Raw genomic sequence first — 57,671 nt, forward strand, 5'->3', positions numbered from 1 at the left:
CTGGGCGATCACCGCCAGGTTCTCGGAGGCCTGGCGCAGGGTGGGCTTCTTCTTGAGGGCCGCCTGGTAGCGGGCAACGGCCTCCTGGGTGTTGCCCTGCCGCTCGGCGAGGACACCCAGGTTGTACTCGGCCTCGGCCACGTTCGGGTCCGCGTCGAGCGCGGCCTTGAACTTGCGCTCGAGCGACGGGTAGTCGAGAGCGTTGGCCTTCTTCTGGGCCTCCAGCGCGCCGAGGGCGTCCTCGAAGAGGAGCTTGGCGCGGTTGGAGATGGGGGGCGGCTCGTTGGACTTGCTCGTCTTGCCACCGGTGGTGCCGGTGTTGCCGGTGGTGGCGGCAGTGGTGCCCGCGCAGCCCGCGGCGAACAGCGCCGCGAGCGCGGCCAGGAGGATTGAGCGCATCATGGGGGGGCGATTCATTAGAGGAAGTCCTCCGGTTCCTGCTCGTCCGTCCCGGCCTTCTTGGGCGTCCCCTCCTTGGTGGGAGCGGACGGACCATCGACCTGGGTGGCCGTCTGCTGCTGCAGCCGCCTGGCCAGATCCGACACGTCCTCGGCGGCCTCCTGCGTCTGCGTCTGCTCGGCCGTGGCCGTCTCGACGACGGGCGGCGGCACGTCCTGGATGGCGGTGAGCAGGTCTCCACCGATGACGAGGTCATTGCCCTTGGAGAGGGCCACCTTCTCCTCGACCATCATGGGGAACTGATCCGGGCGGTAGGTGGTGCGCAGCATCTTCAAGCTCTCGGCCGCGCAGTTGTTGAAGATGTCCAGCTCGCGGGCCTTGGCCACGGCGTTGCCGAAGGCCTCGGCGGCGCTCTCCTTGAGGGGCTGGGCGTTGTTGCCGAACTCCTCGCGCAGCGCGCCCTCCGTCTCCTCGTCGATGCCCGGGGGCATGGGCGCGTTGATGAGCTTGTCCGCGAAGTTGTCGTAGACGAGACCCAGGCGGTGCAGGGCGCAGATGCCGGGCTCGGCGGCGCCGATCTGCACCGTCTGCACGTACTTCTTCTCCACCACCGCGCGCGAGTCGTTCTTGTCCTTGATGGAGGCCTTGAACTTCTCCGGGCTGGCCGGGCGGCCCCAGGACAGCTTCACGCGCGAGTAGAACTGGAAGTCCGGCTCCACGCTGCGGAACTGGGCGCGGGCCACGGGCTCCAGCGCCGGCTTGTCCAGCGACGTCTGCAGACGCTTGGGCAGCTTCTCGTAGTAGTCGAGGATGCGGGCGTAGAGGCGCTCGGTGTCCTTGGGACGGCGCAGCTTGTTCTCGTAGATGTCGACGATGCGGCCCTCGGCCATGAGGAACTTGCTGGGGCTGCGCATGTACTGGCGCTCGTACTCCTCCAGCTGCGTCATGGCCTTGATGTAGTTGCCCGTCTTCTCGTGCAGGTCCACGATGGCCAGGAACACGTCCTCGGCGTCCTTGGCCTTGGGCCAGAGCGTCAGGTAGCGCTCGCGCAGGGTCAGGGCCTCCTTGAGCTGGCCGAGCCCCTCGCGGTAGGTGGCCGCGTTGAAGAGCGCCACCTGGGCCTTGGACTCCTCCCACTTCTGCGGGGCGCCGGGCTTGTCGGACACCACCACCGGAGCCTTGCCCTTGCCCTTGCCCTTCTTGGCGCGGGAGGGGGCCGGCCTGGCGGCGCCACCACTCTTGCTGGCCTCGTAGCCGTCCACGTACTGCTCGTACACGTCCGCGGACTCGAGGAAGTCACCGATGGCCTCCAGCGCCTCCGCGTTGTTGTAGATGCACTCCGGCACGAAGCGCGAGGACGGGTACTGCTCGATGATGCGCTGGCGGACCTGGATGGCCTTATCCAGCATCTTCGCCTTGTAGTAGTCCACCGAGGCGTTGAAGAGCGCCACGTCGGCGATCTCCGTCTGCGGGAAGTCCGCCACGAAGGACAGGTAGGCCTCGGCCGCCTTGGCGAACTGGTTCTTGGCCTCGAGCTGGCTCACCAGCTTGAAGGCGGACTGCTCGATGACCTTGGAGAGCTCGTCACGGAACTTGCCGGTGGCCAGCTTGTCGTTGGCGTAGAACTTGCGCGCCCACTCGTTCACCTTCGCCCAGTCCTCGAGCAGGTTGTACGAGTCGAGGATCAGGTTGGCGGCGATCTCCGCGGCGCGCTCGCCGGTCTCGAACTTGTACTCGGGCGAGCCGAGGGCGATCTCGCTGAAGCGCAGCACCGCCTCGTCGAAGTGGTTGTGGCGGTAGTAGATGTTGGCCGCCTTGAAGGCGATCTCCACCTTCTTGTCGCCCTTGGGCACGTACTTCAGGTAGCGCTCGCAGGCCTCCAGCAGGTCCTTCTTGCCCTGCGGGATGTTGGCCTTCTTGCGGATGTCCTTGCTGATCTCGTCCTTGAAGAGCCCCTTGGCCTCGGCGTCCTTCACCATCTCGTCATAGGCGAGCACGGCGTTGTACGCGGCGTTGCTCAGCCACTTGCCCGGCTTGCCGGGCTTGGGGTTGCCCTTCTCGTCCTTGGCCTCCAGCTGCTTCACGTCCTGCAACACGACGAGCGTGTAGTTGGCCGCGGCCTTGTCGAACTTCTGGAGGTTGTCGTTGAGGAGCTCGGCCCAGAAGAAGCGCAGGTCATACGCCTTGGAGCTCTCCGGGAAGAGCGTGAGGTAGTCCGAGTAGATCATGTCGGCGTAGCCGAACGTGGCCTCCTCGCGCGTCTTCTTCGCCTCGTTGTGCCAGGTGACGGCGAGGTTGGACAGGGTGCGCTCGGCCAGATCCTTGGCCTCCTCGAGCGCCTTCTTGTCCTTCTCCTCCTTGATGACGCCGGAGCCCTCGACCTCCTTCATGATCTTCACGAGCCGGCGCACCTGCGTGACGGTGCGCTCCTTGTTGCCCATGCGGAGGACGATGTCGACGATGCGGCCCTGGAAGCCCGGGGCCTCGGGGGAGAGCGGCTTCTCCTTGATGAGGGTGTTGTAGGTGATGGCCGCCTCGCGGTCCTTGCCCTCGCCGTAATACATGTTGGCCAGGGTGCGCATCATCGCGAAGCGGTCGTCCGGGTTGGTGGCGACCTTGGAGAAGTCCTCGCGGGCCAGCGTCACGTCACCCTCGCGGGCGTAGGCGCGGACGTAGTCGGTGCGCGCCTCGCGCACCAGCGAGCTGCCCTTCTTGTTGGCGCCGCCGTCCTTCTCCACGGCCTGCGCGCCCGCCAGCTCGCCGTAGAGCACCACGGCCTTCCACTTGTCCTTGGCGTTGGCGTAGTCGGCGAGGTTGAAGTAGCACCAGCCCTGCTTGTAGAGGGCGAAGGCGTACACCTGGCTCTCGGGGAACTCGGCGGCCTTCTTGTAGGCGGCGAGCGCCTTCTCCAGGTCCGCGTGCTTGCCCTTCGAGTTGTTGAAGTAGTACTCGCCGAAGGCCAGCCAGGCGTCGGGGATGTACTTGGACTTCGGGTGCTTCTCCACCAGGCGCTTGAAGGCCACCAGCGCCTTGCGATCCTGGCCGTCCTCCATCAGGTACGTGCCGAGGAAGAAGAGCACCTCGTCCGAGCGCTCGAAGTCCGGGTACTCCTGGACGATCTTCGTGTACTGCTCGAGCGCGAGCTTGCCGTACTGCTTCTGGCGGGTGAGGAGCTCGGCCTTGCCCGCCTTGGCGCGGCTCTGGCCCGCGGCGTCCCCGCGGTTCATCGCCGCGATGAGCTCGTCGTCCTTCCGGTTCGCCTCGAAGAAGTAGAACTTCGACTCCTCCCAGTACAGCTCGCCCAGGCGGAAGAGCAGCGCGGGCTGCTCCTTCTGGTCCGCCGAGAGGGAGATGATCTTCTTGAGCGACTCGATCTGCTCGCGGCGCTTGGTGGCGACCTGGCCTTCCACGCCGAGGCGGAACTGGTCGTATTGGAGGGCGGGCGCGTTGTCCTGCTTCTCCTTCTTGCGGCTGATATCGCCAGCGAGCGACTTGTCCACCACGGCCGTGGAGCTCTTCTTGCCGAGGTTGGCGTCGCGCGGCGCTTTCTTGTCCTGCGCATTGGCCGTCGTGGCCAGGAGCAGAAGGCTGAGGAGGAGCGTGCGGCGCATGGGTTTCCTCTGCGGGGGTCTTCCGTCGCGGTTCCTCGCCTGCTCGGCAAGTGTCCGGGACTCTTCGGGAATTTCCATCTGGAAGGCGCGCACTATGCGCGGTGCGTTGGGGCCGGTCAACAGCCCCTTGGGGGCATGCCGGGCTGCTTGGACCCAGCCGGAAAGTTTTCAGAAGGGCTGTGCGAAAAGCGTTCTCCGGGTTGCTCTGTCAGTCCCTCCTGGTAAGGGGGAATCTTGCGCCCGGCCGTCCGGCTGCCCACCAGGGAGATGTCGCACCACATGAGCCTCCTGCCCGAGAGCGCCAGCTTCGAAGAGCTGGTGCAGGACTACTTCCTCGCGATACGCGGCAGCGGATTGATGCTGTCCGCGCTCGACGTGGAGCTTTTGACGTCCTGGGCCGAGCAGGGAGTTCCCTTCGAGGTGGTGGCGCGGGGCATCGCCCGCTCGGCGGAGAAGGCGCTGTGGGACGCGCGCCCCGGCGAGCCGGTGCTGCGCAGCCTCCGGGCCTGCCGCAAGCAGGTGGAGGCGGAGATCAAGAAGCACCGCGAGCGCACCGCGGGCGCGGGCACCGAGAGCAGCCGGCGCACGGCCCGGATGCGCTCGTGGGAGGAGCAGCGCCACGCCCAGCTGCAGGCCTCGCTGGAGCGGCTGGCCGAGCGGGAGCCGGCGCTGGCCCCCCGCGTCCACCGGCTGCTGGAGGCGGTGCTGCACGAGGTGCCCACCGAGTTCGCGCGGATGGAGGCCCTGGAGACGCTGGTGGGGCTGATGCTGCTGCGCGCCCTGCCCTTCTCCGAGCGGCGCGAGCTGTGGCGCACGGCCCGGGGGGAGGACATGGATCAGCAGTACATGTCCTTCCGCGCCCGGCGGCTGGCCCGGCGCTTCCGGCTGCTGGCGGTGGTGCGCCGGCGGCTGGGGCTGATGGATGCCTAGAGCGGTAGGTGGGTGAACGTCCGTGTAGCAGGCTGACGAGCGTCAGGGCGCTCTGCTATGGCCTGCGGACATGGGCACCAAGGCGAGCGGCGAGGTGTGTGGCGAGTGTGGGGGGCGAACGTACCTCATCGAGCGGCGCGGAGACCGGGCGCAGGCACGGGTGTGCACGTGCTCGGCCCGGTGCGGGCTGTGTGAGGGACGCGGGTACGCGTACGAGACGCGCGAGGAGACCTTCAGCGCGAAGGTGGGCCCCAAGCGCTACGAGGTGCTCGTGCCGTGCGTCTGCCAGCACCGGGCGAAGCGCATGGAGCACTTCAACCAGGTGGGGCTGCCCGGCGTGGCGGCGCACGCGAGCTTCGAGAACTACCGGGCCTTCAACGAGGCACAGGATCGGGCGCGCAACCTGGCGATGCACTTCGCCCACCACTACGCCAAGGGCGGGGTGAACAAGGGCTTCATCCTCAGTGGCCCGGTGGGCACGGGGAAGACGCACCTGCTGGCGGCCACGCTCAAGCACCTGGTGCTCGAGGTGGGCCTGGAGGCGCGCTACGTCGAGATCTCCCTGCTCTACGCCACCATCCGGCGCGGCTTCCAGGAGGGCAAGAGCGGCGGGGAGATCATCGGCCCCCTGTCGGACGTGGAGGTGCTGGCCATCGACGAGATGGGCAAGGGGCGCGGCAGCCAGTTCGAGATGGAGACGCTCGATGAGCTGATCGCCCGGCGCTACAACGCGGGGCGCACCACCCTCTTCGCGACGAACTACTCGCTGGAGCCGGAGCGCAAGAGCGTCCGGACCGCGGCACCGAGCGGCTACCGCAGCACCGAGGACGCGAAGACCGCGGCCCGCGACGTGGAGCTGCTGCGCGAGCGCGTGGGCGAGCGCATCTACAGCCGCCTGTGCGAGATGTGCGGCTTCGTGGAGCTGCCCAAGGAGACGCCGGATCAGCGGCGCATGCGGCAGGAGCTGGACGTGCGCCCGGGACCTCCTCCGGGCGGCATGCGCGGCCCGGGACGCTGAAATCGTGGGCTCGAGGCGACGAATTCAGGACTGCTCGGGCTTGAGCAGTCCCTCTTGAGCGGCGTACTGCCGCGTCGTCATCAACTCCTCGATGAGCTCGTGGGAGTCCGGAAACATCTTCTCCGCCAACTCTCCCAGCCGGAGCGCCTTCTCCAGTGTCTCCTTCGTTCGCTCGGCATTCCAGTACCGGATCAGCCCCCACCACGCGTCCTTGAGCGTCACCGAAGCCTTGGCCGCGGCTTCCTCGTAGAGCTTCGCGGCCTCGTGCGAGGAGTCACGATAAGTATCCAGGAAGAAGCCCAGTTCCACGAGGGCGGGAGCGCCGCGGTAGGACCCCTGGACGGCCTGCGCCAGAAGCCGCTGAACCTCCGCGAAAGCGGGCTCCGGGTCCTGCCCCTCATCCGGTGCGGTCCAGAGCCTCCGTTGCAGCAACCAGGCGAGGAACAGGGCGTTCTGCGTGAACGCAGGGCAGGTCTCGGCCAGCTCACGGTGCAACCGGAGCTGCTCCTCGCTCGGCCGGGCGATATCTCCCGACTGCCGGGCTGCTTGGAACCTCGCTATCAACTCCTCGAGTCCAGGGTGCGCCATCGCTCACCTCACCGTTCCCATCTTCTCCATCAAGCGCTCCCAGCCTGTGAGCCGGACTCATCCCGTGGGGCCGTAGCAGCGCCGGTATGGCCGCAGCCCCAGAGGGACAGCACTACGAACACACCGAGAAGCCAGCGCCGTTTGGACATGTCCCTCTCCGCGGATCACCAGGGCCACTCCCGGGATTGTAGCCCAAGGAGCGGAGTCGCTCCGATGAAACCGCGGAGAGCTGACAGGCTCAGCTCACGGCGTGATGGCGCGCAGCAGCGCGTTGCCCGATTCCGCCACGTACAGCGTTCCGTCCGGGCCCACCGCGAGCCCCGCGGGCAGTACCAGGTCCGCGTCGCCTCCGCTTCCGTTGCGAGCGCCGAAACGGCCCGAGCCCGCCAGCGTCGTCACCTCGCCACTCGGCGTGATGCGCCGCACCCGGTAGTTGCCTGGATCCGACACCGCCAGGCTCCCGTCCGCCAGCACCGCCAGGCCCAGGTACGGCAGCATCCGCGCGTTCTCCCCGGCACCGTCCGCGAAGCCTCCCGGCGGCGAGCCCGCCACCACGCTCACCGTGCCGTTGCGCAGCGCCATCACGCGCGACATTCCCGTCTCCACCACGTACACCGTCCCGTCCGGCCCCTGCGCCACCGCCGAGGGCCGGTACAGCCACAGGTTCGCCGGCAACGTCGTCACCGGGCTGTCCGGAGCCCGCAGATCGATCCGCCGGATGACGCCATTGCCCAGGTCCGCCACCAGCAACTCGCCCTGCGGCGTGATGGCCAGCCCCGCCGGCTGGTTGAAACGCGCCTGCACCGCCGGCCCATCCACCAGGCCCGGCGCCATCACCGCTCCGGCGAACACCGTCGTCGTCCCATCCGGCGTGATGCGGCGGATGCAGTAGTTGTCCGAGTCGGAGACGTAGACGTTCCCCTGCGCGTCCGCGGCAATCCCCATCGGGCCGTTGAGCCGCACCGGCGAGAGCGTCGAGATGCTCCCATCCGGCGCCACCCGCTTCACCTTGTTGGCCATCGCGTCCGCCACCGCCCAGCCTCCACCCGGCAGTACCGCCACCGCGATGGGCGCCGCCAGCAGCCCACGGCCCGGCCCTCCATCCTGATCTCCTCGCCGCCCCGCCTCCCCCGCCACCGTGCGCACCGCCGGAGCGTAGGTGCCTCGCGGCTTCGGCAACGGCGTCGCCGGGAGCACCACCAGGTCCCTCGGCACCGACCGCCCCAACGCGCGGTAGAGCACGTTCGCCACCAGGCGCGCCGCACGTGGATCCGCCGCGTCGCTCGTCCCCAGCGTGTGCACGAAGTCCACGCCTCCCGCCGAGAACACCCACGCGTTCCCCTTGCGGAACACCACCATCTGCCCGAAGCCGAACGCCCCCTGCAGCGACAACGCCGGTGACTCCGCCAGCACCTCCAACCCCTCCGGAGACTGGCCGTTGTCCACCACCTGGTCCTGCTCGTAGCCGTTCGCCCTCCACAGCGTGTCCCCGTTCCTCAGCCCCGTCCCCTCGAAGGCCCAGTGGTTCGCGTTCGTGATGACCGTGGGGAACGCGAACTGGTGCCACCGGCTGGAGAACATCACCCCCAACAGCGCGTTCTCCGGACGCGGCGTGGCCAGGTCCCTGAACTTCGCCGTCCGCTCCGGGCTCCTCACCCCCACCGGATCCTCCGCGTCTCCCTTGTAGCAGGTGACGATGCGCCTCGGCCTCCCATCCGCCGCCGGCTCCAACCGCACCTGCCAGTAGGCCTGGTTCGCTCCCAGGTTGATGATCGACCGGCCCTCGGCCACCGCATTGTCCGCCCGATCCCGGATCGCCCGCGTCCAGTACTCGTCGTGCCCCGACATCACCAGCACCTTCGCCTCGCGCAGCGAGTCCCCGCTCCGCTCCAGCTCCTCGTTGGGCACGTACGCCACGTCCAGCCCCTGCGCCTCCAGCCACATGATCAACCCCTGCTCGTCATCCAGCAGGTGCCCCGAGCCATAGCCCCGGGAGTACGGCCGATCGAACGAGGACTGGTGGGCACGCCCCTTCCCGGTGATGCGGAACTTGTCGTCGTAGAGGCTCGTGCCCCCCCAGGTGTTGTAGGCCGCCCACGTCGTCGTCGGGACGAGCACCGTCACCTCCGAGCGCGGCTGCACATCCCTCACGAAGAACGGCACGTAGCGCTGGTAGCCGTCCTCCCGCACCAGCTTCACCACGTACACCCCGCGCACCCAGCTCGCGTTCGTCTCGAGCTCCAGCGTCGGCGTCCAGTTGCACGCGATGATGCCCGTGGGCCTCTGCGGCGGGCACGGCGCCTGCGGCACCGCCTGCAGCGGCCCTCCGCGCACCACCTCCCGGCCTCCCAGCCCTCCGTAATAGCCGAGCCGGTACACCTCCCAGCTGAACTTGCGCGGCCCTCCCGTCACCGAGACCGCGATCGGCACCCGCTCGCCCTGCGTCACCGTGGAGACGAGCGCGTACCCTTCAATCTCGTTGTTGTTGGCCGCCCGCTTGATGCGCCACGCCCCCGTCCCCGGACGCGCGTTCTCCTTGCGGATCGCCTGCCCGTCATGCGGGGGAAGTGGAACCGGCTCCGGCCCTCCATCCTCGGGAGGCGGCGCCGCCGGACCTCCGTCCACGATGTCCGGCTCTCCACCATCCGAGCGCTGCACCGGCGAATTGTCGCGCCCGCCCCCATTCGAGTCGCCCGTGCCCGGCCCGGTCTCCTCACACCCTCCGGCCAGGCCCAGGAGGCAGAGTACGGCAGCCAACACCCCGATGATCCGAACACCCTTCGCCATGGCCCGCCTCCCAACCCCCCTGGGCCTGCGAGGGTAAGCACGAGCCCCGGCATGGGAAGTGTTCCACCCATCCCCGGGCAGCATGCCGGACAGATCAGCGCCCTCACCGCCACACTGGAATTACCCGGTTTTCATTGGATTCCAGAGGTACAGGTCTGTTAGAGTGTCTCATGCGTCCAGAATCGAAGCGTCCGGCTCCTCGCCATTGGCCCATCCTGCTGGTGCTGACGGCCTGGGCCGCGTGCACCGAGGCCCCCGCCCCCACCGAGGCGGAGAGCCCCGGCACGGTGGCCGCGGCACTCGACACCCCCACGCTCTTCACCGACGTGGCGCTCGTGGGCACGGCGCCGTGCTCCAGCGACTACAGCCGCATCGACAACTGCTACAACGAGGCCAATCCGCAGCGGCCCAGCATCTTCCGGGAGCTGTCCCCGGCCTGGCGCCCCTATCAGCCCTCGGGACAAACGCCGACGCTGCTCCCCTCCACGCTCGTGGGCAAGGTGCAGCCCTACCCGCCCTTCGAGTACTTCTGGGATGGCCCGCGCATCCCTTCCACCGCGGACGCCGACGGTGCCCAGCAGGTGCTCCCCTTCACCCGGAGCACCAACGACGGACGCCTGTCCCTGCGCGGCGGCTGCCGCGGCTGCGGCGAGAGCTCCATGCTCGTCACGTTCCGCCCCGAAGTGCTCGGACAGGACCTCGAGTACGACTTCGCCGCCAAGGGCGCCCTGTTCTCGCAGCCCACCCATCAGCCCGGCAGCCACCCCTTCATCTACTACAACCCGCTCTTCTCCTCGCTGCAGACGCGAAACAACGGCTTCTTCCCCGACGCGCTCCACAGCACGCTCTGCGAGGACTCGGCGCCGGCCTACGTCTCCAGCAAGCACAATCCCCTCAAGTGCCAGGCGCGCTACGAGGCCGGTTCCCCCCTCGTCACCGGCGACTGCTACGACATCTCGTTGCTGTACGGGCTCACCGCGGCGGAGAATGGCAACCAGTGGGAGCTGCGCTCGGTGGACGTGACCGTGTTCGTCCGCGACCCGAAGACGCTGTCCGCCGGAGAGCGGCAGGGCTGGGACCCGGGCGGCTGGGGGTTGTGGATCTACCCGCGCAACCCCGAGGGCGAGGTGAAGTCCCTGCCCCAATGGGAGCTGCCTCCCTTCCGGCCCTTCAACGTGCACGAGACGCCCTGGGGCGATCTCGACGGCAACAACTCCACCTGGACGCTCTCGGGCACCAATCAGATCAACTGGGCGAAGGTCCTCAGCAGCCACCCCGGCTTCAAGTGCTACGATCAGGTCCTGGTGGGCTATAGCTCGGGCAAGCCCATCTACACCTACCCCCGCGCCACGGGGCCCAGCATCCCCAAGTGGTGCCAGTTCTTCGATCGGCAGTCCTCGCGCTCGCGCTTCCAGGTGGAGGATGACGAGGACTCCGTCATCAGCAACGGCGGCTACTGGAACGGCGTCCACACGCGGCCCGCGTCGGGCGAGGGCAAGCCGCTCTTCCTCTTCGAGCCCACGGTGAGCGGAGACGGCCGGCTGCTCGTCGTCAACATGGACGGGCTCTTCTACTCGTACTCACCCAACGCCTGCCGCGCGGACGGCTGGGCGCACATGAAGCCCATCAGCATGATGCCGATGGATCCCCAGGTGAACGGCCGCTACGAGATCGCGAAGTCCCAGGTGATCGGCGGCGTGCCGCAACCGTTCCGCGATTCCATGGGCAACGCCATCCCGTTCGGCGTGCGCAACCAGGGCGCGTACGCGTGGCTCGACCGCGAGGGAAAGAACCTCTTCTTCGCGGCGAAGAACAACCCGCACGACGGCTACTACGCGCGCCAGATGGTCCTCCGGGAGCAGTTCGGGCCCAACGTCACCACCCAGTCCCTCTCCGCCCCGCCGCAGAACGACGGGGAACGCGCGGCGTTCAACCCGGACCGCGCTCCCGCGCAGGCCATCAGCGTGCTGGGCGCGTGGACCCACGGCAAGGCCGTCATCCTCGACAACGGGTTGAGCATCGCCGACCTGGGAGGAAACCGCGCGGACAACCTCACGCGCACCTTCGGGCTGCGCCTCTACGCCGGGGACGATCTCTCGCTGACGCCCCAGGGCAGCTCCTCCATCTTCTCCTTCGAGAACCAGCTCAACCACTTCGACGCGCTGCGGCCCACGCTGCCCTTCGACGTGGTGTGGAACGTCCAGTCCAACACCCAGCGCACCTCCGAGGTGGCCTTCGACGAGTACCTCAACAAACAGGCCTTCGTCGTGGCCCACATGAACGCGCCCATGCGCATGGACGTCTCGCCCTTCGGCTCGCAGCGCGCCGAGACGTTCCCCAAGGACGGGTTCATCCCCACGCGCAACGCCTGGGCCTACGTGCGGGGCGGGGAGATCGCGGACTTCCGCTTCGCACGCAACCCGCTGGTGCAGAACGCGGCCACCACCAGCGCCGCTCACGGCACCGAGAACCTCCAGGGGCCCGGCTCGCTGCGGCTGCGCGGCGGCGCGCGCGTCGAGCCCGTGGCCCTGGGCGGCGTCAGCGGCAAGGGCGTGTGGCTGGATGGCGTCAATGACTTCATGGACATGGGCTACCCCGTCCAGCCCTCGCGCCGCGACTGGTACCTCGGCATCTGGCTCGACTCGCGCCAGGCATTCCCCACCAAGGTCATCTTCTCCATCACCCGCACCCTCCCGCGCACCCTCTTCTACTTCCCGGACAACTCATGGATTGGACTCGTCGCGGCGAGGGACATCACCGGTGCCACGTGGCACGAGCTGGAGGTGTACAACGGCGCCACCGGGGGCCGGTACACGGTGAACCTCGGCTCGCTCGTCCAGCCGGGCCGCTTCTTCCACCTCGGCGTGAAGGTCTTCACCCGGGCCGGCCAACGGACGCTCCAGTTCCTCGTCAACGGAACCCCGGTCACCACGCTCGCCGTCGCGCCCACGGACACCGGCTTCAACCTCATGGCGGACACCGTCAACGGTTGGACGTGGATGACGGTGGGCGATCCGGGGCCGTCCTTCGTCCAGGGACAGTCGAGGCTCCCGTTCCTCGGCTGGGTGGATGAGTTCCGCGTCTACTCGCTGTCGGCGCAGGACACGCAGGCCGCGTGGCTCGACGAGCACATCTGCAACAACGCGCTCGGGACACTGGTGGACATCACCTCGTATACCGGTGAGTCCTCGCACCCCGCGCTGACGGTACTGCGCTCCCGGGCGAGCCTGTATCCGGGTGCGCCCACGCTCCTGTGCGAACAGATGCGGCTGGAGTCCTATGTGGATCCGCGCGACTACCCCGCGCAGTACGGCGAGCACCTGTGCATCGACCGAGTCCACAAGAACCCGCATGCGAATCCGTCCCTGGCGTCGCGGTGCAAGCGCGCGCAGAAGCTGGCCCTCCCGGTGTTCCAGGCGAACGCGCCCCGGCCCGATACCAGCTCCAACACCTTCTGCCTCACCTGCCACACCTCCACCGCGCCCCTGCCCGGGTTGCGTCCCGGTGCCCTCACCGCGGGCTCGGGGCCCCGCTACCAGGATCCGCGGCGGCAGCCGATGAACGTGCCCGCCGTGATGGGGGGCGTCGTTCCGCCGTGGCTCCAGGGAGGCGTCAACCTGTCCGACGGCACGCGCACGCTGGATCACCACTTCGATCACTACCTGGCCCCCTGAGAGGCCGTCCGTCGCACCACCCCGGACCTCGCTTCAGACCACGAAGCGATGTCCGGCCAGCTCGACCCGCGAGAGGGTCATCTGGAAGGGTGCTCCGTCGCGCTCGAGCCCTCCGAGCGCGACGGAGCGCTCGACGAGCACTCCCTCCAGGCCCGAGTCCTCCGCGAGCTTGGAGGCCACGTTGACGGGATTGCCCGCGATCTCCCGCTCTCCGTTGGCCAGCGGGAAGAGGTAGACCTCGCCCCGGGACACGCCCACGTGGGCCTCGAAGCCCAGGGCGCGGTTGCCCTCGATGATGTCCCGCGCGAACGCCACCGCCGCGTGCCCCTCCTCGAAGAGCACGATCGCCAGCGTCCCGTTGGACTTCACGACGTCCGCTCCGTGCGACGAGGCGATCCGGCGCACCGCGAGGTCGATGAGCGACATGTCCGTGAACGAGTCCAGCAGGAACTCGTGCGGGACGTGCCTCACCTTCACGAACACCACCGTCCGCGTCTTCCGGTACTCGGGGAAGGACTCCTTCCCGAGCTCCTCCACGGACGTCGAGCGCACCCGCTGGAAGAACGCCGCGTCGAAGGGCGTCGGGTAGTGGAGGTTGCCGCCCTCGACGGCCTCCACGCGTCCGGGGAAGTCCTTCAACGACCACAGCTCGCCCCGCTCCCGGAGGTCCTCGCGCAACCGGGCCGCGTCGCGAATTCCCGCGGGGAGGCGCTCGAGGATCGCCCCCGAGACGACGAGCTCTCCTCCCGCGGTCTCGTCCTCCGCGATGGCCTCGATGAAGTCCGCGCCCTCGCCAAAGAGCCCGCCTCCCACCCGGTAGCACTCACAGGTGTGGATGCCCATGCCCACCTGCACCCGCAGCGCCTTCACCCGCTCCTGCGCCGCGAGCATCTGCGCGACGACCCGCGACGGCTCGATTGCCTCCTCGAAGAACATCTGCGCGTTGTCCGCCGCCCAGATGCCGATGGCCTCACCGCCAATCGCCGTGCCGTGGGCGTGGAGCACCTCCTTGGGCTCGGAGACGAGCTTCATCACCTGGGCCAGGGAGTAGCGCTGGGTCAGCGTGGACAGTCCCGCCGAGTCCATGGAGAGCAGCGTGCCCCGCGTCCGGAAGGGCGCCAGCAACTGCTCGTGCCGGGCCGAGGTCTTCTCCTGCCCGTTCCAGCTCAGCACGAGCCCGGCCGGGATGACCCCCGCGATGTCCTGCCGGAGATCCGCCAGGGAGATGTTGTACGTAGCCATCGAGCGGCATTCTTCAACGTCTCCCACCGATCAGCCAGGGGGGAGGGGTCAGGTTCCGGCGCTCAGGCTCCGAGGAACTCCCGGTGCAGCCTCGCCGTGAGCGGCTTGAGGTGCTGCTTGTCCACCAGCAGCGTCAACTGCAGCGGCGACGTGTGCACCGCGTGCACCCTCGCCCCCAGCTCCTCCGCCACCCCCAGCGCCCTTCGCAGGTAGCTCCAGTCCGCGTTCATCCCCGCCCCCACCGCCGTCACCGTCCCCACCTCCTCCCGCAGCGTCACCGCCTCCCCGAAGCGCGCCCCCACGTCCCGCTTCAGCACCTCCAGCCCGTGCACGTCCTGCAACGGCACCGCGATGAACGTCCTCCCCTGCCCCATCAACCCGTCGAAGGCCAGCGCCCTCCCGCGCACCCCTCGCGCGTCCAGGAACTCCAGCAGCTCCTGCAGCTTCACCGCCTCCACCGCCGCCGACAGCACCGCCATCTCCGCCTCCGCCGTCACCCCCTTCACCCGCGTGTCCGCCGGCGCCACCAGCTCCTGCACCGCCGTCCCCGTCCCCGCCGCGTGCGCCGTCTTCGCCAGGATGACGATCCCCTTCGCCTTCGCGAACTCCACCGCCTGCGCGTTCAGCACCTTCGCCCCCGCGCTCGCCAGCTCCTGCATCTCGTCGTACGAGAGCGACTCCAGCTTCCTCGCGTCCGGCACCACCCGCGGATCCGCGCTGAAGATGCCGTCCACGTCCGAGTAGATCTCACACGACTCCGCGCTCAGCGCCGCCGCCAGCGCCACCGCCGTCGTGTCCGAGCCCCCTCGCCCCAGCGTCGTCACCTCCCGCTTGTACGAGACGCCCTGGTACCCCGCGACGATCACCACCTTGCCCCGCGCCAGCTCGTCCTGGATGCGGTACGGCCTCACCTCCACGATGCGCGCCTGCGAGTGCGCGTCGTTCGTGATGATGCCGCTCTGGCTCCCCGTGAAGCTGATGGCCGGCACCCCCTGCTCCTGCAGCGCCATCGACAACAGCGCCATGGAGATGCGCTCCCCGCACGTCAGCAGCATGTCCAGCTCGCGCCTCGGCGGGTCCGGCGACACCTGCTTGGCCAGCGCCAGCAGCTCGTCCGTCGTGTCTCCCATCGCCGAGACCACCACCACCACCTGGTAGCCTCGATCCCGCGTCTCCTTCACCCGGAGTGCGACCTTGCGGATCTTCTCCACATCGGCGACCGACGAGCCGCCGTACTTCTGAACCACGATTGGCATAAAGCACCCGCTGCTTTGTTCCTAGGGCCCGGTGGAGGTCACAGGTAACCTGCCGGGCGTGTCCGCCCAGACACACTGGAAGTCACTCATGCACAAGGCTCGCCAGCGCCCTCCCGTGACCCGCCCCCGCCTGCCCGCCCGCCTTGACAGTCCGAGACCGGCTCTTATATCGGCCGCCGGTCGAACGCTTCTTTCCGGAGCTTCCCCATGCCCATGATCGAGGTCCAGAACCTCACCAAGCGATACCGGGAACGGGTCGCGGTGGATTCCCTGAACTTCTCGGTCGCCGAGGGAGAGATCCTCGGGTTCCTCGGTCCCAACGGGGCGGGCAAGTCCACCACCATGAAGATCCTCACCGGCTTCCTGCCCCCCTCCGAGGGCACGGCCAAGGTGGCGGGCTTCGACGTCTTCGAGCAGCCCCTGGAGGTCAAGCGGCGGATCGGCTACCTGCCTGAGACCCCGCCCCTCTACCCGGAGATGACGGTGGCCGGGTACTTGAAGTTCGTGGCCGAGCTCAAGCGGCTGCCCGGCCGCGGCCTCCGGGCCGAGGTGGAGCGGGTGGCTGGCCTCACCGGCCTGGCGGACGTCATGGGCCGCGTCATCCAGAACCTCTCCAAGGGCTACAAGCAGCGGGTGGGGATTGCCCAGGCCCTGCTCGGCTCCCCGCCGGTGCTCATCCTCGACGAGCCCACCGAGGGCCTGGATCCCGCCCAGCGCGCCGAGGTGCGCGCCCTCATCAAGGGGCTGGCGGGCAAGCACACCGTCATCCTCTCCACCCACATCCTCCCCGAGGTGACGATGACCTGCGAGAAGGTCCTCATCATCAACCAGGGCCGGGTGGTCGCGTACGATCAGATCCGCAAGCTCGCCAAGGTGCACGGCGGCAAGGCGGAGAACGTCTCGCTGGAGGAGATCTTCATCAAGTTGACCGCGGCCTGAGGCCCGCGCGTCCCCTCGCCCACGCTCCTGGAGGCCTCATGCGCACCGCGCTGGCCATTGCCCGCAAAGAGCTGTCCATCTACTTCACCACGCCCTGGGCCTACGCCGTCTTCACGGCGATGCTGGCCGTGTCGTCCTTCTTCTTCGTCAACTCCCTGTTCGACTTCCAGCGCGCCCAGGAGATGGCGCGCGTGTACGGCTGGGAGCGCGTCCCCCAGGAGTTCCGCAACCTCACCGACGGCGTGATGGTGCCCTTCTGGTCCACGGTGGTGATGATCACCCTCTTCGTGGTGCCCTTCCTCTCCATGCGGCTGTTCGCGGAGGAGAAGCGCAACAAGACCTTCGAGCTGCTGATGACGGCGCCGGTGCGGCCCATCGAGATCGTCCTGGGCAAGTACCTCGGCGGCCTGGGCATCATCACCACCACCCTGGGGCTCACCCTCTTCTTCCCCGTGCTGCTGACCGTCTTCGGCCAGGGGGACTCCGGCAGCGCGCTGGAGTGGGGCACGGTGCTGCTGGGCTACGGCGGGCTGCTCCTGTGGGGCGCCACCTGCATGGCCGTGGGCATGTTCATCTCCTCGCTGACGGAGAGCCAGATGGTGGCCGCGCTCGTCACCTTCGCGGTGCTGCTGCCGTGGATGCTGCTGCAGGGACTGGCCCAGGCCACCGAGGAGCCCGTGCGCTCCTTCCTCAGCTACCTGTCTTTCGGCGCGCAGTTGCAGGGCCTCATGCGCGGCGTGTTGGACCTCAAGGCGCTCGTCTTCTTCTTCTCCGTCATCTTCTTCTCGCTGCTGCTCAGCCACCGCACGGTGGAAGCACAGCGCTGGGCCTGACGTGATGAAAGCGTCCAACATCGGCAAGATCCTGGGTGGCTTCGGGCTGCTGCTGCTGTTCTCCAGCCCCTTCACCCTCTTCTTCTCCTCGGGCTCCTTCGCCATCACCGCCGTCAAGGGGGTGGCCGGGCTGGTGCTCCTGGGCCTCTACTTCGCCACGAACTTCAAACAGTTCGGCCAGTTCGCCTCGCGGCGCTCCAGCTTCTTCTTCGGCAGCACCGCGCTCACGCTACTGCTGACGCTGGGCGCCCTGGTGGCCATCAACTACATCGCCCACAAGAAGAACGTGCGCTGGGACCTGACGGAGCAGAAGATCTTCACGCTCTCGCCCCAGACGCTGAGCACGCTCCAGGGCCTGCGCGAGCCGGTGCGCGCCATCGGCTTCATCCCCACGGACCACCCCGCCTACGAGGCGCTGCAGACCACCTTCGACCGCTACCACGCGGAGGCGCCGGACAGGTTCGACTACTCCTTCAAGGATCCGCGCCGCTACCCGGACCTGGCCGCCAGGTACGACCTGCACGAGGGCCAGGTCACCGTGGTGCTCACGCGCGGCGAGGGCGCCAGCGAGTCCCATACCTCGCTCAACATCATCAGCGAGCAGGAGCTCACCAACGCCCTCATCAAGCTCACCCGGACGAGCGAGCAGAAGGCGTACTTCGTGGTGGGCCATGGCGAGTGGCCGCTCAACCAGCCGATGCCCATGCCCGGCCAGCGCGGCCGGACGACGAGCCTCTCGGAGATGAAGCAGCAGCTCACCCAGGAGGGCTACGTCACCCAGGAGCTCAACCTCGCGGGCGGCACCACGGTGCCCCGGGATGCCGCGCTGGTGCTCATCGCCGGAGCCAAGGGGCGCTTCAGCCCCTCCGAGGTGGACTCGCTGCGCCAGTACCTGTCCGCCGGCGGCCGCATGGTCTACTTCGCCGAGGCCTACGGGGAGCCCGGCCCGGAGCTGTCCGGCCTGCTCGCCGAGTACGGCGTGGGCATCGACCCGGGCGTGGTCGCCGACGCGCAGTTCAACAGCGGCAGCCCCTACGTCGTGCTCTCGCTCTTCTACGGCCAGCACGAGATCTCCCTGCCCCTCAAGCAGCGGGAGCTCAACATCGAGTTCCCCACCTCCCGGGCCCTCGACGTGCTGACGCAGGGACTGGCCGAGGGCGTGAAGGTGGTGCCCGTCGTCAGCACCTCGCCCTTCGGCTGGGTGGAGCAGAAGCCCGACGACAAGCCGGCCCCCGGTGAGGGCGAGCGGACCGGCCAGATTCCCCTGGTGACGGCCAGCACGCGCACCACCTCGGGGGCGCAGGGCAAGCGCTCCGACGAGGCGCGGCTCGTGGTGGTGGGTGACTCGGAGCTCCTCATGGACTCCAACTGGGGCCACGAGGGCAACCGCAACCTGGTGATGAACGCGCTCGCCTGGACCACCAGCCAGGAGGACAAGGTGACCATCCGTCCTCCGGACCGCGCGGCCTCCACCCTCCAGCTGGATGCGGACATGCTCCACCGCATCCGTTTCGTGTCCACCGACGTCCTGCCCCTGTCGCTGCTCGGCGTGGGCCTGGCCATCTGGCTCTCGAGGCGAAACAAGTGAACGCCCAACAGAAGAACCTCGTCACGTTGCTCGCCGCCGCCGTGGTGGCCGGTGGGCTCGGCCTCTACGCGTACTTCGGCGTGATGCGGCCGGAGCAGCAGGAGACCCGGCGCAAGGAGGCCGAGGAGAAGGTCTTCGCCCTCCAGACGCCCGGAGAGACCGGCACCGACGGCGGCGCTCCGCCCGAGCCCGTCTTCACCTGGCTATCCGTCGAGGTGCCCCAGGGCAAGACGGTGATGGAGCTGAAGGACGGCACCTGGCGCATCACCGCGCCCATCTCCACGCGGGCGAACAAGACGGAGGTGAGCAACCTCCTCGGCCAGCTGTCCGCCGCGAAGTTCAAGGCCACGCTCGAGGAGAAGCCCACCGACGCGGACCTGGAGCGCTACGGGCTGAAGCAGCCCCGCGGCACCGTGACGGCCCGGGCCTACGTGCCGGACGCGCAGGGCGGCGGCGCGGAGGATCCCTCGCGCCAGCGCTCGACGACCGTGTACCTGGGTGTCGAGAACAACTTCGACGGCTCGGTGTACGTGCGCCGCGAGGGAGACCCGCGCGTGTACTCCGCCCAGGGCGGGCTGCGCTTCGTGCTGCTCAAGCACACCAACGAGTGGAGGGATCGGGTGGTCTTCCCCGTGGAGGAGGCCTCGCTGCTGCGCATCGAGGCGAAGGCGCGCAAGAACGCCTTCACCCTGGAGCGCGCCACCACCGAGAAGCCGTGGAAGCTGGTGCAGCCGGTGGAGCTGCGCGCGGCCACCGAGCAGGTGAAGAAGATGGTGTCCACGCTCGAGGGATACCGGGCGCTCGGCTTCCCCGAGCCGGAGCAGGAGGAGAAGGTCCGTCAGGCCCTGGAGAAGCCGATGGTGCAGGCGACCTTCGTGCGCAAGATCGGCGGACCGGTGCGCGTGCGCATCACCGGGCTGGAGCTGGACGGCATCCAGCAGGTCTTCGCGCTGTCCGAGTGGGACGCCGAGTCCATGCTCTCCGTGGTGGACTCGCTCGCCCTGGACGTGCTGGACCTCGCGCCCAAGGACTTCAAGGACCGCAAGGCGCTCGCCTTCACCATCCGCGACGTGGCCCGCATCGTCATCCATCCGGCCACGCCCGGTGGCGAGACGATCTCCCTCGTGCAGGCCCCGGACACCGGCAAGTGGGAGGTGGCCAGCCCCCTGGTGGGCAACGCCAAGCAATTCAAGGTGGCCTCGCTGCTGGGCTCGCTGGAGAAGCTCGAGGCGGCGGCGCTCGGCGAGTCCAACCCGAAGAGCTGGGGCAGGTATGGCATTGGCACCACCGGCCGCGGGGTGACGCTGCAGGACGCCCAGGGCCAGGAGATCGCCCGGCTGAGGCTCGGCACCGAGGTGAAGGGGAATCCGCAGCGGCTGTGGGCCCGCGGCTCGTCCGAGGACGTGCTCGAGGTGGAGAAGCCCGCCATCGACGCGCTGCCGCTCGCCCTCACGGAGCTCATGGACGGAGCGCCCGCCGCGGCCGGCACTCCCTGAGACACGCCTCGGAGCTGCTCGAAGACGAGCCGGGCCATCTTCCGGGCCTCAAGGCTCTTCGCCGTCTTCTTGAATCCGCAGGACCTCGTCGCGCACGGCGGCGGGTTCGATTCCCACCGCCTCCACTCTTCAAGGCATCAGGTACGGGTGTGCCCGGGAGATGTTCAGGATCTCCAGCATGAAGGGCTTGGAGGCTTCGGGAGGGGCATCCACCGGGCTGTATACGGGGACCTCCTCCCGGTGGAAGATCTCCGTCGTAAGGCCAGCCGCATTGGCGGTCGCCTCGAGAAGGCGCAGGTCTCCGATGGTGCTGCTGAAGCCCGCGGTGAGCCGGCCGCCCGGCCTCAGCTGCTCCAGCCCCTCGAGCATGTAGCGCTTCACGGTCTCGTAGTTGGGGTCAGTGATCGAGCGCTCCAGGAGACCCAACTCGGGGGGAGAAGCGTGCAAGAAGGGCACGTTCCAGAAGATGAGGTCGAACTTCTCGCCGGGGCGCAGGGCGCTGAAGAGATCCCCCTGGCGGGCGTCGGCGCGAGCCTCGACACCGTGCTTCACGAAATTGGCGCGTGTGTTGTCGACAGCGTCCTGATTGATGTCGATCGCCACCACCCGTTCGGCCCCCGCGAGCGCCGCCGCGACGGCAATCACCCCGATCCCCGGCCCGATCTCCAGGAAGTGCATTCCCCGCCGGAATGGCAACGCGCGTGCGAAGTTCTCGGCGGCCGGCAGGTACTTGGGAGAGAACACATTGCGGAACACCAGGAAGGGCATCCCCAATTGCTGAATCTCATGAGGAAACGTCTCGGCCTGGCTCCGCTGGAGCACACCGGTGACGACCTCGAGCATCTCGCTGCCTGACGTTTCCATGTTCCCCCCAGCTCATGGCACTTTGACACCCCTCCCACTGCGTTCGTTCACCAGGTCCAGGAGGTTGTCGGTTGCCGGACGCCCTGGGCGCTCGCCCACACCGCTGCGCTCACGGCAGGAGCTGCTCGCTGATAAGCGAGAGGCACCCCACAGGAGGTACGGCCATGGCATTGAAGAGCAAATCGAAGATCTTCACGCACCTCTGGTACGCAAAGGAGGCGGAGGAAGCCGCGAGGTTCTACGCCTCCATCTTCCCGGACTCGCACGTCGACCAGGTGACGCCAATGCTCAGTGATTCGCCGAGCGGGCCGCCAGGCTCCGTCAAGGTCGTGGACTTCACGCTCCTGGGCCAGCGCTTCCAGGCGATCAGCGCGGGACCCCACCACGAGTTCAATGACGCCATCTCGATCGTCGTGCAGTGCGACGATCAGGCGGAGCTGGACCGCTACTGGAATGCCCTTCTCGAGGGAGGCGGCAAGGCGCAGGCCTGCGGCTGGCTCATCGACCGGTTCGGTCTGCGCTGGCAGATCGTCCCCGCGAGCCTGGACGAGATGATGCGCGGCAAGGACCCGGCCCGGTCGAAGAGGGTCTCCGACGCGCTCATGAAGATGGTCAAGCTCGACATCGCGGCGCTCGAGAAGGCCTACCGCGCGTGAGCCCGTGCCCGAATGTCGTCGAGCCCACGCCGCTCTGAATGCGCGTGCTCGCCCCCGGGCCGGCTTGTTATGGTCCCGGCCATGCCTCAGCTCATCGTCACCGCGGTCGGTCCCGATCGTCCTGGCCTCGTCGCAGATCTCACCCAGCACGTGTATGACGTCGGCGCCAGCCTCGCCGACAGCCGCATGGTCAATCTGCGCGGCCACTTCGCCCTGCTGGCCCTCATCGAGGGCTCCCCCGAGTCGCTCGCCTCGCTCCGGCGCAAGCTCGAGAGCGACGGCACCCGGATGGGGCTCCGCCTCGAGATGTATGAGGCGGACACCGCCCCCTCCCGTGCCCCCGGCAGCGTTCCCTACCGGCTCAAGGTCTACAGCAACGATCAGCCTGGCATCACCGCCCGCGTGACCGCGCTCCTCCGCCAGCACTCCGTCAATGTCGAGGAGATGGAGACACGGATCGAGTCGGCGCCCTTCGCGGGGACGCCGCTCTTCGTGCTCGAGGGCGTCATCACCCTTCCGCCAGGCACGAGCGTCCGCAAGATGCGTGAGGAGCTGGCCACGCTCGGCGAGAAGATCGGCTGCGACATCGATCTCGACACCATCTGAATCACCGCCCTCCACGGCGATCTCCAGTGCCGCCGGGACGCAGCGCCCGATTCCCACCGCGGCGGCACCCGCGAAGGCACCCGTGTCGAGGGCATGAAAGCGCCGCTCCGCCAGGGGCTCCGCCCGCTTCTACCTCGAATCTGGTTTCGCCTCGTTTTCCGTGATATCGAGTGTAGAATAGACACACTGTCCGTGACACCCGACACATGAGGGAGGTCAACCCCCGCGGAGCAGCCGCGGCGGCCACGGCGGGCGGAGCCCGGCCTGGACCTCGTGCCGCGGGGGGGAATGTCTGGACAAGCGTGGGAGCGGAACACCATGAGCTCTGCGGGAACATCCGGGTGGTACCTTCGAACGGCTTCATTTCTTCTGCTGAATGTGCTCGCGTTCATCCCGGGCACCTCCGCCGCCAACGCGCAGGCTGGCACTAACGGCAACGGGGTGAACACCTTCTACGGTGGCTACCAGGAGCACATCGCGCTCGAGGTGCCGCGATTCCAGGGCATCGAGCCGAAGCTGAGCCTGGACTACAACTCCTCGAGCGGAAACGGCTTCGTGGGAGTGGGCTGGCGTCTGCAAGGGTTCAGCACGCTCGAGCGCATGAGCCCGGGAAAGGGAGCCCCCACCTACGGCGGCTCCGATCTCTACTTCCTCGATGGTCAGGAGTTGCTCCCGTGCGCCGCGGGGAGCACGAGCCCGAGCTGCACCACGGGTGGCACGCATTCGGCGAAGATCGAGAACTACCTCCGGATCAAATACGACGGGGCGAGCAACCGCTGGGAGCTCACGCAGAAGGATGGCACCCGGGCCACGTTCGACGCGCTCTACACGACCGCGGGTGGCACGTTGCGCTGGGGCCTGTCGCGCGTCACCGATACGAAGGGGAACACCGTCACGTATGGGTGGTGGTGTGACGGGAGCCCGCACCTGGACTGCTACCCGTCGAGCGTGGCGTACAATGGAACGACGCTGACCCTGCACCGCGAGCTCCGGCCGGATGTCGTCACGTTCGCGAATGGGAGAAGCCTCGGCCGGACGAGCTACCGGCTGAAGACGCTCGACGTGCAGGTGTCGGGCTCGCGGGTGCGTGCCTACAAGCTGGCGTACACGACGAGCGGGGGCACGTCCCGGTCCATGCTGGCGAGCGTTCAGCAGTTCGGCAGGGATGCCAGCGTCGACGCGGCGGGGACGGTGACCAGCGGCACGGCCCTGCCGGCCATGAGCTACGGCTACACCGCCAGCGCGCTGGCCTTCACCGCCTACAACGATCCCATCGCGACCGCCGCCATCAACGGCTCCGGGGGGGAGCTGCACGTGGGCGACTACAACGGCGACGGCAGGAGTGACGCCTACGTCTACTGGCCCTCCTCGGGCACCAACCGCCTCTTCCTGAGCAACGGCAGCGGCACCTTCACCGCCTACAACGATCCCATCGCGACCGCCGCCATCAACGGCTCCGGGGGGCAGCTGCACGTGGGCGACTACAACGGCGATGGCAGGAGCGACGCCTACGTCTACTGGCCCTCCTCGGGCACCAACCGCCTCTTCCTGAGCAACGGCAACGGCACCTTCACCGCCTACAACGATCCCATCGCGACCGCCGCCCTCAACGGCTCCGATTCGCACACCCTCTACGTGGGCGACTACAACGGCGACGGCAGGAGCGACGTCTACGCCTACTGGCCCACCTCGGGCACCAACCGCCTCTTCCTGAGCAACGGCAACGGCACCTTCACCTCCTCCTTCGACCCCATCGCGACCGCCGCCCTCAACGGCTCCGATTCGCACACCCTGTACGTAGGCGACTACAACGGCGATGGCAGGAGTGACGCCTACGTCTACTGGCCCTCCTCGGGCACCAACCGCCTCTTCCTGAGCAACGGCAACGGCACCTTCACCTCCTCCTTCGACCCCATCGCGGCCGCCGCCCTCAACGGCTCCGATTCGCACACCCTCCACGTGGGCGACTACAACGGCGACGGCAGGAGCGACGTCTACGTCTACTGGCCCTCCTCGGGCACCAACCGCCTCTTCCTCGGCGCTGGCGCCACACCGGACCTGCTCGCGTCCGTGTCCAACGGGCTCGGCGGGACGACGACGGTGTCGTACGGGCCGTCATCGTCCTGGGCGAATACCTACCTGCCGGTCAGCACCGTCCTGTACGCGGTGACCGCGGTCACGACGTCGGATGGACGGGGGAGCTCGGCGACCACGCGCTACCAATACACGGGGGGGCTCTGGTCGGCGGCGGAGCGGCGGTTCCTCGGCTACCGGAAGGTGACGTCGGTGCTGGATGCGGCGGGCAACTACACCGAGACGTACTACCACCAGCACGTCGGCTGCATCAGCAAGCCCGAGGTGACGTACCACCGCGACGCCGCGGGCAACCTCTACAAGTACTCGACGTTCGGCTACTCGGAGAACACCGCGCCGCCCTACACGTCGCTGATGACGCAGCGCTGGGAGTACGAGTGCAACCAGTCCGCCTCGTGCCGCAGGACGCTGCTGCAGGTGGGCTACGACGAGTACGGAAACGGCTATCTGACGTACGAGCACGGGGACTACGACGTGGCGGGGGACGAGCGCACGTCCCTGCGAGGCGTGTATCCGAACAAGTCGGCCTACCTCGTGGGCCTGCCAGCGTACGAGAACATCTACGCGGGCATCGGCACCTCGGGGACACTGCTGAAGCAGACGCTCAACGAGTATGACGGGAATGGGACGTACGCGGCGGCACCGACGGTGGGCCAGCTGACGCGGCAGCGGGCCTGGAACAACCAGACCGGGGGCTACATCCTCCGGGGCTTCGGATACGACGCGTGGGGCAACCGGACGTCGGAGACGGACGAGCGGGGCGCCCTCACCACGCACGAGTACGACAGCACCTACCACCTCTACGAGACGCGGCGGTGCAACGCGCTCGGGCAGTGCTCGACGAAGACGTGGGATGGCGTGCTGGGCCTGGTGAAGAGCGAAACGGACATCAATGGCAACCTCACCACCTCCACCCACGATGCCCTGGGCCGGCCACTCCAGACGCGCCTGCCGGACGGCAGCACCAAGAGCTTCTCCTACCTGGACTGGGGCAACCCCCAGTTGCAACGCATCCGCCAGACGTTCTCCGACGGCTCGGCGGACGGCCTGTGGACGGACGTGTACGAGGATGGGCTGGGGCGCCGCTACAAGACGGTGAAGAAGGGCGGCCTCGTCCAGGAGACGCTCTACAACGACGGCTCCACCCGGGTGTGGAAGAAGTCCTCCTGGTACGGCCCCGGGGAGACGCCCCAATACCAGGTGTTCGCCTTCGACGGGCTGGGCCGGCTGCGCACCGTCACCAACCCGGACGGCACCCGGGGCCAGCGCGTCTACGGCAATGGCTCCGTCACCAGCTACGACGAGCTCGGCCAGGAGCGGGTGACCTGGTTCGACGCCTCCGGGCAGATGACGCAGGTGCGCGAGAAGAATGGCTCCGCCTACCAGTACACCACCTACCAGTATGATCTGCTCGGCAACCTCACCCGGGCCACGGACGCGGCGGGCAACGTCAGCACCACCACCTGGGACTCGCTCGGGCGCAAGCTCACGGGGTGCGACCCCGACACGGGCTGCAGCAGCTACACGTACGACGCGAGCGGCCACCTCCTCACGCGGCGCGACGCGAAGGGACAGACCACGGCGTACACGTACGATGCCCTGGGGCGCGTGTTGACGAAGACGCTGGCGGACGGCAGGACGTCGCAGTGGACCTACGACGAGGCCGGCCATGGAGCGGGCCTGGGTGCGATGACCTCGCGGGTGTTCCCGTCGGGCAGCGAGTCACTCAGCTACGACTTCGCGGGGCGGATGACGTCCACCACGAAGTGCGTGAGCGGGTACTGCTACACGCTCCAGTACGGGTATGACGTGGCGGGCCGGCTGGCCGCGGTGACGTACCCGGATGGGGAGCGGGTGACGTATGGGTACGATGCCGCCGGGCGGATGGCCAGTGTGAGCGGCTACGTCCAGGGCTTCAGCTACAACGGCCGGGGCCAACTGGTGTCGGCCACGTATGCCAATGGGACGACGTCCCGTTTCACCTACTCGGACGCGCGGCAGTGGATGAGCGGGGCGAGTGTGACGGGGCCGGCCGGAACGCTCTACCAGGCCAGCTACGGCTACGACGCGGGCGGGCGCGTGACGTCGATGTCCTCCGCCAGCAACCCCCTCTCCAACCTCTCGTTCACCTATGACGGCCTGAACCGGCTCACCGGCACCTCGGGGGCCCAGGCCCAGGCCTTCACCTACGACGCGCTGGGCAACATCACCTGGAGCTCGCAGCTCGGCAGCCATGCCTACGCGGATGGCCTGCACCGGCACGCCGTCACGTCCGCGGGAGGCGCCACCTACCGTTACGACACCAATGGCAACCTCCTGGCCGGCGATGGCCGCACCCTCGAGTGGGACAGCGATGACCGGCTGGCCAAGGTCACCACCGCGAGCGGTGCCACCACCTTCGCCTACGACGCGGACGGCCAGCGGGTGGTGAAGTCCGGCCCCTCCGGCATCACGCGCTACTTCGGACCGCTGCTCGAGCTGGGGCCCAACGGCCTGACCCGCTCCTACTACGCGGGCCCGCTCCTGGTGGCCCGGCGCGACGCCTCGGGCGCCTACTGGTACCACCAGGACCACCTGGGCTCCGTCCGCGCCATCACCCACCAGGCGGGCAACAAGGTGGCCAGCTACGACTACGCCCCCTTCGGCGCCGTGGTGGCCGCCTCGGCCTCCGTCTCCAATCCCCTCGGTTACGGCGGGCATGTCACCGACGAGACGGGCCTCGTCTACATGAACGCGCGGTATTACGACCCGAAGCTGGGGCGCTTCATCTCGCCGGACAGCGTCGTGCCCTCCACCCTCAACCCGCAAGCGCTCAACCGCTACGCCTACGTCTACAACAACCCCATCTCCAACACCGACCCCACCGGCCACGTCCCCGTGGTGGCCGCCATCGCCACCGCCGTCAGCGTGGGCATGGCCACCGGCTTCGCCGGCACCGCCTTCGCCATCTCCGTCATCGGCGCGGCCACCATGACGGCCGGCTACTTCCTCGGAGATCCGGTGCTGATGAGCATTGGCGGCATCCTGCTGGGCGCCGCATCCGCGTACACCTTCGGGGCTGGCTTCCTGGGCAATGCCCAGACAGCACAGGCCGCCTGGGCAGGGGGCGCCACCTCCGCCCTCACCTCCCCCATCAGCCCCCTGGATTCCAGGCTGAAACAAGCCATTGGCTGGGCCTACACCGCCCAGAGCCTGTTCCACGAGTTCAAACACCTCGATGAGAACATCCAGAAGGGCGCCGACAAGCTGAGCGAACGCTTCGACAACGAGGAGCTGGCGCAGATCCGGGAGATGAAGGCGGAGAAGCTCAACGCCTTGTCGGAGCAGGACAAGGCATTGCTCAACGACTCCTCGAGTTGGAAGCCGTGGCAGAAGCAGTACGGGGAGATGGTGGAGCGCGTCACCGGAGGAGCCATCTCCGCGGGCGAGGCGATTGCCCTCAACAGCACGGGAGGCCTGGTGGGCCCCGGCGGTGGGCTGGCGACACAGGTGCTGGACACGTTGACGGGGTGGATCCCCGGAGTGAGGGCACACTCCGTGCTGCACGACACCGCGGGATTCCTCCGCACCAGCTTCGATGCCGGCCCTGGCTACCTGTATGTGACCGCGGACTTCTTCAACATGTCCGCGAAGAACCCGCTCGCCGGCCAGGTGGAGGGGTTGACCGGGACCGGTGGGCACTCCGTGAGCGCCCTCTTCCCCCGCCTCTTCTGAAGACAGACACCCGCGCCCCCTGAAAACCGAGGCCGGATGCCCCACCACTCCGCGGGCGTCCGGCCTCTGTGTTTTCAGGCCCGGCGCCTCCCTGCCCGGCCCCAACCGGGCGCCCCTGCTACACGGACACCCATTCCCCCACCAGGAGAAAAATCCAACAACACTCTATGTAAAATCCACTACTCCTGTTATATTCTGGATAACAGGAAATATCGAACCAATCCGCTTGGGAGTCACACATGAAGAGGATGCACGAGAAGCAATGGGCAGCCCTGCTGGGAGCCGCTGCGCTGGCACTCGTAGGGGGCTGTGAGCCGACGGAGCCACGGCCGGTGGAAGCGGCCCCGGCGACTCCCGCGGGAGACCTCCAGGCCGAGAGCCTCCACCCCGAGCGCCGGGGAATTGGCGCCCTGCCACTGGCGGGCCCCACCGGCCCCTCGGCGCTGGCCGTCGCGGTGGATCCGCGGCGCTCGCTGGTGGTGACGGACCAGGTCATCCTCGGCAGGTTCCCGTTCCTGGACGTGATGAACCAGCTCATCGCCACCAGCGGCGTGCCCAAGACACCGTTGGATCTGTTCCGCCAGTGGTGGGACACGGCGCGGCTGGGGCCGGGGCTCGGCATGGGGCCCAACTGCAACAGCCCGGGCGTGGCCAACATGAATGGCTTCCCGTACGCCTGCCCCCGCGCAGAGGGAAACCAGGCCCTGGTGGATCCGTTCGTCTCGCCCGCCACCAACCCGGACTCCTACATCCCCGTGGGCCTGTTCAACCGCTTTGATCTGGCGCCCGCCGACGGTGCCAACTGCGGCGAGTACCGGGTCGTCTTCGCGAAGCGCTCGGGCATCACCAACCCGGGCAACCGCAACCTCGTCATCTTCGAGGCGGTGCTGCCCAACCCCACCCCCGCCCTGGGCCTCGAGGGCTGCCGGCCGGTGGCCGACTTCTGGGCCAACCTCACGACGGATCCCCTCGCCACCTCACGGGCGAACAGGCTGCGGGACTTCTATTTCGTGGGCCTGCCGGGCTTCATGCCCGTGCTCCACATCGACAACCTGGGCAACCGGCCACCGGGCACCACCGGCCAGGTGCGCACCAACCAGTTCATGTCTCCCAACTGGCTGCTGCGCGAGTTCAAGATCCAGAAGCCGTGCTTCGGCACGAGCACGAGCGGGACCAGCTGCACGCTCCAGTTCATCCCGGTGACGGTGAAGACCAACCCGGGCGGCACGCTCTTCAACGCGGGCTCGGCGCACCCGCTGGCCGGCTCCTTCCAGAACGTGGACTTCCCCGGGCAGGTGTCCAACCTGGCCATCAACGACATCAACCTCTTCTCCATGGCCTTCGCGGACAACGTCAACAGCGGCCAGAGCGACGCGCAGAGCCCCCTGGAGAACCACTACGTGAACCAGGCGGCGGGGAACGCCGCGCTGATGAACAACATCCAGCTCAAGCTGAACGCCATCCCCAGCACGCTCACACCGCCCCAGATCGTGGCACGCTCCATGGCGCTCTCGTGCGCGGGCTGCCACCAGCTCAGCAATGGGGCGAACCTGGGAGGCGGAATCACCTGGCCGGGCTCGCTGGGCTTCGTCCACGTCTCCGAGCAGACCGATCCGGGGCCGGATGGGCCGCGCCACCGCATCTCCCCGGCGCTCAACACCACCTTCATCCCCCACCGCAAGGCCGTGTTCGAGACGTTCCTCAACTCCGCGTGCGGCGACAGCGTGTGTGATGCCTGGGAGACGCCCGCCTCCTGCAGCGCGGACTGCTAGGGATTCGCGTGGGGTGCTCGCGAGGGGGGCCGTCAGAGCCCAGCCCCCCTCGTGAGGCCCCGCTTCACACGCGCTCGAAGTCCCGCACCACCCCGACGCCCGCCACCCTGGGCGCGATGAGCTCCGGCTTGTTCTTCGTGAGGCCCAGGCGGGTGGTGGGGTACCAGGCCGCCAGCGACGGAGCGGGGAACACGCCGAGCTGCTGCAGCAGCGACAGCATGTCCGGCATGTCCCAGAACTCGGCGATCTTCCCGTGCTCCAGCCGGTAGTGCGGATGGGACACGACGGTGATCTTCCGCCCGGTCGCCGGGATGCCGATGAAGTCACCGGTGTGCACCGCGTTGATGCTGATGCGCGACGCGATGATGTTGCCCTGGAAGACGAAGCCGTCGATGGTGTAGCGCATCGACGAGAAGGCCGCCAACCACCCCTTGATGACGGCCTTCATCCCCTTCAGGCCCGGCTCCATTCCGGGGATGGCCGGGTGCGGCACGATGTCCTCGGTGAAGAAGCGCCCGAGCTCCTCCACGCGGCCCGCCTCGTAGATGGTGGTCACGTAATTCTGGTAGAACTTGCGTGCGGTCGTAGCGTCCATGTTTCCCCCCTCAGGTGTGGTGCTGCGTGTTGCCGCAGTGGCTCATCGGCCCCTGCATGCTCAGCGTTGTGCCACGGACGCCGTGACCGCGCTGTGAACCATCTCGCAGCCAACGTATGAACTCCTTCACACTCCAGGAGCGAGAAGCCGGGTGCCGCGCTCGCCCCCTGGAGCGAGCTCACGGAGCGGCCGTGAGCGGACGGGTGAGCTCCTCCTTGATGGCGTCACGCATCTGCTTGCGAATGCCATACAAGCCCGAGTTGGGGAACGGCCCACCGCTCCGGGTCTCCTCCTCGAGGGTGGGGTAGAACGGATCGGCACGAAGCCGGGGCGCCTTGTAGACGTCGAGCGCGGCGGGCAGGAGGTACCGGGGCACGCGCGTCCCCTCCGGCGCATCCTCGCTCATCAGGATCCACTCGAAGGTGCTCGCCTGGCTCATGTACTGCACGAACGCGAGCGCCGCCTCCTCACACTCGCCGGTGCAGCGCACGCCCAGGAAGTAGGAGTCCGTGAACAGGATGGGGTGGCTCCCCTCGGCCAGCGGAGCGGAGGAGATCTGGATGGCGGAAGGGCTCTCTCCCGCCGGGAGGCTCTTGAGGATGACGTGCAACCGCTCGGAGTACCCGGCGGTGGCATCGGCCTTGTTCTCGGCGAACAGCTTCGCGGGCAGGTCGGCGTTCTCCTCGAGGTCATACGTCCCGTCGAGACAGGGATTGCTTCCGGAAGCCTCGCAGGTGCTGGCGAAGGCTCGCAGGGACTGGAGCACCTCGGAATCGTAGCTCGAGGTGGTCACGGCGGACCGGACTCCCTCCAGGCCATGGGCGTCTACCCAGGCATCCAGATAGAGCGAGGGAAGGTTCCAACTCCCGAGCATGTTGAAGGCCATGTCGGGAACGGCCGTGTGCCGGGCTTCCAGGGCCTGGACCAGCGCGCTCGTCGTCCGAGCCTGACGCACGGACTCATCGCGCGACATGACGAAGTGCCCACAGAGCCAGTGCGGGACACCGTAGACGGCGTTCTGCTCCGCGTGGGTGGAGGCCTGGATTCCCGACGAATGCCACTCGATGTTCTTCGGCAATTGCGGCCAGGGACGCACGGCGCCCTCGGCGACCAGCTCACCCAGGATCGCCGTATCCGTCTCGATGACATCGTAGCCGCATTCACCCTCCCCCTTCAGGGAGCGAGCGATCTGCGCCGGCTCATAGAAATCATCCGTGAAGCAGGAGGGATTGAGCACGAGATCGACGTCCGGGTTCGCTCGCTCGAACTCCGTCTCGATCCGCGCGGCCATGGCGCTGAGCTTGTCGCCCGCCGCATCGGGGATGTACGGATAGAGCGGAACCCGGAGGACCGTCTTCGGGGGAGGCGTGCAGCCCACAATCAGAGACAGGGCGATACCGCGAATCAAAGACACTCGATTGATTGTATGGAGAGGCATGGTCGCGCGGACCTTACCTCACGGGCGCTCCATTTGGCCGTCTGGAGCCAGTAGGATGGGTGCCCGAGGAGCGTTTCCCCCATGCATCCGGATTTCGAGGTCGAGTTGCGGGCGGCCCTGGCCGAGGGCCTTGTCTCCGAGCAGGAGATGGACTCCCTGAGAGAGGAGGCCCGGCGCCTGGAGCGCAGTCCCCTGGCCCTGCTGCGCGAGCGGGGCCGGCTGTCCGAGGGGACGCTCATCTCGATGATGGCGCAGGTCCGGGCCGCCACCCCCCAGGTGGCCGCCGCTCGGGACGCGAGCGCCCCCGAGGTCCCGGTCTTCCCCGTCAGCGGCTGGGAGCGCTACCAGTGCGTGCGCTTCCTCGGCGAGGGCGGAATGGGGCGCGTGTTCCTCGCACATGATCCGCGGCTGAACCGCAACGTGGCCTTGAAGTTCGTCCGGGGGGATGAGCCCGGGCTCACCCAGCGCTTCCTCTCCGAGGCCCGGGCCCAGGCCCGGGTGAACCACGAGCGGGTGTGCAAGGTCTACGAGGTGGGCGAGGTCCAGGGGCGCGTCTACATCGCCATGCAGTTCATCGAGGGGCGGACGTTGAACGCGCTCGCCCGCGAGCTGTCCGCCGAGCAGAAGGTGCTGGTGCTCCGCGAGGCCGCCGAGGGCGTGAACGAGGCGCACCGCGTGGGCCTCATCCACCGCGACCTCAAGCCCTCCAACATCATGGTGGAGCGCGCGGAGGACGGGACGCTGCGCCCCTATGTGATGGACTTCGGTCTGGCGCGGGACTGGAACGATGGCGCCACCGTCACCGGCGCGGTGATGGGCACGCCCCAGTACATGTCGCCCGAGCAGGCCCGCGGCGAGGTCTCCAGCCTGGATCGCCGGGCGGACGTCTACAGCCTGGGCGCCACCCTCTACAGTGTGTTGACGGGCCACCCTCCCATTCCCGGCGGCAACGGGCTGGAGGTGCTCAAGAACGTCCTCGAGGTGGAGCCACGCCCTCCCCGCGCGGTGGATCCGAACATCCCCGCCGACCTCGAGGCCATCACGCTCAAGTGTCTGGAGAAGGAGCGCTCGGCCCGGTACGACTCGGCGCGCGCCCTGGCCGAGGAGCTCGACCGGTTCCTCTCGGGCGAGCCCGTCCAGGCCCGCTCCAACGGGGCCTGGTACCGCCTGCGCAAGAAGCTGCGCAAGCACCGGCTCGTGGCGTCCGTGGCCACGCTGGCGGCCGTGCTCGTGCTCCTGGCCCTGGGTCAGGTGGCACTGGCCCGCCGTGAGACCGCCGTGCGCGAGCGTCTGGCCCGGCGGTTCACCGAGTCCGTGGAACGCATCGAGGCGCTGGCACGCTACTCGGACCTCTCCCACCTGCACGACACGCGCGAGGATCAGCGCGTCATCCGCGCGCGCATGGCGGCACTCGAGGCGGAGATCCACGAGGCGGGCGAGCAGGCCCTGGGGCCCGGTCACTATGCGCTGGGGCGTGGCCATCTCGCGCTCGGAGACGAGGCCAGGGCCCTCGAGTCGCTCGAAGCCGCCTGGAAGCATGGCTTCCGCGAGCCCCGGGTGGCCTACGCGCTCGCCCTCGTGACGGGACACCAGTACCAGGAGCAGCTGCTGGAGGCCGAGCGCCTCCGCGACCCCGAGCGGCGGGAGGCTCGCAAGCGGGAGATCGAGCGCCGCTACCGGGAGCCAGCACTGGCCTGGCTCCGCCAGAGTGAAGGGGCCGAGGTTCCCTCCACCGCGTACGTGGCGGCGCTGCTCGCCTTCTACGAGAACCGGTGGGACGAGGCCCTCTCCCAGTTGGACGCCATCGGCACCGGGCTCTCCTGGTTCCATGAGGCACCCCGGTTGCGCGGAGACATCCTCCAGGCCCGCGCCATGCGGCAGTGGAACCAGGGCGAGCACGCGGGCGCGCTGGCGGACTTCGAGGCGGGCCGAAAGGCCTACGCCGAGGCAGCCGCGATCGGCGAGAGCGTGGCCTCCATCCACACGGCCCAGGGAGAGCTGGAGTACGGCGCGCTCGTCCTGGAGCTGTATGGCAAGGGCGATGTCACGCCCCGCTACACCCAGGCCCTCCAGGCCGTCTCCCGCGCGCTCACGGCCATGCCCGAGCATCCGGACGCGCTCGTGCTGGAGTCCCGCCTCCACCGGCGGCTCGCCGAGCATCAACGCAACCTGGGCGATTACTCCGAGACACTGCCGGAGAAGGCCGTGGCCGCCGCGCGCAGGGCGCTGGAGCTCGCCCCCTCGAGCTCCAAGGCCCGGCTGGAGTTGGGACAGGCCTGGTGGATCTGGGGCTATACCCGCCAGAGTCACTCGCTGGATCCGCGCGAGCAACTGCGCAAGGCCGTGGAGAGCTTCGAGGGCATCGCCCCGGAGGAGCGGGACCAGGACTTCCTCCTCAACCTGGGCATGGTCTACAAGACGTGGGCCGACTACGAGGATCAGGTCGGCGCGGATCCGCTGCCCGCCTACGGCAAGTCGATCGAGTCCTATCTCGCCGCCATCCAGCGCGACGCCCAGGTGCCCGAAGAGTGGATCAACCTGGGCATCGGGTACTACACCCGCGCCCGGCATCCCCGGGCCCCGGCTCCGGACGCGGACCTCACCGAGGCCGTGGCGGCACTGGACAAGGCCCGGAGCCTCAACCCCGGTCACGTGGTGCCCTACTTCTACGCGGGGCTGGCACACGCGCTCGTGGCCCAACGGCTGCGCGGCTCGGGGGGTGATCCCGGCCCCTCACTGGAACGCTCCGCGGAGATGTTCCGCGAGGGCATCAAGCTCGGCCCCGGCATTCCCCAGCTCCACAACGGGCTGGCCCTGACGCTGCTCCAGCAGGCCCAGGCCCGCTGGGACCGCGGGGAGGATCCGTTCCCCGCGCTGGACCAGGCCCGGGCGGCCTGCGAGCAGTCCGTGGCCCTCGCGCCGAAGGGGGGCTACGGGCACATCAACCTCGGGGAGGTGCTCGCCCATCGGGCCCTGTACCAGCGCGCCCGGGGGGAAGACCCTGGCCCGAGCGTCCGCGCGGCCGACGAGGCCCTGCGGCAGGCGCTCCAGTGGCTTCCGGAGGACGCGGGAGCCATGGCCAACCGCGGCATGGTCCATGCCATCCTGGCCACGTTCGAGCTGGATCACGGGAAGGATCCCCGCCCCAGCAGCGCACGGGCCGAGGCGGCACTGCGGCAGGCCCTCGCGCACAATCCGGCCCAGGCCGAGGCCTGGTACTCCCTGGGTGAGGCGCTGGGGGCCCGGGCGCTCTCCCCCGGCGGGCGCCCCCAGGACTCCGAGGAGGCGCTCCAGGCGTTCCAGAAGGGGCTCGAGCTGGCTCCGGAGCGGCAGGACTTCCGCATCGGCCTCGGGCATTTCCTCCGCCGCTGGTCCACCCACGTGATGCGGGCCGGGCAGGACCCGGGCCCCTCGCTTCAACGAGGGCTGGAGCTGGCCCAGCAGCTCCTCGCGGTCCGTCCCGGATGGCCGGACGCCCGGCTCCTGCGGGGCAGTCTGTTGGCGCTCAAGCAGGAGTGGCGCGGACGGGCCCGGGAGGATCTCTCCCTCGCGCTCTCCGCCAACCCGGGCTTTCAGCGGGAGTGGGCCAGCGCCCTCCAGCGCCTCCAGTCCAGCGGACCCTAGCGGACGTTTCGCGAATGTCGGCGACATTCGCCGACGGCCGTTCCACCCCCTCCCAGACCCGTCCCCACGGAGGTTCTCCTCTGAGGAGCCCTCCTGGGGCGTGTTGGCACGAGGTGTGCTCAAGGATTCCCCGAGCTCGCTGAAAACTCTCGAGCCTCGGAGAACCCACCATGATGCACGCACCTCGTTGGAAGAAGCTGATGTTCGCCGCCAGCCTCGCCGTCCTCCCCGCCTGCGGGATGGAGGCGCCGGACAACCAGGCCCCCACGGAGCCAGGCCAGACGCGGGCCGCGCTCACGACCGGCCCGGCGAGCTGCCAGGACATCAAGACCGCCAATCCCTCCGCGGTGGATGGTGCGTACGTGCTGTTCGTCGGCGGCGACAGGTCCAAGCCCTGGTCGGTCTGGTGCCGCAACATGGCGAGCACTCCCGCCGAGTACCTGTCCCTGCCGTCCACGGGCCCCTCACTCAACTACTCCCAGTACACCGCGGGCTACAACAACGGTGGCGGCACCAACGTGCGCACCCTCTTCACCAAGGTTCGCATCGACCCCACCACCCTGCGCGTGACCACCGGCGACCAGACCTTCTCCACCTCCTCCGGCTACCTCACGCACCCCGTCAATAATCCCGTCACCTCCATGTCCTATGCCGCGGCGATGAACTGCGACTTCGGCAACCCTGGAGTCGGCAACGTCGACCTGCGGGGCACTCCCTTCGCCGCGGCTCCCAACCAGTTCGCGTTGGTCGGCTCCTACCCCTCCGGCGCGGCCACCTACAGCTCGGACAACCAGGTGGTGGACCTGTGGAGCCGGGGGGATTGCAGCTGGATGTCGGTGCAGGGCGCCGACCATCCCTTCAACGGCCGCGGCGCTCAGCTCCAGCTCCAGTACAGGCCGAGCACCCCGGCGAGCTGCCAGGACATCAAGACCGCCCTGCCCTCCGCGGCGGATGGCGAGTACGTGCTGTACGTCAACGGTGAGGCCTCCAAGCCCTGGACGGCCTGGTGCCACAACATGGCGGGCACTCCCGCCGAGTACCTGCCGCTGCCGTCGACGGGCACCTCGGTCAACTTCTCCCAGTACACCGCGGGCTACAACAACGGCGGCGGCACCAACGTGCGGACCCTCTTCTCCAAGGTCCGCATCGACCCCGCCACCCTGCGCGTGAGCACGGGTGACCAGACCTTCTCCACCTCCTCCGGGCTGCTGTGGCACGGGGATGCCGTCACCTCCATGGCCTATGCCGCGGCGATGAACTGCGACTTCGGCAACCCTGGCCTGGGCAACGTGGACCTGCGGGGCACTCCCTTCGCGGTGGCCGCCAACCAGTTCGCCGTGGTCGGATACTACGGCTCGGGTGGGGCCACCTACAGCTCGGACAACCGGGTGGTGGACCTGTGGAACCGCGGCGAGTGCGGCTGGATGTCGGTGCAGGGCGCCGACCACCCCTTCAACGGCCGCGGCGCGCTGTTGCAGCTCCAGTACGCGCCTCCCGCGTAGCCCCCCTCCCGCGGTCAGGGCTTGGATGCCGTCAGGGTGCCGGGATTTCCCTGCCCGACGATGGGCGGTGGCATCTCCCCCAATGCACTGACGCGCAGGTCATACCGGGACTCGCCCGAGTCCCGGGCAATCTCACCGTTCACCGTGAGGATCACGCTCCCCTTCTGGAGATCCACGCGCTCCCAGCGCTCCTGACGCTGGCTCTCCGGCAGGGGCAGGAGCAAGGAGCGCAAGGGGTTCACCCGGTTGAAGAGCCAGAGGCTGCCGCTCTCGTGCTGCTCGTCGGCGAACACGATCTCCAGCTCATCCCCCGGAGCCACCACCAGGAACAGCTCGGGTTGATCCCTTGGCTCCCACGAGCCCTTCCAGTTGACCACCAGCGTGCGGGTGGCCTTGAGCTGCCCCTCTTCGGAGCGGAGCACGGAGGGCCTCTTGAAGTCCCTGGAGATGATCAGTTGATGCTTCGCCACGGTGCTGCTCCTTTCGGCTCCATGAGCCAATTCCTTGCGGCTGACAGGCTTTGCCTCAGGCGTTCCTGGCGCTCAGGCCCAGTTCCTTGAGGCGCCGGTTGAGCGCCTTCTTGGAGACCTCCAGGCGCTGGACCATGGCGTCCAGGTCGCCTCCGCACGCCTGATGGCAGGCGGTGATCTCCTCCGCGCTCAGGGTTCCCGCCCGGCGGATGTTCGGGTGTTTGTCGATGAGATCGTAGATGGAGGAGCGCGGAATCCCGAGCGTGTCCGCCGCCAGTTTGAGATCCCACGCGTGCTGCCGGAGCGCCGCGAGCAGCTCCTCGCCGGTGACCTCGGTGGACTTGCGGCGAGCCACCGCCGTGGGCGCGGGGGCGGCGGGCTTGGGGGCGGGCCCCGTGGCATCCAGCTCCTCGGCGAGCCGCGAGTCCAGTTGGAGGACGGCCTGCCCCCGGCTGCCAATCACCAGCTGACGGGTGATGTTGCGCAACTGCCGGATGTTGCCGGGCCAGGCGTAGCGCAGCAGGCGCACCGCGAGCGGTGCCGGCAACCACGGCTCGGCATAGGGATCTTTCGGCGTCAGGCGGTGGGCCTCGCCAATGGTCTCCAGCTCCTCCCGGGCGAAGTGCTGGAACAGCATCCCGAGGTCCTCGCGGCGCTCGCGCAGGGGCGGCAGCCGGATCTCATAACCGGCCAGGCGATGCAGCAGCGGCGCCTTGAAGCGCCCCTCGCGGATGTGCTCCTCCAGGTTGGCATCGGTCGCGGCGATCAGCCGGACATCCGTCTTGATGGGGGCATGCCCGCCCACCGGGTACAGCTCGCCGGTCTCCAGCACCCGGAGCAGCATCACCTGCACCTCCGGGGGCGCCTCGCCCACCTCGTCGAGGAACAGGGTGCCGCCCTGGGCCGCCCGGAAGAAGCCCTCGCGGTCCTGCGTGGCGCCCGAATAGGCGCCCTTCTTCACGCCGAACAGCTCGGCGGCCGCCAGCTCCTTGGGGATGGAGCCCAGGTTCACGCTGAGGAAGGGGCGCTCCTTGCGCGGGCTGTGCTGGTGGATGGCCCGGGCCACCAGCTCCTTGCCCGTTCCCGTCTCTCCCCGGACCAGCACCGGGACATGGAGGTCGGCGATGCGCTGGATGTGCTCGCGCACGCGCCGGATGCCCGGGCTCTCGCCCACCATGCCCAGCGTGTCCCCGGACGCCCGCGCCCCGCCCGCGTCCTGGTGCAGCAGCAACACCACGCGCCCCGAGAGCTCCAACGGCACGCCCACCGCCAGCTCCTCCGGGGTGAACTCACGGCTCGTCACGAGCTGCCCGTCCACCACCACCCGGGTTCCGCCCTCGCCCACGCGCAGCCGGAGCCGCCCCCCTGCTCCCGGTGAGAACACGAGGGGCGTCCGGCTCACGAAAGGGTCCGACAGGGGCTGCCCGAAGGTCTCTCCAGGCCGGGTGAAGTTCGGGCCGTTGCGAGACAGGGACACCTCGCGGCCGGCCGCGACTCCCTCCAGCAGGAGCCGCTCTCCCGCCCGGGTGGCCGTGGGATGGGACAGGACGGTCAGCACCGGTACCCCCTGCTCGGCGGAGGCGGGGGCGCGCTGCTCGTGGCCGATGGCGGTGGAGACTTCGGCGACCAGTGGGGGGGACTGGGACTCGCGAGGGTCGGAACGGGACATCGCGCGCGACTGTAGCATTTCCCTCCCAGGGCCCATCCCACGAGGAAACGGAGATGCGTCTCCGCCGCCGCGCAATGGTTTTCGCGCGGCTTCGTCCTATGTGCTCCCGGCGCCGGGTCCGGCGTGCTGCTCCAGAACCCCCTCGAGGGGATGGAAAACAGGAGTTCATCCGAATGAAGAAGCCTCTCTCGCAAGTGCTGTCCGTCCGCCTTGTCGTGCCCTGCATGGCGCTCCTCTGGGGAGCCGGGTGCGGCCCGACCGAGGACGAGTCCAGGATGGGCGAAGTGCCGCCCGAGCAGTCGCTGCTCCAGGAGGAGCAGAAGCTCACGAAAACCTACACGCTGACCTGGCCGAACAATCAGGCCACCGGCGACTGCGGGTTCGGGAACATCGCCGCGGGCAACCAGGACCCCAGGAACGGGTACGCCTCGGGGCGGTACGAAGAGCCCATCACCCTCGGAGGACTGGCGGGCCAACGCATCACCTCGTTGCGGCTGAGCAGCACCAACAGCACCACGTTCAAGTACGACGATGTGATGCTGCTCAACTACGGCAGCTACATCCTCATGAGCAGCGACCGGCGCGTGGCGGCGTACTCCAACGCCCCGAACGCGCTGGGCACCGACCCGGTGCCGTACGTGTGGTCCAAGATCCTCAACCAACCCATCGACAACCAGACCCTGCAACCGGCCTGGTGCAGCTCGGGCGCCACGGGAGCGGACTGTACGGTGCCGGTGACGGAGACGGCCGGGAGCATGAATGTCTACCTCAGTGACTTCACGAAAACGGACGAGGCGGCCTACCCCACCCTCCCCGACGCGCGCACCTTCCAGCTCGTCACCCTGGGGGACGACGAACCGGCCATCGACTGCCGCCATGGAGACATCACGCTGACGGTGACCGTGGAGATCTGCGTTCCCCAGCCCGAGGTCTGTGATGGCAAGGACAACGACTGCGACAAGCTCATCGACGAGGACCTCGCGCCCCTGAGCTGCGGCGTGGGAGCCTGCCGCCGGACGGCGCCGGCCTGCGTCAACGGCGCGCCGGGCACCTGCACGCCGGGCACCCCCAATCCCGAGACCCGTGACAACATCGACAACGACTGCGATGGCCACGTCGATGAGAACTTCATCACCAGTGTCCCCAACTCCACCCTGACCGCGCTCACCAACTGTACGGGCGCGGACATGGACTCCACCGTCGGATACAGCCGCACCTGCATCGCCGCCGCCCGCCGCCACTGCAACAGTCTGGGATGGGAGGGCGGAACCATCGTCGAGCGCACCTCCACCACCGCGTATCTCGCCTGCTTCCGCGCCAAGGGGTTCTTCATTCCGGTCTCCGACCTGACCGCCATCAACCCTGGGTGCACGGTGGACAACGTCATCACCACGCCCGAGTACTCCAAAGCGTGCACCTCGGCGGCCCACCGCTACTGCGCCAGCAAGGGCTACACGGGCGGACTGCCTCAGGAGTTCGGTGGGGGCAACATCTACGTCAACTGCATCGATCAGCCGTCGAACCGCGGTTACTTCAGCAATGTAGACAACGCCGTATGGGGTGCGAGGACGGGCTGCAACACCGCGCCCCTGGCCGGGCCGGATTCCTCCAAGGCCTGTCGCGCGGCGGCTCACCGCTGGTGCTACTACGACAACGGGGCCATCTCCGGGGTGCCCGTGGACCTGGGCACCAGCGCGTCCAACCTCGCGTGCATCTACCTCTGAGGCGTACGAGGTGAGCGCGGCGCGTGTGCGCCAGACTGTGCGAGGTGCCTGAGGCCTGGCGGGGCCCGTGCCCGGGGCGGCGAGGCGGGGTGTGGAGCCCCGCCCCGCCGCGGGACCGCTCAGCCGTTGCCGTTATTCGACGAGTTCGCGGCGGTGTAGGCGCCCCACGCCGCGTAGCCACCGACCAGGTGGAACGCCGTGAGTCCGTAGGAGACCTTGGCGGTGGTGCTCTTGGCGCTCTTCAGCGCGTTGTTGACGAAGTCGGTGGTCTTGGTGGTGTTCTCCGCGGACACGCCGAGGAGGCTCATGGCCGGGCCGAAGTCGTTCTTGATCACGTCGCCGATGCCGAACGGCAGACCCGAGCCGGCTCCGATTCCCGAGGCCAGCGCCAGGCCCTGGTACAACGGCTGGTGCTCGAGCGCGTTGGTGAGGACCTGCGCGACATCCCCGGTGCCGGCGCCCACCAGGGTGTTGGCGGCGAGCTTGAACAGGATCCGACCCAGGGGGTTCCACTTGTCGATCCCCTCCGTCACCACTTTGAGGCCCACGAAGCCGGAGAAGGCTCCGTACAACATGCCGCTGATGAATCCCGAGAACATCGCGTCGCCGAAGCCCTTGCCGGTCAACTTCCCGCCCGGGGCGATGTCGTACTGGAGCCCGGACATGCCCATGCTGAACATGGTGTTGGTGAGCAGCTGCCAACCGAAGTTCGCCACGGAGGTCGCCAGGTCCGAGGAGCCAGCGGCGCCGGAAGCCGCGGGCGCGGCCGCCGAGCCGAGATCCGCGGCGGCCTGAGTGCTGCTGATCCCCGCCTCGGCGCCTGACGACGCACCGGTGGCCAGCTCGCTGCTGGCGGCGGCCGACTCGGTGCCCGCCCCCACCGCGGAGCTGGCCGCCACGCCACCTCCCTCGGTGGCCGCCGCCCCCGCCTGCGAGCCGGCGATGCTGGTGGCGCCGGTCGCGGTTTCCTCGGCGAGCAGTCCCGTCTCCAGGGGGGCGATGGCCGCGTCCGACGCGCCGAAGGTGACGAAGCTGAGCAGGAAGCTGGAGATCACCACGCCCGCCATTCCCACGCCAATGCCCACGCGCGCCCAGGTGGAGGTGTTGCCCGTGGGGTCCGTCATCATCAGCGGGTTGTTGCCGACGAAGCAGTACGGGCTCGGCGCCTGGCGGGCCATGTCCATCGAGAGGAAGCGGCGCAACTCGGGCGAGTAGAGCCGGGCGTTGAAGTTGTACAGCCCGGTCTCCGCATCCAGCTCCTGGCCCATGAACAGGAAGGGAATGACGTCCAGGTGGGAGCCGGACGCCCCCGCCAGCGAGCCGAACGGGCGGTAGTTGTACTGGGCGACGAGCGCGTTCTGGTCATCCACCACGGCCCAGACGGTGTGCGCGTAGTCGCGCAGCGGGAAGTACCGCTTGTCGCTGACGGCGGCCACCAGCCCCGTGGGCCCGTACACGAAGAGGGACCACTGCGTGCCGGACACCCGCGCCAGCGGCTGGATGGACAGGCCGTTGAAGTAGACGAAGGACGACGAGGACGCGCTGCTCACCTGCTTCACCACGCGCTGCCCCTGGCCACCGTAGGCCAGCCGCACCTGGGCCGGGTCGTTGCCGGCAACGGTGATGCCGCGGGTGAGGTTGAACGCCGGCTCGTAGTCGAGCGCCAGCGTCTCGCTCTTCAGCAAGCGGCCGTCCGCGCCCCAGGTGAAGCCGGAGGTGGGCGCTCCATTCACCGACTGCGTCTGGAGCTGGTTGGTGCCCGGCGCGTAGGTGAACGTGTACGGGACACCGTCCTGGGTGATGGACCAGATGTTGCCGTTGGCGTCGTACTGCCCGACGGACTCGTTGCCCGGTTGCCCGCCCGCGACGGTGGCGCTCACCAGCCGGCTCTGGCCGTCGTAGGCGTACGTCGCGTCGTTCTGGGCCGCGGGCTCGCCGAACGCGAGGTTCAGCGACCGGGTCTGGATGGAGCCGTCCGCGAAGAAGGTGTACCCGAGCGAGAACGACGGCTGCTCGTTCCCCTTCACCGTGACCGCGTGAGTCGAGAGCCACCCGGGCGACGCGTACTCGTAGATGCCCTGCAGCGTGCCGCCGTTGCGCAGCTCCTGCGACACGTCGCCATCCGGCGTGTAGACGTACGCCGCGAGGTCCGTGGCCCCCGCCGAGGTGCCGATGCCGATGGCGCGCCCCTTCTCGTCGTACGAGTAGAAGACGTCGGAGACCGGCCCGCCCGCGGGGTAGGTCACCCGCACGATGGCATCGAGGTTGTCGTAGCCGTACGTCACGGTGCCGCGCTGGCCCTCGGTGGCGAGCGTCATCGTCGAGGTGCGCCCGGTGGTGTCGTAGGTGAACGTCTCGGTCACCGTGATGGCGCTGGCGGTGCTGCCCGTGGGGGCCTGAGTGACCGTGACCACCGACACCTTCTGGCCGATGGGCAGCGGATCGTCGCCGTCGCCGTCGTAGGCATGGGTCCGCGTCACGGTGCGCGCCACCGAGGCGTCGGGCCACTGCGGCGTGACGGCATGAGCGGCGAGCCGGGCGGGATCCCACGCTTGTGGCACCGTCCCCTCCTCCAGGATGCGGCCGAGGGCGTCGTACTTGTAATAGACGAACCAGGTCTGGCCGGCGTCGAGCGCGGGCTGGGCGAAGCGCAGGTTCATCGCCGGGTCGTAGATGAGCGAGGTCGTCCCGCTGTCGGGATCGGTCCTCGCGGTGGTGCGGCCGAGCGGATCCTGCACGACGGAGGACGTGAAGGCGGCCGGGTTGCCCTGGGGGCTGGTGGTGAAGGCGTTGGGCTGGCTCAGGTTCAGCGTGGAGCTGCCGCCAGGCAGGGTGGTGGCCGGGCTGGAGCCGGCGAAGGAGACGGTGCTCTGGCCCTGTCCCACCACCGCTCCGGTGGCATCGCTGAGCGCGGAGGCGATCTTCCGGCCGGTGGTGTCGCGCAGGCTCACCGACTGGTTCTTCATCTGGCTGATGAGGGTGTCGCTGCTGAAATCCCCCGCCGGGAGGTTGAACGACGAGCCGGAGTTGGCGCCGTAGGCGAACTGGATGGTTTCCCGCTCCAGCGGAGAGGTGGTGTCGACGTCATGCACCGCGAACGGCTGGCCGGGCAGGCCCTGCTCGAGGCGGCGGTTGCGCGTGGAGGCCTCGAAGCGGTACCCGTAATAGGGATAGCCGCCGTCATCGGACCGCTTCACCGGCCCGTCCGTCTGTCCCCGGTAGTAGTCCGCGATGTCACCGGTCATCTCCCAGGTGCTGTCCATCGCATCGAGGAAGCCCTGCACGTCGACGAAGGTCGGGCTGTAGGTCAGCACCGGCTGAGAGGCGCCGCCGCCGAAGCTCGCCGGCATGGTGCGGGTGACCGCCACGGTCCGGTTGAGCGCATCGAGGATGACCGCCGAGAGGAGGGCGTCGTCGCCCAGCAGTTGTTGGTTCTGCCGGTTCTGGCCGGTGGCGTCGTCATAGGTGAGCCCCACGCGTGGCCCCGCCATCATCGACAGGTTGCGCAACGAGAGGCCGTTGGGCCCGGTGGAGAAGGCCACCGTACCGGTGTCGCCGGCCGTCACCTTCGCGCTGAACAGCAGCTGGCCGTCGCCGAAGAAGACGACGACACCGCTGCCCATCACCAGCAGCCACTGCCGCGGGAGCTGGGGTGGGCTCGCCAGCGGCGCCTGGACGGTGCCGCCGCCCGGCGCGGTGAAGCTGAACCCCGAGGACGGCTCGTACGCGATGCGGTAGCCGGAGCCGAAGGTGACACCGAGCGCGCCCGACAACGTCCCGGCCGGCTGCACCTCGAAGAAGAGCGCCGCCGTCTCCGGCGAGCCCCCCGTGAAGCCCCGCCATGTCAGCGTGTCGCTGGTGGAGCCGGTGTGGGTCAGCGCACCGTTGGCGCGGCTCCAGGCCGATGGGGAGCCGGTGGCCTGCCAGCGCGCCCGCCACTCGTCGCCGTTGAGGAACGTCTCGAGGCTGCCGCCCTCGGCCACGCCCACCGCCAGGTTGGTGTTGGGGCTGGCGCAATCGAAGGCGTCCCGCGCATTGCCCTCGCGCGAGAGGAACTCCTGGGTGAGCTGTTTCACCTGCTCCACGGGGCCAACGGTCGCCACCGTCCGGTTGAAGGCGTCGTACCGCATCCGGAGGGTGCGCCCGGACGCGCTCAGGGTGGCGGTGGTGAGGTGCGAGCCCGGGTCGTACGTGCGGGCGGCGAGGCGGCCCGTCAGCGGCGCGACGAAGACGTCATCCAGCAGCACCGCGGACTGGGACGGGTTCGCCGCCTGGACGGAGAGCGCGATGGACGAGGTGCCCGCCGTCAGCGGAATGCCGAGCGTGCGGTAGGCCCACGTCCCGCCGGTGTCCGCGAAGGCGGCGGTCAGCGGAGTCCCCGCCACGCCGTCCACCGACACGGTGACGGAGAAGCCCGCGCCGGTGACGGGGGTGAAGCCCGCCGGCGTCTTGTACCAGAAGCCCAACAGGTAGGTCTGGCTCACGTTCGGCGGCGTCAGTCGTGCCGAGAGGCTTGCGCCACCGCCCGCCGGGAGGCTCAGGCTGCTCTGGCCGGTGTGCGCGTCGCCGGTGACGGTCCGCGTGCCCTGCGCCGTCCACCCGCCGCCGCCTTCATACGGCTCGAAGCCGCAGTAGGCGCAGCCGCCGCCGAGGAACGAGGCGTTGTTGAAGACGGCGACCGGGAAGGTGTCGTCCGTACCGTAGAGGGTAGACATCGGCACGCCGAGCCCGTCCCACTGCTCGACGGTCTGGCCGAACGGAGTGCGCGCCACCACCCGCCTGGACAGGAGCCACCCGTCCGGCGCCGTGCCGGGGGAGTAGCCGTTGAACGGGAACGGCACGCCCGCGGGTCCCACCCAGGAGAAGTCCGCCTCCTTGCCGGGCACGAGCACGTTCGCCCCGAGCGCGCTGGGGAAGCTCCGGTAGGTGGTGGCGGTGCCCTTGGCGGGGATCGCCTCACCCGTCCCGCGCGTCCAGGTGGTCACCGACTGGGCCACGTCGTTGAGGAGGTGCAGCGCGCGCATCGGCCCGGAGATGGCCGGGTTGTCCACCTCGTAGCCGTACTGGCTGGTGGCGATGAACGTCTCGGCCGCGCCGGTGCCGCCCACCGTCCGGGTGGTGGTGGCCACCGGCTGGCCCGAGTAGGGCGCGGTGAAGCCCTCGGGCACGTACGCGGTCTGCTGGCTGCTGGTGACGCCGTCCTCCACCTTGGTCTGCTGGAGCTGGACCACGAAGCCGCCGCGCAGGTTCAGCGGCTGGGCGGAGCCGTCCACGGGCTCGCTCGCGCGCTGGATGTAGACGTGCCAGTCGTTCGTCGTCTTCGTCAGGATGTTGCCCTGGTTGTCGAGGACGTCCACCTCGGCCAGCAGGCCGTCCAGCATGTTGTAGAAGTCCGCGCCGGTGCGGATCCCCAGGCCGTTCAAGTAGCGGTTCACCACCGAGCCGAACACCGGCCTCGAGGGGTCCGCGGTGCCCGGGTAGACGGTGGAGGTGAAGTACTTCACGACGTCACCCGACGGATCGCACGCCGCATTCGACGGATCCGGCACGTAGCTGTGCGGCGAGGGCGCGTCGAACCCGTCGTCCACGGTGAGGCCGGTGACCGCGTAGTGGAGGAGCTCGCCCTCGATGGCCTCACCGGCGTAGCGGTGGAGGATGATCTGCGTGGCCTGGTTGAAGCCGCTGGCGGTGCTCGGGTAACCGGCGAACGCGCTCGGGCCGCCAGCGGCGGTGCCGGGGCCGCCGCCGCCCGGCTCGGACGGGGTGGACATGCGCTCATCCGAGAGCGGCTGGGCCGCGCCGGACACCTGGCCGTTCATCAGGACGGTGGCCGCCACCTGGTTACCGGTGGCGCCCTGGGTGTCGAAGACGAAGTACGACAGGAACCGCGGCGCCTCGTTCACCACCGCCTGCGAGTTGAGGACGAAGCGGTTGGTGGCGCCGAGCGACTGGTTGACCAGCGCCTGCACGTCCGCGGTGGGGCTGCCCGCCATCACGCCATCCCAGTGGGTGGCGCTGCCGCGGAAGTAGAGGAACTGCCCCAGCACGCAGTAGTCCTCCGCGCCCGCCGACGGCCAGTTCGCCGTCTTCGAATTCTGCGGCGGCACGGGCAGTGATTGCGCGGGGGTGACGGGAGCGCGGGTCCAACCCTGGGTGTCCGTGTCGGGGTCGAACGAAAGCACCTTGGCGGCGGGCGCCCCTACCCCATTGCCGTCCGCGACGATCTGGAGCGCGTAGTCCGGGCCGTAGGCGTACCGCTGCTGGCGGCCGGACTGCGGATTGCCGTTGTACAGGCCGGAGTTGACCAGCCAGGTCTGACCGTTGAAGCGCAGCACGCGCGCGGCGGCCGCCACCAGCGTGTTGGAGATGACGACGGGAACCCACGGGGTGGGGAACGCGCCGCTGGGCTCCTGGCGATCCGAGAAGGAGAATTGGGCCGGCGGAGACTGGAGGCCGTACGCCGCGTCCCACTGCAGGAAGTGGAGGGTGTAGCTGAGCTGCTGGCTGTTCTGCCCGGTGAGGTTGGCGGCGATGACGAAGGAGTCGCTCGGCACCAGCGTGATGCGCGAGAGGTCCTGCACCGAGAAGTCCGGGATCGACACCGTCCTGGGCCCGTTCCACACGAGCGCTGGATCCAGGAAGTACAGCGAGGCGGTCCCGCGCTGATCGAGCAGCAGGTAGTACTCGTTGCGCGCCATGCCCCAGGCGAAGGCCGGGAGCGTGAACGACTCGCGCGTCCACGCGTTCGTCGTCCAGCGCCAGGTGACGCGGTCGTACGAGTACTTGCCGTGGATCTCATCCATCAGCGTCACCAGCAGGAAGGTGTCCCCGCCCGAGAGGACCGCGGTGGCGCTGGTGGTCGTGTAGCTCAGGGCCGGCGTGTTGACGCCGGTGGTGGTGCCGTTCAGCGTGGCAGGCACCCACTGGCCCGGCCGCGCGACATCCTTCTGGAAGATGTAGACGTCGGTCTCGTTCACCCGCTCGAAGGACAGGGCGAAGAACTCGCCGCTGGGGACGACCTCAAGCGTCGACAGGTCCAGCCCCGCGCTGTCGTTGAACAACACGGTGTCCGGGGTGAGCGACCAGGACTCCCAGCGCCCCAGCCAGGTGTAGACCTGCATGGACAGCTTGCCGCTCGCCGCGCTGTACCAGGTGGTCACCGCGTAGTCCTCGCCGAAGAAGACGCGCGGGGTGGAGCCGGCGAAGCCTGGATCCGACGGCTGCGGGACGGCGTAGGTGCGGTCACAGATGTCCAGCGACTGCTTCGTGTACGAGTACGTGGCGGCGCCGCCCTGCGGGTAGGTGATCGACTTGAGCGCCCCGGGGCTGGACGCCGTATTGGAGGAGGCCGGAGAGTCGAAGTAGTAGTCGAAGACGATTCCCGGCAGGCTGTCGTTGAACGCATTGGACAGCACGACGCGGGTGAGGATCCGCTTGCAGGTGTCGCCGAACAGCGCGCCGGTGTGGGTGGTCACGTTGGCCACCGGGCTGCCCGCCACGCCGCCCGCGGGCTGCTTCGGCTGGTAGAGGAGCTTCAGGCTGAAGAGCGTGGAGCCGTCCAGCCCCTTCACCACGATGTTGTCCAGGTACCGCGTCTCGTAGCGGTCCTGGTACGCGTTGGGCGTGTTGTCCGGGACGGCCTTGTGCGGGTCCGCGTACTCGCGCGCGCTCTCGGGCGTCGCGTTGCTCCACAGCTTGTCCTCGTAGTTGAAGGTGAGGGTGCGGCCGAACACGTCGGTGATGCCGGTGAGGTAGCAGGCCTTGGTGTACGGCAGCCCGCCGGCACCCACCTGCTGCTCGACGTCCGGGATCAGCCCCGCGCTGTTCCGGTCCCAGCCGTTGTAGCTGTAGCGGATGGAGTCGCCCCAGGGCGTCATCGCGCTCACCAGGTGCCACGCGCGCGCGTACTGCCCCTGCCCCTGCGTGAGGTTGCTGTCCCCTTCCCAGATCGCCTCGGGCTGGCCGGTCTCCGCGTTCGGCACGTACCAGCGCACGCCCCACTCGATGCTGTTGCCGGCGGAGGTGGCGTAGCCCCGCGGCGTGTCCGGGCCCCGGCCGCCGAAGGACATCTTCTGGCCCGACTCGTTGATGACGACCCAGCGCTCGTACGGCGCGTAATAGAGGATCTTCCAGAACTGGTAGTTGACGAGCTGGAACGACTCGCCGCCGTCGTAGGCGTCCAGGCCGCCGCCGTCGAGCTGGAGGTTGAACAGCTGCTGGTTGTCGTCATCGGCGATGGCCCACTGCGTGGACGACACCGCCGTCACCTTCGCGGTCGTTGCGAGCGCGATGCCGTTGCTGGCGAACCGCGCCACCACGTCCGCGGACACCGTGCCGCCCGAGAGCCCACTGGAGAGCGACGACGGCATGGAGAACAGGAACGGCGTCTCCGGCTCCCGCGCCAGCGCGGCAGGCGAGCCGCCGCTGACGTACTGGTACGTGCGCGTGCCCGGCGTCACGGAGCCGCTGTCGTCGAGCTGGATGGACGTCGTCGGCAGGCTCCACCCGAGCCCCACCACGCCGGTGGGGTTGTCCCGGTTCCAGGTCTGCCCATCCCGGAAGACGTTGCTCTGGTAGAGCAGCGCCACCGTCACGTCCATGCCATCGCCCGAGACGCGCCCCGGCATCGAGAACAGGGTCTGGGTGAAGTTGATGTCACCCCGGAAGAGGTTGACGCTGCTCTTCAGGTTGCCGAAGGCGCTGGAGTCGAACTGGAACGTGCGGATGGACGGGATCTGCGAGTCGGAAGCCATGGATGCTCCAGGAAGGAGGGCAAACGAAAGCGCCCGCCACCACCCCGGCAACGGGCGCTGGGGGCGGAGCGGGCGGTGAGGCAACGGCGGCCGGGGGAGCGTCCGCTACGCCGGAATGCCGACGACGATGATGCTGCAGCTGCTCTTGTTGTTGTTTTGGATGTTGCCGCTCTTGTCCGCCATCCAGGCCTGGACGCCCGTGGTCTGGACCTGGGTGTTGTCGCCGGTGTCGACCCAGACCTTGTCCGGCCCGGCACCGAGGCGATACACGTGGTGATCGTCCTGAGCCGCGAACTGGACCTGGAAGCCGGTGATGAAGGTCACCGCGTCCTTGACCGGGGTTCCCATCGGAATCGTCCGGACCTGCGGGCTCTGGTCCGAGTACGGCACGACGACGAAGCCCGGCTGGGAGGTGGAGCTGGCGATGAGCAGGCCGCTGGCGGACTGGGTCGAGGCGAAGTGCCCACTGTCGTCCTTCATGTTCGCAGTCGCGGTGATGAAGCCCACGCTGCCGTTCTGCTGGGAGCCCACCGACGCCTGGAGGAACTGGACGTGGTGGTCGTCATCGGAGTACGCGAAGTTGAAACCCGCGAGCGCCGCCTGGAGGATGGGCTCGCTGGAGTCCGGGAGGTTGATGCCATCGCTCCTCCCACCGTTGGCGACACTCACCGCCGGGTTGAGCAGCACCGCGTTGGTCGAGGCGCCCGTCCAGGCGATCACGGTGACGGTCACGTACGAGTTCTGCAGGTTGATCTGATTGCCGCTCGAATCGGACATGATCGCCGTCACCGAGACGGTCACCTTCTGGCTCGACGGTCTGTTCGAGGTGAGGTTGAGGCTCAACTGCTCGATGTGGTGGTCGTCATTGCCGTAGCTGAACTGGAACGACGCGATGCCCGCCACGTACTGCGAGATCTCGCTGTTGAAGTTGAACTCCGAGGGCGTCGCGCTGTTCATCGAGACGTTCTTGCTCTGGATTTCCAGGCCCATGTCTGCTCCTTGCGAGGGGATTGGCGGCACGCTTCCGCGCGCTCACCGGGGGTGAACCAACATTCGCTCCCGGCGAAAAGAGCACAGTTGGGGGTGAAAGAACCATTTCCCGCCGGTTTTTCGAGACCCCCGTCGAAGCCGGCGCGGTGGGCGCCGAGGTTCAGTTCCATTGCTCGCGCTGCGCCATGCGCTGTTCGGTCTTCCCCCGAGACGTGAAGACACGCCGCGAGGCCCTGCATCGGCCGCAACCGGGCTCACCCCGGCTTCGCATGACGGGATGGATCCAGTGAAGACAGCTCACTCCCGTGAAACTGAAATCCTGACATCCTCGTGAGCTGCTGAAGTCTGGTTGATTCAGCCAGGGCTTGCCCGACCTCCAGACCTGTACTGCTTTAAAACGCATCACGCACATCACATGTGCAGACAAGTGCACGACAAGTTGAGTGCCACCTGATATTTGGGGGCCCGCTGAACCTGGGAGCGCGTCCTCGCGAGAGTCCGGCATGGAAATGCCAGATCCGCAGGGAAAAGAGGGGACCCGTGACGCAACAGCAACGGCTGGGAAAATACGAATTGGTGCGAAAGCTCGCCGCGGGAGGCATGGCCGAGGTGTTCCTCGCCAAGGCCGCCGGCCCCATGGGTTTCGAGAAGACCCTGGTCGTCAAGCGCATCCTGCCCGAGCTGGCCGCGGAACCCGACTTCGTCCAGATGTTCCTGTCCGAGGCCAAGCTCGCCGCCCGGCTCACGCACCCGAACATCGTGCAGATCTTCGACTTCGGCGAGGCCGAGGGCACCTACTTCCTGGCCATGGAGTACATCGACGGGCCGAGCCTGCGCACGCTCATCAAGCGCGCCGCGGCCCAGGGACAGCCCCTGCCCGCAACGGTGTGCGCCCGGATCATCTCCCTCGCCTGCGAGGGGTTGGCCTTCGCCCACGACTTCACCGATCCCGACACGGGTGAAGCACGAGGCCTCATCCACCGCGACGTCAGCCCGGACAACATCCTGCTGTCCCGGCAGGGCGCGGTGAAGGTGGTGGACTTCGGCATCGCCAAGGCCGCCGGGCAGAGCCACAAGACGGAGAGCGGTGTCGTCAAGGGCAAGCTCCCGTACATGCCGCCCGAACAACTGCGCGCGAAGCCGTTGGATCGACGCGCGGACGTGTACGCGCTCGGCGTGGTGCTCTACGAGCTGCTCACGGGCCAGCGGCCGTACGCCTCGGAGTCGGAGGCCGGGCTGATGCAGGCCATCCTCTTCGAGCCGCACACCCCGGCGGCCGAGCTCCGTCCGGATCTTCCCTTTCCGCTGCGGCGTATCCTCAACAAGGTCCTCGCCAAGGATCGCGATCAACGCTACGCGGACTGCCACGCCTTCCAGGCCGAGCTGGAGAAGTTCATCGTCTCCGCCGGTGCGCCCGTGACGATGCAGCAGGTGGCGCATCTCATCAACCGCGCCAACACGAGCCCGGGGGATGAGCTCCCCGTGACGAAGGGGCCGCTCAAGACGCCCACGCCCGTCCCCCCGGGCCTCACCCGGAAGCGCTCCTCCGCGCCCACGACCGAGGCGGCAACGGCGAATCACCGCGCCCCCCAGGCCCCGAAGCAGGAGGAGCAGAGGGCCGCCGGCACCCCCGTGACGGCCCCGGTTCGGCCCCGACGGCCGTCCGGACCCATCGTGCTCCAGACCGCCAATCATCGGGTTCCCCAGCAGCAGGCGGCGGGCTTCCCGGGTGGGGAGCCGGGCATGTCGCGCCCCGGCATGCCGAAGTCGGCGAGCCGGCCCGTGATGCCGTCGTGGGCGCTTGCCTCGTTGGCGCTCCTGAGCATCGCCACGGGGAGCTGCGTGCCGAACACCGCGCCGCTGACCGACCCAGCGACGAAGTCACCCGAGCAGGCGGAGAAAGAGCCACTCGAGCAGGTGGTGCAGCATTCACCTATGCAGGTGGTCCAGCAACCCCTCACCCCCGTCCCTCCGCCCGCGCCCAAGGCCAGGGGAAAGGGAACCCTGGAGCTGCGCGTCTATCCCTACGCCACCGTCTTCGTGGATGGCATCAAGAAGGGACACACCCCCATGAAGCCCCTGGAGTTGCCCGCGGGGCTCCACTTCGTGAAGTTCGTCCACCCGGACAGGACGATCGAGCGCGAGGTGGACGTCAAAGCCGGGCAGGACAACCTCCTCAAGATCGACATGCTCGAGGAGTGAGGAGAGCGAGCCCTCCACGGCTCCACCCCAGGAACCGTGGAGGGTGGAACGTCAGTGCCACCTGCTCTGCCAGGCATCGATGTCGCGCGAGGCGGCTTGCAATGTCTCGCTGGAGAAGGCCTCCCGAACCTTCTTGCCCAGGTGCAGCAGCTCCGTCCGCGCGGTGAACCTGTTCGCGGTCTCGACCCCAGGGAGTTGATTCTGGAGCAGCAGCAGGCGCCGCATGAGCCGCTCGCAGTCGGGAGCAACAGCCGCCCGGCACCCGAGGAGACTCGCCGGCTCTTCATCGGCTGAGGCGGGGGGCTCGGGGAGGGCCACATCCTGGTCCTCGTCGCCGAGCTCCCAGCGCTCTTCTGGCACCAGGGACTTCACGTGAGTCCAATCCGAGTTGAACGGATAGAGGGAGTACTCCCTGGCGAACTGGTCGATCTCCTGAATGACGCGGACCCATTCCGTGGGCGAGCTCGCTTTCGAAACCTGGGCCTTGAATTCCGACAAGCGCCCCGCCACCGCGCCCCCCTGAATGCCTCGCACGCACAGCATCTGGTTCATCATGGCCAGGCGCCACAACTGCTGTGCTTGCAAGGTCCTGCCATTGGGAATGATGTGCCCGGTCGGGCAATTCGATGAAGCCCCGGGAGAAGGCTTCTGCCTGGCGTCCGGGGGCGTGGGGGTGCTCGTCTCCAGCAGCGCCTTTTTCCGGACGGTCTCGAAGTGGCTCTCGATCTTGGGCGAAACCGGCTCGGGAAGCTTCGCCTCGGGCCGGATCAGCAGCGCCATCTCGAAAGCATCTCCGGACTCCACGAACCGTCCCACCTCATACAAGAGGATTCCCTCGTAGAGGGACAAGGCCAGCAACTCGGGCGTGTCCAACGGGCTCTGACGCGCGAGCCCGATGAGCTCGAGGGCCTTCTCGTACTCGCCGTTCCGGCGGGCCTGGCGGATCGTTCCAATGGTGATCTTGGGAACGACCACCTCCTGCTTCTTGGCGTCGTCAGCCCCCTCCTTCCTGGTGTCTTCAGCAGCCTCCTTCTTCTTGACGTCGACAGGCGCTTCTCCCGCCGCGTACGCGGAAGAGAGCGGAGTCCAGCAAGCGAGGAATAGGACGGGAATGATTCTCTTTTGGAACATGGCACACACGGAATGGAGCATCTGGGCGAGGACTGGCTTTATCCCAGATTGAAGGCCAAGGAAACTCGCGGACCGAGGTGGAGCCAGCTCACGCGGGGATGGCGCGGAGGGGCAGCGCCACCGGCCCGCGAAGCCCGATGGAGTGGTTCCACTTCAGCTCCCCCGGGGCGAGGACGAAGCCCTGGCAGCGGGAGAAGAGCTCCTCCAGGCCGATGCGGGCCTCCATCCGGGCCAGGGGCGCGCCCAGGCAGAAGTGCACGCCATAGCCAAAGGCGATGTGCTGCTGCGTGCGGCGCTCCAACACCAGCTCATCGGCCCGCTCGAACACCCGCTCGTCCCGGTTGGCCGAGCCCACCATCAGCGCCACGGGCGCGTACGCCGGCAGCTTCACCCCGCCCAGCTCCACCTCGGCGCGAAGCATCGAAGAGGCCCCGCCCCCGAGTCAATCCAGGAGGCCCGAAGACGTCTACATGAACAGCCGGGGGATCATCTGCCCGTAGTCGGCGAAGACGCGAGCGGACGACTTGTTCTGCATGTTCTGGACGGCGGCTCGCACATCCGCATCGGCCGTCAAACCATTCACATCCGCCTTCAGGCGAGCCAGGTGCGCGGCATAGGCCGTCGAGACCCACCACGCGTAGGCGGGCCCCCAGCCACGCGCGTCCTTGGTCGCCAGGATGGAGGAGATGTCCATGAGCCAGCAGTCGATCAGGTCCGGCAGATCCTGGGCGGAGAATGAGTCCGCGTCATTGCGGCGATAGAGGGCGATGATCTCCGCGAACTCGATCATCAGCCCGCGATAGTAATTGTACCGGGCGTAACCGTAACAGCTGGCGAAGATGTGATCGGGCTGCTTCGCGTCACTGGGGGTGTAGGACCAGTTCGTCGCGGCGTCCTGGACCTTCAAGGAGAAGTCCTTGATGCGCTCCTCGCTGTTCTGGCGGCTTCGCGCGATGGCCTGGACCGCGTGGGTGATCGGACGCTCCACCAGCCCCCGCAGCTGGCTGACCGGCTGGATGCGCAACGCATGGTCCGCCATGTAGTGCGCGCCGACCTCGTGGCACAGCATGCCCACGATGTACCCGGCCGTGTAGTTCCTGAAGAACCACTCCGCGATCTCGATCAGCAGGCTGCCCTGCGGATTGACGTACTGCGGATCGTAGATGCTCGCCGGGTTGTACTCCGTGGTGGTCGTGTTGATCAGACACGCCGAATTCCGGGCGATGAAGCCGTTGAGGCTGGCGCTATCATCGAGCATCGTCTTCAGCCGGTCCGCCTTGACCTGATTGAGCCTTTGCAACGCGGTGATATCGATTCTCATGATAAGGAATGCCCCTGTTCCGAAGGACGGCGATGGCCCTGTGCCGTACGAGCCTATTTCCGGGGCGGACGGAGCGTCAACGCAGCGCGCGAAGGCATTCCGCCTTGACACGGTAAAGCCCGGGCTCGATCGTCTGGCGCTGACCTCCGCCGGCCGGCTCGCGGACCCCTGGCGCGACCGCGACGCTCCCGCCTGGCGGGCGGCGCTGCGTCTCGGGCCGCCAGGCGACTTCGCCTGGCGCTCACCGTCAGAGCAGCGAAGCCTGCTCGCGAAGCGGGCGCTCACACCTCGAGCAGCATGAAGCGCTGGTCGGGGTGCATCTTCGTCATGAGGGGCATCGCCACGTTGTAGACGGGGATGCCGCTCTTCGTCTTTCCAGCCGGCGCGCCATGGTGCGCGTGCCCGTGGAAGACGGCCTCCGCGCCGTAGTGGTCCACCGGCATCGCCAGGCGGCTCGTCCCGAGGAAGGGGCGGATCTCGATGTTCTCCCCTTCCAGCGTCTCCGGCACCGGGGCGTAGTGCATGATGACCACCTTCTTCGGCGTATCCAGGTGGCTGAGCGCCGCCTCCAGCTTCAGCGACTCGTGTACCGCCTCCTGCACGAAGGACTTCGTCTGTCCCTCGCCGAAGGCCTGCAGCGTCGCGTTGCCGAAGCCTCCGCCGAAGCCCTTCACCCCCGCCACGCCCAGCACCTTCTCGAAGATGAAGTGGTCCCCATCAAGGATGTGGACGCCCACCCTCGACAGCTCACCGCAGATCTCCTTGGCCTGGTTGTGCTCGTAGTCATGGTTGCCGAGCACCGCCGCCACCGGCACCCGCAGCGCCGAGAGTTCCTCGGCGAGCACCTTGCCCTCCTCCACCATGCCCCGGTCCGTCAAATCTCCGCACAGGAGCAGCACGTCCGCTTCCGCGTTGACCTGCTTGACGAGCTGACGGAAGCGGCCGTGTTGATCCTCGCGGCAGTGCAGGTCACCGACCGCCGCCAAGCGTATTTTCGAGTTCGCGTCCCGCGCCACGTGCCTCCCCCTTCTCTCGATCTCGTTCATCCCAGGACCGGCCATCGCCGTAGCCCCAGTGATGGATGTCCACCGCGTAGTTCACCCGCGAGATGAGATTCCCGCGGCACAGCCGCTCGTCCCAGTTGCCTTCCTTGAGCGTGTCCAGCGTGCGCGACATCAGCTCCGTCATCAGCCACGTGGGCACCAGGTCCCGCTCGCACGGGTAGGCGAAGCGGAACATCATCAGGTGGCTGAGCAGCACCTCCCAGTACCGGTCGAAGCGCCGCAGCAGCCGCTCCCAGTCCATCCCCCTCCCCATCTTGAGGATGAGGTGGTTGATGTCCGCGCCGTCGTAGCGCTCGCGCTCGTTCACGAAGGCCTTGGACCAGATGGTCTCCTCGGCCGGCGCGATGAGGCACGGGTGGCCGAACACGGAGGCCGTCCTCGCGTGGACGAACCACTCGTCGTCCACGGTGGCCACCCCGTTGCCCGAGGAGAAGATGAAGTCCACGAAGTACTCGCCCTTGTAGGCCTTGTAGATCCACACCTCGTCCGCGCGCTCGGTGCGCCAGCCGTCCTTCTCCAGCTCCACCAGCGCCCGTTCCGCGTCCCGCTTGCGGGGGAAGAGGTCCAGGTCCTTGGTGTCGCGATAGATGCCCGTATAGGTGGAGTAGGCGTAGGCGCCGCCGACCAGGAACGGCACGCCGGCGTCCAGCAACACCTCGATGGCCCGGCCACGGGCGTTGATCTCGTCCGTGGTGCGGTTCCTCTCGGCGAGCGAGGCGTCGATTCCCATCTCCCCGGGGTGGTTGGGGTGTCGCTTTTCCATGGGCCAAACCTAGGAACGGGTCCTTTTTCTCGTCGGAGCCCCCGTCCGGTATGCCTGGAGGGCGGCCAGGGGACTTCCAACCCCCTGGAATCCCTGGGTTTTGCTCGAACCGAAAATCGCCTTTTCTGTTTTTGGACCCTGCTGTGTCCCTACGGGCAGATGACCCGCACCGGACGCGAAGGCCGGGCGGACAACCGAGAGGGAACGAACATGACGCTGCGCAAGAGCCTGCTGATCTCCGCCCTGATGCTCGCGGGCTGTGGCCGGATGGACCGGGAGACGGAGTTCCGCTCCGTGCTGCCCACGAAGGAGCTGGTGGAGGTGAAGACGCCGGAGAAGAGCGGCCAGGGGCTCACGT

34 protein-coding genes (2 of these 34 cut by a window edge) are annotated in these 57,671 nt (G+C 68.3%); 16 read left to right on the top strand and 18 right to left on the bottom strand.

Translation table 11 applies throughout. The features are described from left to right. Together gltE and AC16DP_RS43040 are read right to left on the bottom strand one after the other, a co-directional pair. Nucleotides 1-417, bottom strand: the 5' portion of a protein-coding gene (gene gltE, locus AC16DP_RS43035) for an adventurous gliding motility TPR repeat lipoprotein GltE (protein ID WP_414640745.1). Its footprint begins 1,023 nt before the window's first position; the window shows 417 of its 1,440 coding nt (coding positions 1-417); its start codon is at nt 415-417; its stop codon lies beyond the left edge, outside the window. Then, entirely contained in the window at nt 417-4,010 is a 3,594-nt protein-coding gene (locus tag AC16DP_RS43040) for a tetratricopeptide repeat protein (RefSeq protein WP_329730396.1), read from the bottom strand. The genes gltE and AC16DP_RS43040 overlap by 1 nt, the downstream gene beginning before the upstream one ends. Nucleotides 4,011-4,289: 279 nt before the next feature. Between AC16DP_RS43040 and AC16DP_RS43045 the strand changes: the two genes are divergently transcribed. Together AC16DP_RS43045 and AC16DP_RS43050 are read left to right on the top strand one after the other, a co-directional pair. Next, nucleotides 4,290-4,940, top strand: coding sequence for a hypothetical protein (locus tag AC16DP_RS43045; protein ID WP_329730395.1), 651 nt, complete (start codon nt 4,290-4,292; stop codon nt 4,938-4,940). 70 nt (nt 4,941-5,010) lie between these two features. After that, nucleotides 5,011-5,958 (top strand): ATP-binding protein, encoded by a 948-nt coding sequence (locus AC16DP_RS43050; RefSeq protein WP_329730394.1) that lies wholly within the window; start codon nt 5,011-5,013, stop codon nt 5,956-5,958. Nucleotides 5,959-5,982: 24 nt separating this feature from the next. On the opposite strand, the gene AC16DP_RS43055 is transcribed toward AC16DP_RS43050, so the two are convergent. Both AC16DP_RS43055 and AC16DP_RS43060 read right to left on the bottom strand, forming a co-directional pair. After that, nucleotides 5,983-6,546 carry a hypothetical protein gene (locus AC16DP_RS43055; RefSeq protein ID WP_329730393.1) on the bottom strand — a complete coding sequence of 188 codons (564 nt, stop codon included), beginning with the start codon at nt 6,544-6,546 and terminating at the stop codon, nt 5,983-5,985. A 243-nt stretch (nt 6,547-6,789) separates the two neighbouring features. Next, nucleotides 6,790-9,333 (bottom strand): N,N-dimethylformamidase beta subunit family domain-containing protein, encoded by a 2,544-nt coding sequence (locus AC16DP_RS43060; protein WP_329730392.1) that lies wholly within the window; start codon nt 9,331-9,333, stop codon nt 6,790-6,792. 170 nt (nt 9,334-9,503) lie between these two features. Between AC16DP_RS43060 and AC16DP_RS43065 the strand changes: the two genes are divergently transcribed. Beyond that, the gene (locus AC16DP_RS43065) at nt 9,504-13,007 is read left to right on the top strand and encodes a hypothetical protein (RefSeq protein ID WP_329730391.1); all 3,504 of its coding nucleotides are present in this window, start codon (nt 9,504-9,506) and stop codon (nt 13,005-13,007) included. A gap of 33 nt (nt 13,008-13,040) precedes the next feature. Here AC16DP_RS43065 and AC16DP_RS43070 read toward each other — a convergent pair whose 3' ends face one another. Next, nucleotides 13,041-14,249 (bottom strand): hypothetical protein, encoded by a 1,209-nt coding sequence (locus tag AC16DP_RS43070; RefSeq protein ID WP_329730390.1) that lies wholly within the window; start codon nt 14,247-14,249, stop codon nt 13,041-13,043. 62 nt (nt 14,250-14,311) lie between these two features. Further along, nucleotides 14,312-15,505 (bottom strand): aspartate kinase, encoded by a 1,194-nt coding sequence (locus AC16DP_RS43075; protein ID WP_483957058.1) that lies wholly within the window; start codon nt 15,503-15,505, stop codon nt 14,312-14,314. 207 nt (nt 15,506-15,712) lie between these two features. Between AC16DP_RS43075 and AC16DP_RS43080 the strand changes: the two genes are divergently transcribed. The 4 genes from AC16DP_RS43080 to AC16DP_RS43095 are packed head-to-tail and all read left to right on the top strand — an operon-like array spanning nt 15,713 to nt 20,361. Further along, nucleotides 15,713-16,444, top strand: a complete 732-nt coding sequence (locus AC16DP_RS43080; protein WP_329730388.1) for an ABC transporter ATP-binding protein — start codon at nt 15,713-15,715, stop codon at nt 16,442-16,444. Between the two features lie 38 nt (nt 16,445-16,482). After that, a complete protein-coding gene (locus AC16DP_RS43085; RefSeq protein ID WP_329730387.1) occupies nt 16,483-17,277 on the top strand; it encodes an ABC transporter permease in 795 nt (264 codons plus the stop codon). A gap of 4 nt (nt 17,278-17,281) precedes the next feature. Next, complete coding sequence (locus AC16DP_RS43090) at nt 17,282-18,865, top strand: GldG family protein (RefSeq protein WP_329730458.1); 1,584 nt, start codon at nt 17,282-17,284, stop codon at nt 18,863-18,865. After that, nucleotides 18,862-20,361, top strand: a complete 1,500-nt coding sequence (locus AC16DP_RS43095) for a DUF4340 domain-containing protein (RefSeq protein WP_329730386.1) — start codon at nt 18,862-18,864, stop codon at nt 20,359-20,361. The genes AC16DP_RS43090 and AC16DP_RS43095 overlap by 4 nt, the downstream gene beginning before the upstream one ends. 129 nt (nt 20,362-20,490) lie before the next feature. On the opposite strand, the gene AC16DP_RS43100 is transcribed toward AC16DP_RS43095, so the two are convergent. Beyond that, complete coding sequence (locus AC16DP_RS43100; protein ID WP_483957059.1) at nt 20,491-21,129, bottom strand: methyltransferase; 639 nt, start codon at nt 21,127-21,129, stop codon at nt 20,491-20,493. Between the two features lie 260 nt (nt 21,130-21,389). On the opposite strand from AC16DP_RS43100, the gene AC16DP_RS43105 reads away from it, so the two are divergent. The 4 genes from AC16DP_RS43105 to AC16DP_RS43120 all read left to right on the top strand — a co-directional run bounded on the left by AC16DP_RS43105 (nt 21,390) and on the right by AC16DP_RS43120 (nt 30,067). After that, nucleotides 21,390-21,881 carry a VOC family protein gene (locus AC16DP_RS43105; RefSeq protein WP_329730384.1) on the top strand — a complete coding sequence of 164 codons (492 nt, stop codon included), beginning with the start codon at nt 21,390-21,392 and terminating at the stop codon, nt 21,879-21,881. Between the two features lie 81 nt (nt 21,882-21,962). Then, complete coding sequence (locus tag AC16DP_RS43110) at nt 21,963-22,487, top strand: glycine cleavage system transcriptional repressor (RefSeq protein WP_329730383.1); 525 nt, start codon at nt 21,963-21,965, stop codon at nt 22,485-22,487. A gap of 378 nt (nt 22,488-22,865) precedes the next feature. Beyond that, complete coding sequence (locus AC16DP_RS43115; RefSeq protein ID WP_483957060.1) at nt 22,866-28,295, top strand: FG-GAP-like repeat-containing protein; 5,430 nt, start codon at nt 22,866-22,868, stop codon at nt 28,293-28,295. A 239-nt stretch (nt 28,296-28,534) separates the two neighbouring features. After that, complete coding sequence (locus tag AC16DP_RS43120; protein WP_329730381.1) at nt 28,535-30,067, top strand: hypothetical protein; 1,533 nt, start codon at nt 28,535-28,537, stop codon at nt 30,065-30,067. 64 nt (nt 30,068-30,131) lie between these two features. Here AC16DP_RS43120 and AC16DP_RS43125 read toward each other — a convergent pair whose 3' ends face one another. Both AC16DP_RS43125 and AC16DP_RS43130 read right to left on the bottom strand, forming a co-directional pair. After that, on the bottom strand, nt 30,132-30,662 hold the full coding sequence (locus tag AC16DP_RS43125) for an ester cyclase (RefSeq protein WP_329730380.1): 531 nt from the start codon (nt 30,660-30,662) through the stop codon (nt 30,132-30,134). Nucleotides 30,663-30,840: 178 nt separating this feature from the next. Further along, nucleotides 30,841-32,070, bottom strand: coding sequence for a type 2 periplasmic-binding domain-containing protein (locus AC16DP_RS43130; protein ID WP_329730379.1), 1,230 nt, complete (start codon nt 32,068-32,070; stop codon nt 30,841-30,843). Nucleotides 32,071-32,181: 111 nt separating this feature from the next. Between AC16DP_RS43130 and AC16DP_RS43135 the strand changes: the two genes are divergently transcribed. Continuing rightward, a complete protein-coding gene (locus AC16DP_RS43135) occupies nt 32,182-35,724 on the top strand; it encodes a protein kinase domain-containing protein (RefSeq protein WP_329730378.1) in 3,543 nt (1,180 codons plus the stop codon). A 170-nt stretch (nt 35,725-35,894) separates the two neighbouring features. Next, nucleotides 35,895-37,226, top strand: a complete 1,332-nt coding sequence (locus AC16DP_RS43140) for a GON domain-containing protein (protein ID WP_329730377.1) — start codon at nt 35,895-35,897, stop codon at nt 37,224-37,226. Between the two features lie 14 nt (nt 37,227-37,240). Here AC16DP_RS43140 and AC16DP_RS43145 read toward each other — a convergent pair whose 3' ends face one another. After that, nucleotides 37,241-37,696: a hypothetical protein gene (locus tag AC16DP_RS43145; RefSeq protein WP_329730376.1), complete on the bottom strand. Its 456-nt coding sequence runs from the start codon at nt 37,694-37,696 to the stop codon at nt 37,241-37,243. Between the two features lie 55 nt (nt 37,697-37,751). Next, nucleotides 37,752-39,365 (bottom strand): sigma-54 dependent transcriptional regulator, encoded by a 1,614-nt coding sequence (locus tag AC16DP_RS43150; protein ID WP_329730375.1) that lies wholly within the window; start codon nt 39,363-39,365, stop codon nt 37,752-37,754. A 173-nt stretch (nt 39,366-39,538) separates the two neighbouring features. Between AC16DP_RS43150 and AC16DP_RS43155 the strand changes: the two genes are divergently transcribed. Next, nucleotides 39,539-41,089: a MopE-related protein gene (locus tag AC16DP_RS43155; protein WP_329730374.1), complete on the top strand. Its 1,551-nt coding sequence runs from the start codon at nt 39,539-39,541 to the stop codon at nt 41,087-41,089. 119 nt (nt 41,090-41,208) lie between these two features. On the opposite strand, the gene AC16DP_RS43160 is transcribed toward AC16DP_RS43155, so the two are convergent. After that, on the bottom strand, nt 41,209-49,842 hold the full coding sequence (locus AC16DP_RS43160; protein ID WP_329730373.1) for an RHS repeat domain-containing protein: 8,634 nt from the start codon (nt 49,840-49,842) through the stop codon (nt 41,209-41,211). Nucleotides 49,843-49,947: 105 nt separating this feature from the next. Beyond that, the gene (locus AC16DP_RS43165; protein WP_329730372.1) at nt 49,948-50,832 is read right to left on the bottom strand and encodes a hypothetical protein; all 885 of its coding nucleotides are present in this window, start codon (nt 50,830-50,832) and stop codon (nt 49,948-49,950) included. A gap of 600 nt (nt 50,833-51,432) precedes the next feature. Here AC16DP_RS43165 and AC16DP_RS43170 point away from each other — a divergent pair. Further along, a complete protein-coding gene (locus AC16DP_RS43170; RefSeq protein WP_414640746.1) occupies nt 51,433-53,034 on the top strand; it encodes a serine/threonine protein kinase in 1,602 nt (533 codons plus the stop codon). Between the two features lie 51 nt (nt 53,035-53,085). On the opposite strand, the gene AC16DP_RS43175 is transcribed toward AC16DP_RS43170, so the two are convergent. The 5 genes from AC16DP_RS43175 to AC16DP_RS43195 all read right to left on the bottom strand — a co-directional run bounded on the left by AC16DP_RS43175 (nt 53,086) and on the right by AC16DP_RS43195 (nt 57,313). Further along, the gene (locus tag AC16DP_RS43175; RefSeq protein WP_329730370.1) at nt 53,086-54,009 is read right to left on the bottom strand and encodes a hypothetical protein; all 924 of its coding nucleotides are present in this window, start codon (nt 54,007-54,009) and stop codon (nt 53,086-53,088) included. Nucleotides 54,010-54,253: 244 nt separating this feature from the next. Further along, nucleotides 54,254-54,586 (bottom strand): cytochrome P450, encoded by a 333-nt coding sequence (locus AC16DP_RS43180; protein ID WP_329730369.1) that lies wholly within the window; start codon nt 54,584-54,586, stop codon nt 54,254-54,256. Between the two features lie 45 nt (nt 54,587-54,631). Then, on the bottom strand, nt 54,632-55,486 hold the full coding sequence (locus tag AC16DP_RS43185; protein WP_329730368.1) for a hypothetical protein: 855 nt from the start codon (nt 55,484-55,486) through the stop codon (nt 54,632-54,634). Nucleotides 55,487-55,767: 281 nt separating this feature from the next. Next, a complete protein-coding gene (locus AC16DP_RS43190) occupies nt 55,768-56,472 on the bottom strand; it encodes a metallophosphoesterase family protein (RefSeq protein WP_329730367.1) in 705 nt (234 codons plus the stop codon). Next, nucleotides 56,456-57,313: a nucleotidyltransferase family protein gene (locus tag AC16DP_RS43195; protein WP_414640744.1), complete on the bottom strand. Its 858-nt coding sequence runs from the start codon at nt 57,311-57,313 to the stop codon at nt 56,456-56,458. Before AC16DP_RS43195 ends, AC16DP_RS43190 begins: the two co-directional genes overlap by 17 nt. 210 nt (nt 57,314-57,523) lie before the next feature. On the opposite strand from AC16DP_RS43195, the gene AC16DP_RS43200 reads away from it, so the two are divergent. After that, nucleotides 57,524-57,671 carry the start of a hypothetical protein gene (locus tag AC16DP_RS43200; RefSeq protein ID WP_329730366.1) on the top strand. Its footprint extends 848 nt past the window's final position, so 148 of the gene's 996 nt are visible here — the first part of the coding sequence; its start codon is at nt 57,524-57,526; its stop codon lies beyond the right edge, outside the window.

The organism is Archangium sp. (assembly GCF_057119385.1).

Excerpts from the sequence above, each read along its gene's own strand:
- AC16DP_RS43040 (WP_329730396.1), bottom strand. The coding sequence starts at position 4,010 with ATGCGCCGCACGCTCCTCCTCAGCCTTCTGCTCCTGGCCACGACGGCC.
- AC16DP_RS43045 (WP_329730395.1), top strand. The coding sequence starts at position 4,290 with ATGAGCCTCCTGCCCGAGAGCGCCAGCTTCGAAGAGCTGGTGCAGGAC.
- AC16DP_RS43050 (WP_329730394.1), top strand. The coding sequence starts at position 5,011 with ATGGGCACCAAGGCGAGCGGCGAGGTGTGTGGCGAGTGTGGGGGGCGA.
- AC16DP_RS43055 (WP_329730393.1), bottom strand. The coding sequence starts at position 6,546 with ATGGCGCACCCTGGACTCGAGGAGTTGATAGCGAGGTTCCAAGCAGCC.
- AC16DP_RS43060 (WP_329730392.1), bottom strand. The coding sequence starts at position 9,333 with ATGGCGAAGGGTGTTCGGATCATCGGGGTGTTGGCTGCCGTACTCTGC.
- AC16DP_RS43065 (WP_329730391.1), top strand. The coding sequence starts at position 9,504 with ATGCGTCCAGAATCGAAGCGTCCGGCTCCTCGCCATTGGCCCATCCTG.
- AC16DP_RS43070 (WP_329730390.1), bottom strand. The coding sequence starts at position 14,249 with ATGGCTACGTACAACATCTCCCTGGCGGATCTCCGGCAGGACATCGCG.
- AC16DP_RS43075 (WP_483957058.1), bottom strand. The coding sequence starts at position 15,505 with ATGCCAATCGTGGTTCAGAAGTACGGCGGCTCGTCGGTCGCCGATGTG.
- AC16DP_RS43080 (WP_329730388.1), top strand. The coding sequence starts at position 15,713 with ATGCCCATGATCGAGGTCCAGAACCTCACCAAGCGATACCGGGAACGG.
- AC16DP_RS43085 (WP_329730387.1), top strand. The coding sequence starts at position 16,483 with ATGCGCACCGCGCTGGCCATTGCCCGCAAAGAGCTGTCCATCTACTTC.
- AC16DP_RS43090 (WP_329730458.1), top strand. The coding sequence starts at position 17,282 with ATGAAAGCGTCCAACATCGGCAAGATCCTGGGTGGCTTCGGGCTGCTG.
- AC16DP_RS43100 (WP_483957059.1), bottom strand. The coding sequence starts at position 21,129 with ATGCCCTTCCTGGTGTTCCGCAATGTGTTCTCTCCCAAGTACCTGCCG.
- AC16DP_RS43105 (WP_329730384.1), top strand. The coding sequence starts at position 21,390 with ATGGCATTGAAGAGCAAATCGAAGATCTTCACGCACCTCTGGTACGCA.
- AC16DP_RS43110 (WP_329730383.1), top strand. The coding sequence starts at position 21,963 with ATGCCTCAGCTCATCGTCACCGCGGTCGGTCCCGATCGTCCTGGCCTC.
- AC16DP_RS43120 (WP_329730381.1), top strand. The coding sequence starts at position 28,535 with ATGAAGAGGATGCACGAGAAGCAATGGGCAGCCCTGCTGGGAGCCGCT.
- AC16DP_RS43125 (WP_329730380.1), bottom strand. The coding sequence starts at position 30,662 with ATGGACGCTACGACCGCACGCAAGTTCTACCAGAATTACGTGACCACC.
- AC16DP_RS43135 (WP_329730378.1), top strand. The coding sequence starts at position 32,182 with ATGCATCCGGATTTCGAGGTCGAGTTGCGGGCGGCCCTGGCCGAGGGC.
- AC16DP_RS43140 (WP_329730377.1), top strand. The coding sequence starts at position 35,895 with ATGATGCACGCACCTCGTTGGAAGAAGCTGATGTTCGCCGCCAGCCTC.
- AC16DP_RS43150 (WP_329730375.1), bottom strand. The coding sequence starts at position 39,365 with ATGTCCCGTTCCGACCCTCGCGAGTCCCAGTCCCCCCCACTGGTCGCC.
- AC16DP_RS43155 (WP_329730374.1), top strand. The coding sequence starts at position 39,539 with ATGAAGAAGCCTCTCTCGCAAGTGCTGTCCGTCCGCCTTGTCGTGCCC.
- AC16DP_RS43160 (WP_329730373.1), bottom strand. The coding sequence starts at position 49,842 with ATGGCTTCCGACTCGCAGATCCCGTCCATCCGCACGTTCCAGTTCGAC.
- AC16DP_RS43165 (WP_329730372.1), bottom strand. The coding sequence starts at position 50,832 with ATGGGCCTGGAAATCCAGAGCAAGAACGTCTCGATGAACAGCGCGACG.
- AC16DP_RS43170 (WP_414640746.1), top strand. The coding sequence starts at position 51,433 with ATGGCCGAGGTGTTCCTCGCCAAGGCCGCCGGCCCCATGGGTTTCGAG.
- AC16DP_RS43180 (WP_329730369.1), bottom strand. The coding sequence starts at position 54,586 with ATGCTTCGCGCCGAGGTGGAGCTGGGCGGGGTGAAGCTGCCGGCGTAC.
- AC16DP_RS43185 (WP_329730368.1), bottom strand. The coding sequence starts at position 55,486 with ATGAGAATCGATATCACCGCGTTGCAAAGGCTCAATCAGGTCAAGGCG.
- AC16DP_RS43195 (WP_414640744.1), bottom strand. The coding sequence starts at position 57,313 with ATGGAAAAGCGACACCCCAACCACCCCGGGGAGATGGGAATCGACGCC.